The organism is Nonomuraea harbinensis, assembly GCF_019396385.1.
GTDB lineage: Bacteria > Actinomycetota > Actinomycetes > Streptosporangiales > Streptosporangiaceae > Nonomuraea > Nonomuraea ferruginea.
The window spans coordinates 57,672-115,342 of the sequence record NZ_JAHKRN010000012.1; the positions used below are offsets into that span (position 1 = coordinate 57,672).

The 57,671-nt window shown below is 68.1% G+C and carries 50 protein-coding genes, 2 tRNA genes and 2 pseudogenes (1 of these 54 only partly in view); 26 read left to right on the plus strand and 28 right to left on the minus strand.

Features of this window, described 5'->3' with window-relative positions:
- The 11 genes from KME79_RS15225 to KME79_RS15275 all read right to left on the minus strand — a co-directional run.
- Positions 1-679: the 5' portion of a replication-relaxation family protein gene (locus KME79_RS15225; protein ID WP_219544983.1), read on the minus strand. The gene continues 227 nt to the left of window position 1, outside the view; the window shows 679 of its 906 coding nt (coding positions 1-679); its start codon is at positions 677-679; the stop codon falls past the left edge of the window.
- Positions 676-3,033, minus strand: a complete 2,358-nt coding sequence (locus tag KME79_RS46945) for a type IV secretory system conjugative DNA transfer family protein (protein ID WP_219544984.1) — start codon at positions 3,031-3,033, stop codon at positions 676-678. The genes KME79_RS15225 and KME79_RS46945 overlap by 4 nt, the downstream gene beginning before the upstream one ends.
- A 5-nt stretch (positions 3,034-3,038) precedes the next feature.
- Entirely contained in the window at positions 3,039-4,760 is a 1,722-nt protein-coding gene (locus tag KME79_RS15235; protein ID WP_219544985.1) for a VirB4 family type IV secretion system protein, read from the minus strand.
- Entirely contained in the window at positions 4,757-5,710 is a 954-nt protein-coding gene (locus KME79_RS15240) for a PrgI family mobile element protein (RefSeq protein ID WP_219544986.1), read from the minus strand. Before KME79_RS15240 ends, KME79_RS15235 begins: the two co-directional genes overlap by 4 nt.
- A gap of 7 nt (positions 5,711-5,717) precedes the next feature.
- A complete protein-coding gene (locus KME79_RS15245) occupies positions 5,718-7,259 on the minus strand; it encodes a TrbL/VirB6 family protein (protein ID WP_219544987.1) in 1,542 nt (513 codons plus the stop codon).
- A 1-nt stretch (position 7,260) separates the two neighbouring features.
- Positions 7,261-7,545, minus strand: coding sequence for a pilin (locus KME79_RS15250; protein ID WP_308248922.1), 285 nt, complete (start codon positions 7,543-7,545; stop codon positions 7,261-7,263).
- Between the two features lie 289 nt (positions 7,546-7,834).
- Positions 7,835-8,614 carry a sigma-70 RNA polymerase sigma factor region 4 domain-containing protein gene (locus KME79_RS15255; RefSeq protein ID WP_219544988.1) on the minus strand — a complete coding sequence of 260 codons (780 nt, stop codon included), beginning with the start codon at positions 8,612-8,614 and terminating at the stop codon, positions 7,835-7,837.
- Between the two features lie 1,414 nt (positions 8,615-10,028).
- Positions 10,029-11,000: a LysR family transcriptional regulator gene (locus KME79_RS15260; RefSeq protein ID WP_219544989.1), complete on the minus strand. Its 972-nt coding sequence runs from the start codon at positions 10,998-11,000 to the stop codon at positions 10,029-10,031.
- 297 nt (positions 11,001-11,297) lie between these two features.
- Positions 11,298-11,471 carry a CsbD family protein gene (locus KME79_RS15265; RefSeq protein ID WP_219544990.1) on the minus strand — a complete coding sequence of 58 codons (174 nt, stop codon included), beginning with the start codon at positions 11,469-11,471 and terminating at the stop codon, positions 11,298-11,300.
- Between the two features lie 200 nt (positions 11,472-11,671).
- Positions 11,672-12,664, minus strand: coding sequence for an acyl-CoA desaturase (locus KME79_RS15270; RefSeq protein ID WP_219544991.1), 993 nt, complete (start codon positions 12,662-12,664; stop codon positions 11,672-11,674).
- 18 nt (positions 12,665-12,682) lie between these two features.
- Positions 12,683-12,994: a UBP-type zinc finger domain-containing protein gene (locus KME79_RS15275; RefSeq protein ID WP_219544992.1), complete on the minus strand. Its 312-nt coding sequence runs from the start codon at positions 12,992-12,994 to the stop codon at positions 12,683-12,685.
- A 315-nt stretch (positions 12,995-13,309) separates the two neighbouring features.
- On the opposite strand from KME79_RS15275, the gene KME79_RS15280 reads away from it, so the two are divergent.
- Positions 13,310-13,798, plus strand: coding sequence for a DUF5994 family protein (locus KME79_RS15280; protein ID WP_246639886.1), 489 nt, complete (start codon positions 13,310-13,312; stop codon positions 13,796-13,798).
- A gap of 74 nt (positions 13,799-13,872) precedes the next feature.
- Here KME79_RS15280 and KME79_RS15285 read toward each other — a convergent pair whose 3' ends face one another.
- From KME79_RS15285 to KME79_RS15300, 4 genes are all read right to left on the minus strand, one after another.
- Entirely contained in the window at positions 13,873-14,292 is a 420-nt protein-coding gene (locus KME79_RS15285) for a hypothetical protein (RefSeq protein ID WP_219544994.1), read from the minus strand.
- 51 nt (positions 14,293-14,343) lie between these two features.
- Entirely contained in the window at positions 14,344-14,853 is a 510-nt protein-coding gene (locus KME79_RS15290; RefSeq protein ID WP_219544995.1) for a DUF5994 family protein, read from the minus strand.
- Positions 14,850-15,809, minus strand: a complete 960-nt coding sequence (locus KME79_RS15295) for an acyl-CoA desaturase (protein ID WP_219544996.1) — start codon at positions 15,807-15,809, stop codon at positions 14,850-14,852. The genes KME79_RS15290 and KME79_RS15295 overlap by 4 nt, the downstream gene beginning before the upstream one ends.
- 174 nt (positions 15,810-15,983) lie before the next feature.
- Positions 15,984-17,099, minus strand: a complete 1,116-nt coding sequence (locus tag KME79_RS15300; protein ID WP_246639887.1) for an AI-2E family transporter — start codon at positions 17,097-17,099, stop codon at positions 15,984-15,986.
- Between the two features lie 218 nt (positions 17,100-17,317).
- Here KME79_RS15300 and KME79_RS15305 point away from each other — a divergent pair, with 218 nt between their 5' ends.
- The 3 genes from KME79_RS15305 (at position 17,318) to KME79_RS15315 (ending at position 19,597) form a co-directional block, all read left to right on the plus strand.
- Positions 17,318-18,235, plus strand: a complete 918-nt coding sequence (locus KME79_RS15305; RefSeq protein WP_219544998.1) for a YihY/virulence factor BrkB family protein — start codon at positions 17,318-17,320, stop codon at positions 18,233-18,235.
- 110 nt (positions 18,236-18,345) lie between these two features.
- Positions 18,346-18,975, plus strand: a complete 630-nt coding sequence (locus KME79_RS15310; protein ID WP_219544999.1) for a hypothetical protein — start codon at positions 18,346-18,348, stop codon at positions 18,973-18,975.
- Between the two features lie 34 nt (positions 18,976-19,009).
- Positions 19,010-19,597 (plus strand): DUF6328 family protein, encoded by a 588-nt coding sequence (locus tag KME79_RS15315; RefSeq protein ID WP_219545000.1) that lies wholly within the window; start codon positions 19,010-19,012, stop codon positions 19,595-19,597.
- Between the two features lie 66 nt (positions 19,598-19,663).
- Here KME79_RS15315 and KME79_RS15320 read toward each other — a convergent pair whose 3' ends face one another.
- The 3 genes from KME79_RS15320 to KME79_RS15330 form a co-directional block, all read right to left on the minus strand.
- Positions 19,664-21,223 (minus strand): anti-sigma factor antagonist, encoded by a 1,560-nt coding sequence (locus KME79_RS15320; RefSeq protein ID WP_219545001.1) that lies wholly within the window; start codon positions 21,221-21,223, stop codon positions 19,664-19,666.
- A 164-nt stretch (positions 21,224-21,387) separates the two neighbouring features.
- A complete protein-coding gene (locus KME79_RS15325; protein ID WP_219545002.1) occupies positions 21,388-21,816 on the minus strand; it encodes an STAS domain-containing protein in 429 nt (142 codons plus the stop codon).
- 711 nt (positions 21,817-22,527) lie between these two features.
- Positions 22,528-23,370, minus strand: coding sequence for an alpha/beta hydrolase (locus tag KME79_RS15330; RefSeq protein WP_219545003.1), 843 nt, complete (start codon positions 23,368-23,370; stop codon positions 22,528-22,530).
- A 311-nt stretch (positions 23,371-23,681) separates the two neighbouring features.
- Here KME79_RS15330 and KME79_RS15335 point away from each other — a divergent pair, with 311 nt between their 5' ends.
- Positions 23,682-24,188: a hypothetical protein gene (locus KME79_RS15335; protein ID WP_219545004.1), complete on the plus strand. Its 507-nt coding sequence runs from the start codon at positions 23,682-23,684 to the stop codon at positions 24,186-24,188.
- Between the two features lie 278 nt (positions 24,189-24,466).
- Here KME79_RS15335 and KME79_RS15340 read toward each other — a convergent pair whose 3' ends face one another.
- Positions 24,467-25,009: a DUF5994 family protein gene (locus tag KME79_RS15340; RefSeq protein ID WP_219545005.1), complete on the minus strand. Its 543-nt coding sequence runs from the start codon at positions 25,007-25,009 to the stop codon at positions 24,467-24,469.
- Positions 25,010-25,904: 895 nt separating this feature from the next.
- A complete protein-coding gene (locus KME79_RS15345) occupies positions 25,905-26,258 on the minus strand; it encodes a hypothetical protein (RefSeq protein ID WP_219545006.1) in 354 nt (117 codons plus the stop codon).
- 235 nt (positions 26,259-26,493) lie between these two features.
- Between KME79_RS15345 and KME79_RS46950 the strand changes: the two genes are divergently transcribed.
- Complete coding sequence (locus tag KME79_RS46950; RefSeq protein WP_219545007.1) at positions 26,494-28,269, plus strand: SpoIIE family protein phosphatase; 1,776 nt, start codon at positions 26,494-26,496, stop codon at positions 28,267-28,269.
- 322 nt (positions 28,270-28,591) lie between these two features.
- The gene (locus tag KME79_RS15355) at positions 28,592-30,310 is read left to right on the plus strand and encodes an IS1634 family transposase (RefSeq protein ID WP_219545008.1); all 1,719 of its coding nucleotides are present in this window, start codon (positions 28,592-28,594) and stop codon (positions 30,308-30,310) included.
- Positions 30,311-30,357: 47 nt separating this feature from the next.
- On the opposite strand, the gene KME79_RS15360 is transcribed toward KME79_RS15355, so the two are convergent.
- Positions 30,358-31,265, minus strand: a protein-coding gene (locus KME79_RS15360; RefSeq protein ID WP_246639905.1) for an IS5 family transposase whose coding sequence is annotated in 2 segments (ribosomal slippage) — positions 30,358-30,839 and positions 30,839-31,265 — 909 coding nt in all. Because the reading frame shifts where the segments join, the coding sequence is not laid out codon by codon here.
- Positions 31,266-31,923: 658 nt separating this feature from the next.
- Here KME79_RS15360 and KME79_RS15365 point away from each other — a divergent pair.
- The 5 genes from KME79_RS15365 (at position 31,924) to KME79_RS15385 (ending at position 36,030) form a co-directional block, all read left to right on the plus strand.
- Entirely contained in the window at positions 31,924-32,166 is a 243-nt protein-coding gene (locus KME79_RS15365; RefSeq protein ID WP_372452434.1) for a substrate-binding domain-containing protein, read from the plus strand.
- Between the two features lie 109 nt (positions 32,167-32,275).
- Positions 32,276-33,148, plus strand: a complete 873-nt coding sequence (locus KME79_RS15370) for a DNA methyltransferase (protein ID WP_219545010.1) — start codon at positions 32,276-32,278, stop codon at positions 33,146-33,148.
- Between the two features lie 20 nt (positions 33,149-33,168).
- Positions 33,169-33,999 carry a TRM11 family SAM-dependent methyltransferase gene (locus KME79_RS15375; protein WP_219545011.1) on the plus strand — a complete coding sequence of 277 codons (831 nt, stop codon included), beginning with the start codon at positions 33,169-33,171 and terminating at the stop codon, positions 33,997-33,999.
- 226 nt (positions 34,000-34,225) lie between these two features.
- The gene (locus KME79_RS15380) at positions 34,226-34,375 is read left to right on the plus strand and encodes a hypothetical protein (RefSeq protein ID WP_219545012.1); all 150 of its coding nucleotides are present in this window, start codon (positions 34,226-34,228) and stop codon (positions 34,373-34,375) included.
- Complete coding sequence (locus tag KME79_RS15385) at positions 34,372-36,030, plus strand: recombinase family protein (protein WP_219545014.1); 1,659 nt, start codon at positions 34,372-34,374, stop codon at positions 36,028-36,030. The genes KME79_RS15380 and KME79_RS15385 overlap by 4 nt, the downstream gene beginning before the upstream one ends.
- Here the strand turns inward: KME79_RS15385 and KME79_RS15390 are convergent.
- Positions 36,012-36,097 (minus strand) — tRNA-Leu (locus tag KME79_RS15390). The genes KME79_RS15385 and KME79_RS15390 overlap by 19 nt on opposite strands.
- 382 nt (positions 36,098-36,479) lie before the next feature.
- Between KME79_RS15390 and KME79_RS15395 the strand changes: the two genes are divergently transcribed.
- Complete coding sequence (locus tag KME79_RS15395) at positions 36,480-36,953, plus strand: hypothetical protein (protein ID WP_148035688.1); 474 nt, start codon at positions 36,480-36,482, stop codon at positions 36,951-36,953.
- A gap of 191 nt (positions 36,954-37,144) precedes the next feature.
- Positions 37,145-39,076, plus strand: coding sequence for a chaplin (locus KME79_RS15400; protein WP_219545015.1), 1,932 nt, complete (start codon positions 37,145-37,147; stop codon positions 39,074-39,076).
- Between the two features lie 151 nt (positions 39,077-39,227).
- Here the strand turns inward: KME79_RS15400 and KME79_RS15405 are convergent, their stop codons facing one another.
- Entirely contained in the window at positions 39,228-39,425 is a 198-nt protein-coding gene (locus KME79_RS15405; RefSeq protein ID WP_148035686.1) for a DUF5703 family protein, read from the minus strand.
- A gap of 189 nt (positions 39,426-39,614) precedes the next feature.
- On the opposite strand from KME79_RS15405, the gene topA reads away from it, so the two are divergent.
- The 9 genes and pseudogenes from topA (at position 39,615) to KME79_RS15455 (ending at position 50,337) form a co-directional block, all read left to right on the plus strand.
- Positions 39,615-42,311: a type I DNA topoisomerase gene (gene topA, locus KME79_RS15410; RefSeq protein WP_219545017.1), complete on the plus strand. Its 2,697-nt coding sequence runs from the start codon at positions 39,615-39,617 to the stop codon at positions 42,309-42,311.
- 55 nt (positions 42,312-42,366) lie between these two features.
- Positions 42,367-43,539, plus strand: a complete 1,173-nt coding sequence (locus KME79_RS15415) for a metallophosphoesterase (protein WP_219545018.1) — start codon at positions 42,367-42,369, stop codon at positions 43,537-43,539.
- A 63-nt stretch (positions 43,540-43,602) separates the two neighbouring features.
- The gene (locus KME79_RS15420; RefSeq protein WP_148035683.1) at positions 43,603-44,112 is read left to right on the plus strand and encodes a helix-turn-helix domain-containing protein; all 510 of its coding nucleotides are present in this window, start codon (positions 43,603-43,605) and stop codon (positions 44,110-44,112) included.
- Between the two features lie 160 nt (positions 44,113-44,272).
- Positions 44,273-46,315, plus strand: coding sequence for a dTMP kinase (gene tmk, locus KME79_RS15425; RefSeq protein ID WP_219545019.1), 2,043 nt, complete (start codon positions 44,273-44,275; stop codon positions 46,313-46,315).
- 9 nt (positions 46,316-46,324) lie between these two features.
- Entirely contained in the window at positions 46,325-47,497 is a 1,173-nt protein-coding gene (locus KME79_RS15430) for a DNA polymerase III subunit delta' (RefSeq protein WP_219545020.1), read from the plus strand.
- 63 nt (positions 47,498-47,560) lie between these two features.
- A complete protein-coding gene (locus KME79_RS15435) occupies positions 47,561-48,103 on the plus strand; it encodes a dihydrofolate reductase family protein (RefSeq protein ID WP_219545021.1) in 543 nt (180 codons plus the stop codon).
- 141 nt (positions 48,104-48,244) lie between these two features.
- The gene (locus KME79_RS15440; RefSeq protein ID WP_372452433.1) at positions 48,245-49,087 is read left to right on the plus strand and encodes a PSP1 domain-containing protein; all 843 of its coding nucleotides are present in this window, start codon (positions 48,245-48,247) and stop codon (positions 49,085-49,087) included.
- Between the two features lie 110 nt (positions 49,088-49,197).
- A pseudogene (locus tag KME79_RS15450) lies at positions 49,198-50,195 on the plus strand (DUF2776 family protein).
- A 65-nt stretch (positions 50,196-50,260) separates the two neighbouring features.
- Positions 50,261-50,337: transfer RNA gene (locus KME79_RS15455), tRNA-Thr, on the plus strand.
- A 701-nt stretch (positions 50,338-51,038) separates the two neighbouring features.
- On the opposite strand, the gene KME79_RS46300 is transcribed toward KME79_RS15455, so the two are convergent.
- Positions 51,039-51,371, minus strand: coding sequence for a tyrosine-type recombinase/integrase (locus KME79_RS46300; protein WP_222709233.1), 333 nt, complete (start codon positions 51,369-51,371; stop codon positions 51,039-51,041).
- A 236-nt stretch (positions 51,372-51,607) separates the two neighbouring features.
- Here KME79_RS46300 and KME79_RS15465 point away from each other — a divergent pair.
- A pseudogene (locus KME79_RS15465) lies at positions 51,608-51,871 on the plus strand (transposase); the annotation flags it as partial.
- A 51-nt stretch (positions 51,872-51,922) separates the two neighbouring features.
- Here the strand turns inward: KME79_RS15465 and KME79_RS15470 are convergent.
- From KME79_RS15470 to KME79_RS46955, 3 genes are all read right to left on the minus strand, one after another.
- Positions 51,923-54,571 carry a trypsin-like peptidase domain-containing protein gene (locus KME79_RS15470; RefSeq protein ID WP_308248923.1) on the minus strand — a complete coding sequence of 883 codons (2,649 nt, stop codon included), beginning with the start codon at positions 54,569-54,571 and terminating at the stop codon, positions 51,923-51,925.
- Position 54,572: 1 nt separating this feature from the next.
- Positions 54,573-54,902, minus strand: coding sequence for a CU044_2847 family protein (locus KME79_RS15475; RefSeq protein WP_148035674.1), 330 nt, complete (start codon positions 54,900-54,902; stop codon positions 54,573-54,575).
- Positions 54,903-56,023: 1,121 nt separating this feature from the next.
- Positions 56,024-56,164, minus strand: coding sequence for a hypothetical protein (locus KME79_RS46955; protein WP_219545026.1), 141 nt, complete (start codon positions 56,162-56,164; stop codon positions 56,024-56,026).
- A 153-nt stretch (positions 56,165-56,317) separates the two neighbouring features.
- Here KME79_RS46955 and KME79_RS46960 point away from each other — a divergent pair, with 153 nt between their 5' ends.
- Together KME79_RS46960 and KME79_RS15490 are read left to right on the plus strand one after the other, a co-directional pair.
- Complete coding sequence (locus KME79_RS46960) at positions 56,318-56,527, plus strand: ester cyclase (RefSeq protein ID WP_219545027.1); 210 nt, start codon at positions 56,318-56,320, stop codon at positions 56,525-56,527.
- A 181-nt stretch (positions 56,528-56,708) separates the two neighbouring features.
- On the plus strand, positions 56,709-57,059 hold the full coding sequence (locus KME79_RS15490; RefSeq protein WP_219545028.1) for a DUF1330 domain-containing protein: 351 nt from the start codon (positions 56,709-56,711) through the stop codon (positions 57,057-57,059).
- A 29-nt stretch (positions 57,060-57,088) separates the two neighbouring features.
- Here KME79_RS15490 and KME79_RS15495 read toward each other — a convergent pair whose 3' ends face one another.
- Positions 57,089-57,394, minus strand: a complete 306-nt coding sequence (locus tag KME79_RS15495; protein WP_219545030.1) for a hypothetical protein — start codon at positions 57,392-57,394, stop codon at positions 57,089-57,091.
- Positions 57,395-57,671 lie beyond the last annotated feature (277 nt).

Sequence of the window (57,671 nt, forward strand, 5' to 3'; positions counted from 1 at the left end):
TGATGCCTGTGGCCTCGGCGAGCGCGGCGTAGCCGTCCAGCTTGGCCAGGACACGGGAAAGAGGCTCGGTCCCGGTGTCGTGCTCCAGGAAGAAGTCGATCGTGTCCGCGTGGCCGTTCGAGGCGGGTTCGGTCCAGCGGCCGAAAGCGTCGGGCCGCGCGAGGTCACCCCAGAGAGCGGCGCAGCGACGTTCGGGCCACCACTCCGCGACGGCGGAGCCGTCATCACGACGCCGGGCCGTGGCGTGGAGCTGGGCGAAGAACTCGTTGACGCCGATCTGATGAGTCAGCCGGGACGAGAAGGCGATCGCGCCGGCGGAATCGGGGCGGTAGCGGAGTTCGGCCGGGGCGATACCCCGCTGGGCCGCGAGGTGATGGGCCCCGGTGGTGCCGAGGATCCAGTGCCAAGGACGGCTTCCGGTGGGTGCCCAGGGGCGGAAGCGGTCGAGGGCACGCAGCTCGTGGAGGGCAAGGAGTCGATGGCGGGCGCGGTGGATGCTGGGGAAGAAGATCGCGGCGAGTTGGTCGGTGGTGAGGACGCGGTGTTCCCACACGGCGTCGAGGATCTCGGCATCTCGTGGCGTCAGGCGTTCGGCGAGGTCGGCGACGAGCGTTTGCGAGACGCGCGGGCGCTGGTGTCGGGAAGGAAGCAGACGGCGAGGCGCGTTCGGTCGGGTCATCGTGTGCTCTCCCTGTGGGCTCGGCGAGGATCGGACGGGATGCGGACCTTGGACTTGCTCACAGCGGGGGTCTCTGGACGCGCGTAGGCAGCGCGCGAAGCCGCTCGGACGGCCTCCTGACGGCCGGGAACGGGATCAGGAAGAGGGCGGGTGCGGAAGGTGAACGCCTGTGACGGACCGCCCTTGCCGGTGATGACCCGTCCGGCGGCTTGGTAGGCCCCCAGGTGGGAGAGGTCATGTGCGGTAAGCACGGGGCCGACATGGCGGGCGAGGTCGTGAGCGTCCTCGGGGGAGGCGGTGAAGTAGACCTTGTTGCGGGCGTCGGCGGATACGGCCTCACGGAGATCTTTGGGGAGCTGTGACAGGTGCTGGTGAGCGAGGGTCAGGGAGAAGCGGTACGCGCGAGCCTCGGCCAGAAGGTCGCTGACTGAGATGGGCATGTTGAGAAAGTTCTGCGCCTCGTCGATGTAGGCGGCGGCGTCTCGACGCTCGTTCTCCGGCAGGCGAACCCGCGGAGTGATGGCCTGCCAGGTATGGGCGAGGAGAAGCGAGCCGAAGAGACGGGCGGCGTCCTCGCCGAGCACACCCTTGGGAAGACGGGCAAGGACCAGGCCCCCGCTGTCCAGGGTTCGGGCGAGGTCGAAGGTGGAGGTTCCGCCGGATAGAGCGTCGCGGACGAATGGGCGCAGGAGGACCGCGCGGAGCTTGTTCATGACGGGACTGATCACGGAGGCGCGGGCGGCAGGAGACAGCTCGTCGTACGCCGACCAGAAGCCGCGCAGCAGCTCGTCGCTGAGCTGGCCGACGATCCGGGCGCGGAAAGGCGTGTCCGTGAGGAGCTTCGGGACGTCGGCGAGGGTCGCACGATGGCGCTGGGTGTGAACGAGGGTGAGGCAGGCCGAACGCATGAGGTCGTCGAGGCGCGGCCCCCAGGACGAAGCGAAGCAGCGGTGGAAGATCGCGACGATCGAGTCGACGGCGAACGCCGGGTCTGGTCCGGCGAGGACGTTGAAGCAGGGCGGATTGCCGGGCTCGGCCGGGTCGAACAGGACCGTCCGCTTGATGGCTCGTTCCGGGAGGCGGTCGAGGACATCGTCGATGAGGTCGCCCTTGGGGTCGATGACGAGAGCGCCTCGGCCGGCATGGGCGTCGGTGAGGATGAGGTTGGCCAGGAAGGTGGACTTGCCGACACCCGTCTGGCCAAGGATGTGCAGGTGCTGGCGCGCGGCGGCCACGGTGACGCCCACGGGCCGAGGATGGCCGGTCTCGGCGTCGCCCAGAATCCTGACGTCCTGCCCAGACGCCGGAACGTCGGGAGAGGGCGGAACGGGCCGGGCACCGGCGCGGGCGATGCCGGGGGCCGCCTGGTCGTAGGGCAGGTGGGCGATCGCGGCGAGCTCGTTCACGGCCAGGAGGTAGCCGGTGTTCATGCGACGGTTGGACATGCGGCTGGGAAGGTCGAGGCCACGCAGCCGACGTAGGTACTGGTGGCCGGAGGCGTAGAGGGCGAACGTGGCGGCGATCTCGTGAGCGCGCCCGCGCAGGCGGCCTCGCGCGTCAGCGCGGTCGCTGGTGACGCGGTAGGAGATCTGGACGGCGAAACGCGACTGGCCCGCCTTCGCGAGGATGGCGCGGATCTCCTCGGCGCGTTCGGGGAACATCCGGGCCAGTTCGCCCGGCCGGGCGCGGCCCAGAGCGCCGGGAGTGATCAGGTCGAATACGTCGGATCGGAGGCTGCCAGAGGTGCCGTTCCGCAACCCGGAGGCGGCGCGGTGAGCAGCGGACAGGCGGCGTCCCGTCACTGGCCGAGCCAGGATCTGAACGGCGGCGTGCTCGCCTTGGCGCAGTCCCGAGAGCGCACCGAGGAGCGCTCGCATGGGGTCGTTGCCATGCGTCGTCGTGAGCGGATAGTGGTCCGGCCGGGCCAGGACCAGCCGACCTCGGGATGTCGTGACCCCACGCGGTGTGGGAGGTTCGGCCGGGCGGGTGTTCACGGCCGCTCCCGGCCAGGCCGACCGGATCGCCTTCTCGACCAGCCCAGGTGGTACGACGCCCGGAACCCAGAGCTGGACCCGCACGCTGGAAGCGTCGGCCACGTACTCCCACGACAGATGAGGCTGACCGAACAAGACCCGCTTCCAACACGGCGCGATCAGCCCCATGACCTGCGACCACCAGGCCGTCGCGCTGCCGGGCTCCACCTGCGGCGGCACGGCGATCTCGACCAGCCAGGCGTTACGCGCGAAGCGGGCGTTGCGCCACCGCCACAGGACAGCTCGGGCCGTGACGAGGGCGATGGCACAACCACCGATGAGGACTCCGCCGAGGGCCGGGTCAGATAGGTCCGGGATCACGGCTGCTACTCGGCCGGATTCGTGGTCGCGAGCAGGTGCTCGAACGCGTGGGCGACGGCGGCGAAGGCGGCACGATTCTCGATCCCGGCGCAGACCAACCCTTGGCCTTGGCCGGCCGAGAGCAGGAAGAGCCGTTCACCTTCGGTGAGGTCGAAGGCCGCCGCGATCTCGTCGATCGCCTGCGGGGCCTGCCGGAGAAGGATCTGCGTACTGGCGTTGGCGACGACGGCCTTGCCAAGCTCGGACCCGAGCAGGTCGGCGGCGTCCTGCGTGACGACGGCCAGGCCGGTCCAGTGTTTACGGGCGGATTTGGCGAGCCGATAGAGGAATCTCGCGCCCTCGTTCTCGCGCATGAGCGTCCACGCCTCGTCGACCACGACAAGGCGGCGGCGCCGTTCGGCAGGGTTGGACACGCGGCGCCAGATCGCGTCGAGCGCCAGGAGCATGCCGACCGGGCGGGTCTCCTCAGCCAGGTCTCGCAGGGAGAACACGATCAGATGGCCGTCAGGGCGGGCCGTGGTCGGACCGGAGAACAGGCCACGATGGGAGCCGGACACGTACGGGGCGAGCCGCGCGGCCAACTGCGCCGCCTCCGGCGCGTCGCTGACCTCCAGCATCGTCGCCAGGTCCGCGAGCAGCGGTGCGGGCCGCTTCCAGGTACGGCGGTCCGAGGTGATGCCGTGAGCCGCGTAGGTGGCGATCACCGCCTTGTCCAGTACGGCCTTCGTCGTGGCCGTGAGCGGCTCACCGAGCATCGTCGCGACCAGAGTCTGGAGGAACATCGCGCGCCGGTCGAGCGCGTCGTCCTCGGCTGTTTCGGGCAGGTCGAAGGGGTTGAAGCACACACCTGGCGTGCCGAGGCCGAGAACGGTTCCTCCGACGGCGTCCGACAGGCGGCGGTACTCGTCTTCAGGGTCGACGACACACACCTCGACCTGGTGGAACAGCAGCCTCAGCACTTCCAGCTTGGTGAAGTACGACTTGCCAGCACCCGATCGGGCGATCGTCACGGAGTTGTAGTTGTCGTGCGCGAACCGGTCCCAGAGGACGATGCCGGAGGAGTAGGCGTTCAGCCCGTACAACACCGGCGTCTCATCGATGCGGGGCCGTAGGTCAGGTGACGCGAAGGGGAAGGCTGCCGCGAGCGCGGAAGTATCGAAGGTCCGGCGCGTCTTCAGCGCGTCGGTACCTAGCGGGAGGGTTGCTGTCCAACCCTGTATCGCGCGGAACGTCGTCGGGTGCGCGTCAAGGAGAAGCGAGGCCGCCAGCGCTTTAACGTGCTGAATCTCCGCTTCCAGCTCTTCGGAGTCCGCGGCGTGGACAGTGAGGTAGAGGCCGAGGCGGAAGAGACGGCCGTGGCCTCGGGCGAGGGAAGCGGCTAGCTCAGCGGCGTCGTCGGCCGCCGCCTCGGCCGCGAAGTCCGGCGCTCGGCTGCTCGCGGAGGCCGATTCGAGGCGGGCGAGCTGGCGGCGCAGACGTTGTGCGGCGATCAACGGAGGAATGGGCTCGATGTGCAGGGACACGTCGAGGTGGCCGGGGTAGCCGATCAGCGGTTCGAGCCAGCCCGCGCCGACCTCACGGGGATATCCGGCGATCACGAACGACGCGCACACCCCGCCAGGGAACTCGACCGAGCGGGCATTGATCTTCAGAGATGACGGGCCGGGCAAGGCGGCGGCGGTCTCGGCCAGCTGCGCGTCGTCGCCGGCGAGTCGAGTGAACTTCATCGGGTGCCCTCTCCACGGGTGATCGGCTCATCGGGACGAGCGATCCCGACTGGTTCGGCGCGGCGCGGAGACAGGGACCGCACCAGCAGGTCGCGTACGTCGTCCGCACCCAGGACCGAGGCGTGAACGCCGAGGGTGAGCAGCGAGCGGACAGCCTCCTCCGCGCGGCGGGTCACGATCGCCGAGGAACTGTCACGGCGAGCTGTGCGGCGAGGCCCGCGCTTCCACGAGGACGCCTGCTCGGAGCCATCGTGACGGACGACGATGAGGACATCGCGGGTCAGAAGGTCCCGGGTGTCGCCGAGCTCGGTCAGGAACTGGGCGTGCTGGCGGGCCGCTTGCTCAAGCGCCGGATCGGCAAGGCGTCCGGCGGTGCCCTCGATCAAGTCGGCGAGGCTGGACAGATCGACCGGGCGGGCTTGCATGAGGATCTGCACCGGTGTGTCCAGCGAGTTCAGCCAACCGGCGAACACTCCCACGAGCGCCGCCTGCTCATCTTGCGTTCGCAGCCCGAACGCCACCGTCCCGGCCTGGACGACTGCCGCAGTTCCGCCTTCGGCCAGCTCAAGGACTCCGTCCTCGCGGATCGCCCTCACCGGGAGCCGCAACGCCCCAGGCAGGCGGCCACGTACTCGACACCAGGCGGGCGGCTCGGGTACTCCTTCCTCAGCTGTGACTAGCTTGCGATTGCGCCGAAGGTAAGCGAAGGCGTGGACGGCGACCCGGTCGAGACCGAGCCCATCTCGCTTCCCGAGCGCCAGCGCGCACCCGCAAGCGATCACCGGCAGGACGATCGCGGCAAGCACCGGAACGGGCAACCGGCCATCGGTTATGAGGTACACCCAGGCCGCCAGCACCCCGGTCACGGCCAGGATCGCTACTTGCCGGGCGTTCAGGTTCGCGAAGATCTTGTCCGGCATCTCCACATCGGCCGGGATCCTCGCGACCAAGCGTTCTCTACTTTCGTGGCGCACGACGTGTTGCCTTTCTCTGCGGGCGAGGCGCTTCGAGCCGCACCATGACCTGCGACGAGTCCCGTTGCGGGCGCCGTGGTGTTGGCGACTCGGGCGGAGGGGCCGCATTCGGTCGCCGGTCACGCCGGACGGGGTGCGGACGTGGGTACGTGACCGGCACCGGACGGTCCCTGACGGCCCGGTCCGGCCCGTCAGGACGCGCTGGGCGGTCAACGGCGGAGGACCGGTGATCACGGCCCACACGCGCGTTTCCGTTGCCCGCGCCGTCAGCGCTGGCCGTTCCGGGTGGCTGACGGGGATGGCGGGGCATTCCCGCACACGGCCCGCCCGCGTTCGGGCCCCGCCTACCGGGACCACCTGGCCCACCGCCGGGGCCTCCACCAGGAGGACCACCGGGCCCGACACCTCCGCCGCCGCTCGGCGGGGTAGGTGGTTTGGGACGGCGTACCGCGTGGGCAGCACGGGTGCCCTTGCCGAGCAGCAGTCCCAGCCCGCGGTAGATGATCAGTGACTTCACAAGCCGCGAAAGCATCTGGGGCTTGTTGGCCTGCCAGATCGTCCGGGCGACCCATCCAGGGATCTTGAGCAGCACGAACAGCAGGCAAATGGCCATGAGCTGGTCGGTCATGTCCGCCGTACTCGGAACCCAGAACGAGTCGTCGTCGGCCGGGTTGGCGGAGAACAGCAACTGCAACGCGGTGACGAGTACGAGTGACTGGCACATCTGGATCGCCAGCAACCCGGCCAACGACCGCCACCACAACCGGGCCAGCCCTTCGGTCACGGGCAGCGCATGCAAGATCAACGCCAGCGGAGCCGCTGCGATCACGACCATGATGAGCGCGAGCCGGACGACGTAGGTGAAGATCACCCCGACAGCCAGGACGACGACCACGAGCGCCACGATCGCGAAGAAGACCCCCTTGAGAGCGATCCCCGCCACGACCGATTTCTTGATGGCGTCGAACACCATCTCCGGGTCGATCCGACTGGCGCCTTCGGCAAGAAGCGCCTGGCTCAGTCCGTTCGCCAAGGTGATCGCGTACCCGATCGCAACCAAACTCAGGTTCGCGGCCAGGAACGCCCACACCAGCCTCGGGAGCAACTGCCGGGGCGAGATTCCCCAGGGCAGCGCCTGCCCGATCATGAGCATCACGCCCGCGGCCGTCACCAGCAGCACGAAGCAGGTGTTCGCGATCGTCCTCGACAGCTCCCACACCTGCTTGGCTCGTGCCATTGTCGGGTGGTCCAGCTCGGGCGTCGCGAGCACGGTCGACCCGAGCATGTCGAACACCGGCTCGGAGGCCGACTCCACCAGGTGGACGAACCATTCGTCGACCGCTTGCCGGGCCTCGCACGCCACGTCAATGAACCCGCAGTCCGCCTCCGGCGCCGCAGTAGTCGGCGACGGCGCCGGTGTCGGAGCAGCGGCGAGCGCGGGTCCGCTGCTCAACGCCGAGACGAGCGCGGCACCGAACGCGAGGAGGACGAACAGCCCGAGCGCCCTTCGGCAAGCAGTGGGCACGTCAGGCTCCTACGATGCGCTTGAGGATGTTCACGAGGACCGGCGCGAGCACCGCCACGCCGTACCCGATGGCCCCGTAACGCAGCGTTTTCTTGGCGGCCTCGACCTCACCTGGGTCTCCGCCGGCCAGGATGTAACGGACTCCGCCTATGGTGAAGAACAGCGTGGCCAGCCCGACGAGCAGCCCGATCACCACGTTCCGCAGGTTGGTGATGACCTGGTCGAGCGAGGCGGAAGCCAGGTTGGTCATCGCCTCGGCGACTCCCGGGACGGTCAGCGCGGTCACCGCACAGCCACCTGTCCAGACCAACGAGGCGAGACCACGCCGGACCCAGCTCACACCTGCTGGAACCCGGATGACGGACAATGGACAAGACCGAGACGGCTTCATGACATGGCTCCCCGCGACGAGAGTTTCTGACTTGGCCGCCAGCCGTGATCACGGGCCCGGAGCAGTCCGGGATGGGTGTCCTCCTTCAAAGGACGAGGGACGATGGGCTCGATGGGAACGGGCGACCGCCCCCCAGAACTCCGCCCCGAGCCGTGATCACGGCTGACATAGATGAACCACCGGCTCAGGCCCCGACATTGGAGCCCGGCCCGTCGCCGCTGACCGAGACTTGACCCGCCTCGATCGCCCGCGCCAACCGCGCCTCCGCCACCCGCCGGCGCTTGTAGAGCCGATCGGCGGGAACCCCCGAGCGGCTCGCGTACGCCCGCAACGTCTGGCCCTCCAGGCGCGTCGCGTTGATCAGCTTCGCCTCGTCCGGAGTGATGACCTGACACCGGACAGCCTCAGCCAGCACCAAGAACGGCTCCGTGGTCACGGCCACCTGGTCCGGCACGTCGGCGCAGATCTCGATGGAGGCGAGCTCACGCGCCCGCACCTGAAGCGCGCCTTTCCGCGCCCACATCAGCAACCGAGGCAGGATGTTCGGCCGGTCGAGATCGATCCGGCGGAGCTGCGCGACGAAGGTCGTCACCATCTCCGAGACGATGTCGTCGACCACATGCCTTGGACAGCCGTGCGTCGTCCGCGATGCCAGGTTCTTCAGCCCCGGCATCGCCACACCAACGCAGCCGATCACCCACGCGGGGCCGTCGCACCGTGAACGCCGCACGAGATGCGCCCACACGGCGTCCTTCAACTCGTCGCCGGCCTGCGGCCCGAGCAGCAGCGCCTTGAGTTCGCCGAGATCGATGGGACGTTGGGGCACTCCATGTCCGATGGAGTGGCCCTCCACCGAGAGCGGGCTCGGGCGGGTGATCAGGAGCTTGAACGCTCTGTCCGCCGCGCTCAGCGCGTTATCGCTGAAGCTCGTCGTGGTCGTGCTGTCCTGTAGATCGATGGCCATGGTGTCTCCCCGTGGGGCTGCGCCGGATTGGTCGATCCAGGTCTCAACCACCGGATGGGAAGACCCCGGGGCACCAAGGGCAAGGGCGTAGACATCTCCGATCGCCGCAGTTGCTTCTACCAGCTCGCTGAACAGGGGAAACGGGCAGGATCCGAGCTCGTGCGCAAGGACCCCGCCAAGCTGCCCAAGCCGCGTCTGACCTGCGCAAAAGAGCTTCATCGAGAGACTCAGCAAAGCTCATGTCAAGTCGATGGCGGGAGGGATGCGACTCCTCGTGGCGAGAAACTCGTGTGAGCCCCAAGCGCGATGTGTACGACTTTAGCCGATCTCTGGTCGCAAGCCGTTCGCTTTTCTGATGAACGCAACAGTATTGGAAATGTGTTGTTCTAGTTTTTTGCTTGTATGCTCTGGCTGCCAGCGGCTACGTATGCTCGGGCAATGCGAACCTTGTCCGGTGACCCTCAAGTGAGGGAGTGAAATCTCCCAGAGGGTTGGCCCATTTGTCATCGGTCCAACTAATCGTACATCCATGGATTTCTTGCGTGGCTTGAGCAGGTATTTTGGTAGGGATGTAGTTCTCGATGGTGTATCCTTCTGTGATCCAGGCAAAGCATGGATGTGAGGCATCTTTGAACTCGTCGCGAATTCTTTTCTTGGTGGCGTAGATCGGCTTTCGGGTAGAGGGTCTTGTCGCTGTCGATCAGTATGGCTGCGATAATTCTATTCATGCGTCGAAGAGAAATGAAGTCCTCAACCTCTGGATATTTCGGTGTTTGGATCGAACGGGTCGCCGCCTTTATGTGCACCATGACCGGTATGTCATCACCATCCGCATCCCCGGAGGGCCACCTGACCCGAACCGGATGCGAACGCCCCCCGCCAAGCATCTGCCAGCGCACCGAACCAGGAGGCTCCCCTGACGACCGAGGCTCCACCCGAGAGGTACGAGGGGGACCGGAGGGGGACCGGCAGGAATGGACGGTCCCGATTCCGAGCGGAGTTCACGACACGGTATGCCCTGATCGCAATTCACCTACCTGTATAAACGCGGAGAGTGACATCACCCGGTATCGTCCGGCATGGAGCGCTGCGGACTTTTAATCCGTAGGTTCCGGGTTCGAGCCCCGGGCGCCTTACCACCTCCACGTGTGGCACCTTCCCTTATGGGAAGGTTTCTTGCTGATGGTGAGGCATGTACGGTCACCCCTGGGTCACGTGGTCAGGCCGCCGCCTCGCGAAGGGCGCGGGCGGTCCAGCGCGCCTTGCCCAGGGCCGGTCGCGCGATCGCCGGCATCGCGGTCGCCGTCGGCGGCGGCCTGGTTGATCCAGTTTTGCGGGCACGGCCGGCTCGAGACAGGCGATGTGGAAGGGATCCATCGCCAGAAGCGCTCACCAGCCGTTCGGTTCCCGCGTATCAGGCAGACCCATCACTGGGACCGACGGCACTCGGCGCACCATCGCCGGGCGTCGGCTCGGTGGCCGGGGCCGCGGGTTCAAGCCAATCGAGCCGCTCGGCCAGGTGCCGGGCGCTGTCGATGACAGTGGCGATGTGGGCAGAGGGGTTGTCCTGATGCCACAGCAGTGACCACGGATAGTGCGTGGCGGGGTCGGTCAGGGGCCGCCAGGTGGTGCCCGGCCGGTTGGAGGAGCGGAAGGAGGAGGGGACACAGTACACGCAGCGCTGCTGGAGGACGAGGTCGGCGGCGGCCCGGGAGCTCTCGACGGTGCCCTCGTAAAGGGCGGGCGTGAACCCGGCCGAACGGCACAGCGTGAGCACGAGCTGATTGAGCTCCGGCGTCTGCGACTCCTCACCGAGCAGCAACAACTCGTCGGCGAGGGCGGCGACGGGCACGCCGTCGAGCTCGGCGAAGCGGTGGTCGTCGGGCACCAGCACACCGAGCGGATCGAGCCGGATGAGCTTGGCGGTCACCTCGGCCGGGGTCTGGGAGGCGTGTCCGATGGCGATGTCCAGACGGCCGTCAGCCAGTTGCCGATACTGCTCGGGAGTGCCCGCCTCGACCTGGTGGATCGTGATGCCGCGATGGCTGTCCTGGAGTTCGCGCAGGATCTGCGGCATGGTGTCGTAACCGGCGTCGATGATGCCGACGCGCAGCGTTGGCGTCGAGGCGGCGGCGTTACGTGCGGCTTGCCCGGCCCTGCTGACGTGGTCGAGGATCTGACGCGCTTCGACCAGGAACGCGCCGCCCGCCGAGGTCAGAGCGACGTGGTGGGTGCTGCGGTCCAGCAGCCGCACGCCCAGCTCACGTTCCAGCCGCTGGATCTGCTGGCTGAGCGCGGACTGCACGATGTGCTCACGTGCGGCCGCCCGGCCGAAGTGCAGCTCTTCGGCCAGCGTCACGAAATAGCGCAGCTGCCGTAACTCCATGCCCGTCCCTTCCGGCCCGGGCAGCACCGATGCGGGCCGTCGTCTTCCACTCTAGGTCCCTCATGAGCGGGTGAACCCCCGAGGCAACCCTGGCAATACCTGCCGGGCTGAGGTTCTGGCGACGGCGTCGGCCATCATCTACAGGATCGGCACACCTGAGGGGATGCGCATCGGCTCTGCCTTCATCATCGCCTGGGCGCAGGGTGGCGAAGCCGAGGGGCATCGTGGGAGTCCGCCGGAGTCCGGGCGGACTCCAGCTGGGACGTGAACCCGCCGGGCGGTTCGTCGAAGCGGGGATCAGCGTTTGAAGGCGTCCCTGGCCTTCCCGTCGGCCTGCTTCAGACTGGCTGCGACTCGATCGCTCTTGCCCGCGATCCGCTGGCGCCGGTTGCCGCTGACACGGCCGAAGCGCCGCCTGGCCCAGCCCTTGAGGATCCGGACCTTGTTGCTGATCTCCCAACGCAGGCTCATCGCGATCTCCCATCACTGCTCCGCCACCGTCAGGCGGCTTGAACTCCCAGTGTCCGTCGCGGCTTGACGAGGGGAAACAGGCAATGACGACGCCGGTTATCACTGGAACTGATGAGCACGGGTTGTATCCCGGGGGCGCGACCGGCGTCCGCTCCGGCGACCATCACCAGACCGGCAGCGGGAACCGGCAGGCTCTTCGGTCACTCTCCGGCCGGCGCGTGGGTCTGCCGGAGCGGGCCGGCGCGACGGCGGTGGATGCGCTTCTGGTCGGGCCAGTGCACGTTGCCCGCCCAGCCGAGCCGTTCGAACAGGCCGATCACGGCGGCGGACGGGTCGAGCTGGTAGCGGTCGAGGCCGTGGCGGGCGCAGCTGGGCTCGCTGTGGTGGCCGTTGTGCCAGCTTTCGCCGAAGGACAGCAGGGCCAGCGGCCACAGGTTCGTCGAGCGGTCGTGGCGTCGGGTCTTGAAGGGCCTGGCGCCGATGACGTGGCACACGGAGTTGACGCTCCAGGTGACGTGCTGGAGCAGCGCGATGCGGATCAGTCCCGCCCAGAGGAAGGCGGTCAGCCCGCCGAGCAGGGTGCCGGTGATCGCCCATCCGGCCAGGAACGGCAGCGCCAGCGACAGCGCGCACAGCGCGGGGAAGGCGCGTGCGACGCGGGACATGGCGCGGTCGGCCAGCAGATCGGGGGCGTAGCGTTCGGCCGGGGTCGGATCGTCGGCGAACAGCCAGCCCAGGTGGGCATGGGCCAGCCCCCGGAGCTGCCCGCGCAGCCCGGTGCCGTACCGGTAGGGCGAGTGGGGATCGCCTGGGCGGTCGGTGAAGGCGTGATGGCGGCGATGCACCGCCACCCAGTCGATCACGTTCCCCTGGAAGCCCATCGAACCGGTGACCGCCAGCACCGCGCGCAGCCAGGGCCGCGCCGTGAACGAGGAGTGGGTGAGCAGCCGGTGGAAGCCGACCGTCACCCCCAGACCGGTCACCACGTACAGGATCGCGGCCAGCAGCAGATCGGTGAACGTGACTCCCCACCAGAAGACCGCGGCGCCGAGCGCGATGAACGGCAGCACCACGATCGCCCCCGTCAGTGCCACCTGGAGCCGCCCGGCCGGAGCGTGCTCCGCCGCCTCCGGGAAGGGCGAGGTGCCGTCGTAGTCCTGACGGCGTTCCACTACCCGCTCGGAAATGGTCATAGGTCTCTTTCCTCTCGTCTACACGGTGCGGCAGTGCACGTAGCACCAACGCCAGGTCGACCTCGGCTCCAAGGTGGCGGCCACGGGGTGGTCGGTCTCCTGGTAGTGGGCCTTGGCGTGGCCGCCCTGCGCATCGTCGGAACAGGCCACCCAGCCGCAGATCAGGCACACCAGCAGGCGCGTCCAGGGCCGGCCGAGGGTCAGGCATTCCTTGCATTCGGGCGGTCCGTACTGCACTTGGGGGAGCTGGTCGATGTGATCGCAGCGCGGGGCCTGGCCATTCAGCCCGGCACGGTCGATCGCATCCGTTCCTTGTGCGTCCAGGGTCATCGCGACCCCCTCACGGTGACAGCGACGCAAGGTGCGCCGACTGGTCACTCACCAGTCAAGGCGCTCGGCAGGCCCGGCGGAAACACGCAATCCCAGCTAGCCTCATCAGCTGCGGCGATAGCGAGCCTGCGGGTACGTTGCCGACGTGTCATGGCCGGCGCGGAAATGAACGCAGTGCCACTTCCGGAATCACATCATTCCGGAAGTTGTGAGGTAGAATGAGGGTACCGAGGTTTTTTCGAGCGTTGGCATTCAGGTCTGCGTCACCCGCGGCGAACCATCACCAGCCCCTGAGGCCCGGACAGGTCAGACGACATGACGCCGACACTATTTTCTCAGTCCGCACCGCTCAGCGCCTCCTCGGCGATCCCCCGGGCCGATTCCGCGCTACGGCTCATCCTCCACCCAGTGCCGAATCGGCGAGCCGTGGTGGACGGGGCCTGGTGGCCCTACTCCCGCAACGCGGCCGCCGAGCTGCCCGGCCTGGTCGCCGCCGCTGACCGGCTGCTTGATCGAGTCACGCTCCGCGTCGGCGTCCATGGCGATACGTGGCAGAGCCTTACGCGCCGCATCCCCGCCCGCGGTCGGCAGATCCGCGTCAGCTGGTCCCGCCACACCGACCCGCGCTTGATCATTCTCAGCTTCGCCACCGGCGACCCGGTCGTCTTGCTGATCATCCCGCCCGGCACCGCCGTCGGCACCGCAGAGGCCACACTCAGACTCGCCGCCCAGGACACCGCCGGCCTGACGCCTGACGACATCCTCACCCTGGCGGATCTGCCATCCGGCCCCCGGCGCGCCTGACCCTCCGTGCGGCGACCGCCGGCAGCTCAGCCTACTAGGAGGCCGGGTCGATCACCGGTCGGCCTCTGACCGTTCTACGGGCGCCGCCTGTTGCCAGTGGCCGCTGCGGGACTGTCGCCCGTTCGGCTGAGCGTTGTCTCGCCGGCAGGGTTCATGAACTGGAAGCTCAAGGGGCGTGGGGTGGCGTTGATGCGGCGCGCGTACCAGCGTTGCACGGCGTGGTGTGCGAGGTCGAGGTCGAGGGTCTGCTGAGGGAGCAGGAGGCGGTGGTTGTCCGGGGTGGTGTGGACGCTGCCCTGCTGCCACAGGCGATGAGCTTGCCCGCGTTCGCGCTCAGGTACCTGAGGGCCGCAGGACAGATCCAGCCGCCATTCGCGTAAGACCTCGCCGTCACTGTCGATCTCGCACAGCGCTCCGGCGACGAAGCAGGTGCCCGTTGCCGTGATGGGCACCGCCCGGTAGAGGGGCCTGTCGATGTCGCGCAGCCAGTGCACGGTGTGATCCTTTCTGCCGAGTGGTGGGGCACCCCTCCGCTGGAAGGCTGGTCAGGGCGCGGAGCTGCGGCGGGCGGGCTGTCGGGGCTGTCCGCCTTCGTTGTCCCAACGGGCCAGGCCGAGCGCGTTCGCGGCAGTGTCGGGGGTGTCCGGGTCTGAGGCGGTGAGGATGTCGCCGGGGCGGGTACGGCCGAGACATCGGGTGGCCAGGTTGAGCGCCTTGGCAGCGGCGGCCGGTGGGGTATCGGGTGGGATGACTAACAGGTTGAGATGCTCGACGCCCGGGATGATCAGGTTGACCATGTGGGGGTCGATGGTGCGGAACCAGCCCACTCTGACCTGGCGGCCCGGGGCGGCGATGCGGCGCGGGATGTTGTGCCAGGTGTCGATGTTCAGGCCCACGCGCAGGACGCGCCGCTGCAGGTGCTGGTCGATGGCGGCGATCAGGGCGGGCAGTTCCGCGGCGGCGTCGTAGCCGGCGGGCCACCATGCCCCGTCCACAGCGCCCCGTCGTGCGAGGTCGGGATCCAAGCTGAGCCGCGCCTTTTCAGCGCCGGTCATGAGGACGGCTCGCGGCGTCGCGCGGCCAGGCGCGCCGGGGTCGGCCAGCGTACGTCACCGGCCCAGCCGAGCCTCTCCAGCCACCTGATCAGCCGGGCGGAGATGTCGATCTGTCCTGGCAGCACGCCGTGGCGGGCGCAGGTGGGGTCGGCGTGGTGGCCGTTGTGCCAGCTCTCGCCGAACGACAGGATCGCCAGCGGCCAGAAGTTCGCGGCCCGGTCTCCGGCCCGGGTCCTCAGCGGCCGCTCGCCGAAGACGTGGCAGACGGAGTTGATCGACCAGGTGACGTGGTGCAGCAGCGCGAGCCGTACCAGCGAGCCCCAGAAGAACGCGGTCACCGCCCCCCGCCAGGTGCCGGTGGCCAGCAGGCCGACGGCGGACGGCAGCAGCAGCGAGACCGCCACCAGCGGCCCGAACAAGCGATCCACCCGTACCATGTCGCCGTCGGCGAGCAGGTCCTTGGCGAAACGCTTCCGGTTGGTGACATCACGCCCGAACATCCAGCCGACATGCGCGAACACCAGCCCCTTGGCCAGGCCGCGCACGCTGTGCCCGTAGCGCCAGGGCGAGTGCGGATCGCCGTCACGGTCGGCGAAGGCGTGATGGCGCCGGTGATCGGCCACCCACTGGATGACCGAGCCCTGCACCGCCAGAGACCCGGCCACCGCCAGGCCGATCCGCAGCCATCGCCGGGCTTTGAACGCGCCGTGGGTGAGATGGCGGTGGAAGCCCACCGTGACGCCGAGCCCGGTCAGTACGTACGCGACGGCGGCGATCGCCACGTCGGTCCAACTGAGTCCCCACCCCCATGCCACCGGTATCGCGGCAGCCAGTGCCGCGAACGGCACCAGGACGAACACCCACAACGCGACCACCGCCGCGACCGGTTTGCGCCCATCGACGATAGGCGCCACGCCGGACCGCTCCCGATCGACGCCCGTATCTGTCAAAGCCATGCCTGCTTCCTCCCCCTCGCACGGCAGCGTCCTTATTCGGCCCGTGGGATCAGGCAATCCACCTGCCCATGCACACGGAGGCCACACCCTTGGTCCATGACCAGGCTTCGGACAGGCGAGGGACAGAGCCGCAGATCGATGTCGCGCCGTGAAACCCACCCGTCTCCGAGCCTGTCAATCCTTCTGCTCGGGTTCCTTCTCCGGAGGTACGGCCTGCGACGGTGGGCCTGGAGGCGGTCCCGCCGGAAGGGGGATCGGATCGTCCTTGAAGAGTTCGGGCACGGCCCGGTAGAGAATGGCGGTGATCGGCACGGCCACGACCGCGCCCGCGATCCCTGCCAGGATGCCGCCGACGGCCAGCACGATGATGATCGCCAGCGGGTGGAAGTGCAGCACCCGGCCGACGATCAGCGGCTGGAGCACATGGTTCTCCAGTTGCTGCTCGACGATCAGGATGCCGACGAAGATCAGCGCGTAGATCGGGCCCTTCGCGCCGAGCGTGACCAGCGTCGCGACCGCACCGGCGAAGAGGATGCCGACGATCGGGATGAAGCTGGCCAGGAAGATCAGCACGGCGAGTGCCGCCCAGAGCGGGACGCCCATGATGGCCAGCACCAGACCCATGAGCACGCCGTGCACCGCGGCCACGGCCACCGTGCCCTGCACGTAGTGCGACAGCGTGGTCCAGGCGGTCCGTCCGGCGCGGTCCACCCGCGGCGCCATCCTGCCGAACCCCTTGAGGAACCAGGACCAGATCCGGTCACCATCCTTGAGCAGGAAGAACGTCACGAACAGCAGGAGCACGATCGAGGCCAGTACCTCGACCACCACCACGGTGCCCGCGAGAACCGTCGAGGTGATCTGCTGCTGCCGCTCGGCGATCAGCTTGGCGATGTCGTCCACCCAGCCGCTGAGCTGGATGGGCTGGATGTTCAGGGGGCCGGTGTAGAGCCAGTCCTCCACCGTCTGGGCCGTCTGCCTGACCTGTGTGACCAGGCCGGGGAACTCCGCGTTGGCCCGGACGCCGATGATCCAGCCCGTCCCGCTCAGCACGGCGAGGCCGACGAGCATGGTGAGCCAGGTGGCGTAGATCGCCGGCAGGCCCGACGCGCGCAGCCGTCGGGTGAGCGGGAACAGCAGCGCGGTCAGCAGCAGGGCGATCGCCACGGGCAAGGCTATGAGGCGCATCGTGGCCACGAAGCCGAACACATAGTTGGCCACGATGCCGATGACGATCAGACAGGCGCACCACGCGGCAATCCTGGCCAAGGTCGCGGGGACTAACCGCAACAGGCGCTCCTGGGGTGAATCCATGCACGAGAGCTTCCCCACCGTCCGGAAATAGGCGCGCTTTCCGGTTTGGAGTAAGGGAATCAAAGAATAAAATTCGCATCACGGGTAGGTCATCTGCCCCATCGGCTTCTCACGACGGCACGGTGAGCCATTTTCTGTGAAACGACCGCGGCACGTGCTCATGGCCGCATTCCGCCGATGTACCGGCCAGGGCCATGAGCGGCGCACGGCGCTGGGCCGGCTGGCTGGCGGAAGGCTGGAAGAACGCGAGGAGCCGGCACGGCTGGTTGGATCACACAGCGCGCGCCCTGGTCCGCTACGACAAGGCCCACGCAGGCCGGCTGTCGGCCGCCCTCACCTACTACGCCTTCTTCGCCACCTTCGCCCTGGTCCTGCTGGGGTTCGCCATCCTCAGCCGCGTCCTGAACTCTCCAGCGGCACTGGGCCAGGTGCAGCTCTACCTGAGCGGCACCTTCCCGCGCCTGGACGTCCAGGCTCTGCGCAATGCGGGGGGAACGGCCGGGCTCGTGGCCTGCGTGGCGCTGCCATTGACGGGCCTGTTCTGGATGGACACCCTGCGCTCGGCGACCAGGGCGATCTGGCGGCTCGATCAGTACCCGGGCAACTTCTTCCTGCGCCAGATCATCGACCTGGGCATCGTGGCGGGGCTCGGGACACTGCTCTCGCTGTCGCTTGCCGTCGCCTTCGCCGCGGAGTGGGTGCTGGCCTGGCTTGTGGTGAGCACCGTGGGCGTGGACGCCGCCCCCGCGCAGTGGATGCTGCCGGTGGCGGCGTTCGTGCTGGGAATCGGGGTCAACACCTTGCTGGCCATCGCGCTGCTGACTGCGCCACCACGGTTGCACCTGCCGCTGCGGCGGGTGATCGGGCCGGCGTTGGTCATCACGATCGGCCTGGAGATCCTCAAGACTCTCGGCCAGGTCGTGCTCAACCTCACCGCCGCGAACCCCGCGTACCAGGTGGTCACCGGAGCGGTGGCGATGCTGCTCTTCCTCAAGGTGCTCAACCAGCTCATCCTGTTCGCCACCGCGCTGGCGGCCACCAGCACCACCGGAGACGTCACCGACCTGGCCACTCGGCCGGGTCCGCCGAGCTGCGATCAGCTCCGGCGATGAGGTTTGCTCAGAACGCCCATATCCGTCTCCGGGCAGGTGGGGTTGACTGACAGTGCCCGGTTACCTGGCTTCGGGCAGGATGCGCCGGCGACATTGGAGCGGAGGCGGTCATGGCCACCGAGACCATGATGTGGGTGGCGGTCGTCGTCGGGGTGATGACGGTGATGCCGGCCGTCGGCTTCTTCTTGTTGCACCGGCGTCGAGATCGCCTGCGCGAGCGCTTCGGCCCCGAGTACGGACGCACTGTCGCCGCGGCGGGTGACCGCCGGGCGGCCGAGCGTGAGCTGCGGGCCCGCCGAGCACGAACAGGGCCACTCGACGTACAGCCGCTCGACTCCGACGCACACCGCGGCTACGCCGACCGGTGGGCCGCGGTTCAGCACCGTTTCGTGAACGAGCCGAGCCCCGCGGTCAGCGAGGCCGATCTGCTGGTACGGGCCGTCATGGCCAAGCGCGGATATGCCACTGAGGACTTCGCGCAGCAGGCCTCCGAGTTGTCGCTGCGACACAGTCGCGCCCTGGAGCGCTATCGCCAAGCCCATGAGATCAGCGGGCGCGCCACGAGCGGCTGGGTGTCCATCCAGGAACTGCGGCAGGCCATGGCGCACTATCACGCCTTGTTCGACGCGCTCCTCGGCGGCGACCAGCAGCCTCTCCGCGCTCGGGCTGCCGCGCGATCGCTGCGGGGCGCTCAGGAGGCCGAGAGCCGAGCACCCGCGACGGCTGAACCCAGCCCGTGAGCCTGCCGCGGAAACTCACGGAGGTGTCAGGCCTATGGCGTTGCCTCGGCAAGAGAGCCAAGGCCGTCTTCTCACCGATGGCGAACCGGCCGCCGGGGCGGCCGAGGTGAGCAGCGCCGACGAAAGCCACAAGGAACGCATCGACCGTGAACTGTCCGAGCTCCTGCAGGGCCTGCGGGTCATGGTGACCGGGGTGCAGGTGCTGTTCGCATTTTTGCTGGCTATGCCGTTTCAGAGCGGCTTCGCCAAGGTGGACACCTCGGGCCTCTGGCTGTTCTTCATCGCGTTTACGGGGTCGGCGACCGCCTCGGTCTGTTTCATCACGCCCGCTGTTCAGCACCGGCTGCTGTTTCGTACCGGGCTGAAAGAGAAGATCGTGCATCGCGCCAACGACCTGGGGCTGGCCGGTGCCGTATCGTTGGCGGTCGCGGTCACCGCCGCGATGGCTCTGGTGGCCGAGGTCGTGCTCGGCAACTGGCTCGCCATCGTGTTCGGAGCCGCGGTGGCAGTGGCCACCTGCTGGTTGTGGCTCCTGCAGCCGATCATCGACCTGCGCCGGCAGGCACGGGCCACCCCACTGCAGACAACACACCATGAGGACCAGTCGGGGGACGGTGAGTAGGCCCCGAGGCGGGAGGCGAGATACGCGGTCCAAACCCTTCCCGGGGAGAGTCCATGGACATCGATGTCAGCCCATGGCCGTGCGCGCCCAGCGGAGCGCGGCGGTGGGATCCATCCCGGGTGGGACGCGGTCGGCGGGGCTGCGGCTGAGCCACTGGTCGATGAGCCGGCCCAGTTGTTCGGGCACGTCCGGGGTGAGATGGTCGGCGCGTTCGGGACGCGTGCCGGATTGCATCAGGTGGCGCACCTGCAGCAGGTCAGCATCCGCGCCGACAGCGGATTCGATCTCACGTCGCAGCGGCGCCAGGCCGGTCAGCAGCCAGTAGGCCAGGGCGCCGACGCCGTACAAGTCGGACAGAGTGCTGGGGGCGGCGTCGGCGGCGCCAAGTTGCTCGGGGCTGGCGAACCACTTGGTGCCGCCGGGAACCACGGTGGAGACGCTCTCGCCCGCCTGGTGTAGCTGGGACATTCCCCAATCGATGATCCTGATGTTGGTGAGGCCGTCCAGCACGACATTCTGCGGCTTGATGTCCAGGTGGATGATGTTGCTCGCGGCGGCGGCCTGCAGCCCGGCCAGCACCTGATCCAGGACCCACAGGCCCCACTTCAGCGAGACGCCGACGCCTGGCCGCTGTTGGAGGTGGAGGTTGAGGCTGCCCGGTTGGTACAGCGGCGAGATGAGGTAGGCCGCCTGCGACCTGCGGTCCTGACCGGAGTAGAGGATCTGCCCGATGTGCGGGTCGTGCAGGCGCATGCCGCGGACTTCCTTCAGGAAGGTACGGAACCGCTGGGGATAGTCGTTGGCCTGGTGGAACACCTTGGCCACGACGATAGTGGCGGGGTCGGCGAGTTCGTAGGCCTTGTACAGCGTGGCCATGGCGCTGGCGTCGGCGTTCAACGGTGCGTAGACGCGCCAGCGGTCGTCGAGCACCATGATCGGCGCGGGACCGTCGCCGTCGGTTGGGGCGGGCGCCGGGTGCGTGCTCTGGCCCGCCCGGTCCGCCATGGCGTGCAGCCGCGGCAGATACCGGCTCTGCGCATGCTGCAATGTGGCCGAGGCGATGATCTGCTCGGCATCGGTGCGGGCCTGGGCGATGATCGCGGCGGCCTCGATCCGGGCTTCTTGGAGCATCTGATGGCGCAGCCGGTCCCGCCCGGTTGCTGCCACGGCGGGTGGTTGGGGGTGAGGCCGAGCGGTCCTTCCGCTGCCGGCTGGGAGAACAGACATGGGCGCACGAGGTCTCAGCACGCTGCCGCAGGGCCGGACCCGACCCCGCCCCGTACCTCTGCCCGGGATGGTGCCGTACATGGGGAAGTTACGGTCAAGGTCGGTGAGACGCAGCACCTTGGCCACATGTGGGCGGGGGGCGGCCAGGCCGATGACGATGTTCAGGGTTCTGGCCCGGTGCTGGACGCCGACCACGACGCCCAGGCCGGCGGCGTCGCAGAACGACACCCCGGACAGGTCGAGGATGAGCAGGCCGGTGCTGCGTTGCAAGGCACGCTGCAGGCGTTCGCGTACCGTCTCGCGGGTGCCGAGATCGAGCTCGCCGCGCAGGCGCACGACGGTGGCGGCGGCGGGGACGAGCCACAGGCCTGCCCCGGGGTGGGTGCGGAGAGTGATCATAAGGTGCTCCGATCGTGGGACAGCGCCTTGATCCGGGCATAGCGGCGATAGAGGCTCCGCGATGAGGGCGGGTGATGGTGCTGCGCAGGTGGGCGGCGGTGCCCCGCCGAGGGCGCCCAGCCGCGGAGCCGGTGGACTCATGAGTGAGCTGGGCCAGGTGTGGGTCAGCCGGGTCGCGCCGATGCCTGCAGGTGGAGACCGGGCGTCTGGTGCCAGCCGGTGAGCTCGAGCAGGCGTCGCATCTGTGGAGGCACCGAGCACAACGTCAGGGTATGGTCGGCGCTGCCGTCGTGGATTGCGGTGGCGGCGCCGACGAGGGCGCGCAGGCAGCCGACGTCGATGAACTCCAGGCCGCTCAGATCTACGCAGAAGTCGCCGCCTCCGCTCGACAGTGGGGCCAGCGCGCGCCTCAGCGCGGGCAGGGTGGAGCGGTCGAGCTCGCCCTCGATTCGCAGGCCCGCGTACTCGGCGAGCGGAGTGATGCGCAGGAGGCGGTCGGTGGCGGCCGTGAACGGAGGGAACGTGATCACGAGCCGTTCGATCAGGGCGGCGATCACGAGTGCGGCGGCGCTCGCGGCGTGCGTGGTGTTCATGCCGGGCTCCTGGGGGAGTGCGGGAGACAAGAGGGCGGCCGGTTCGAGGCGGCGGCGTGAACACGTTGCGAGGGTGCCAGCGTGAGCGGTGTCGTGGGTGCAGTGCTCTGATCATCCAGCAGGCCGGCCGGAGCGGAAATCACCAATCTGAGCAAGGATTATCACCACCGGCGATCAGCGGCCGGTGGTCTCCGCCCACATCGACATCCCGCCGTTCCCCCGCCTCCCGGCAGACCCACGCCTGGCAATGGGCCGCACTCCAGAAGCGGTTCGTGGGACGCTCCGGGGCCCGCCGTCACCGAGGTCGGCGAACTTGTCACGCCCGCCATGGCGGGCGCGGACATCCCACTGAGGAATTCCGGCAGCCGCTCGCGAACCTGGCGGTAGTGGTGCACGGCCATACCCCGCACCACTACCGCCAAGCCCACGAGATCAGCAGATGCGCCACCTCCGGCTCAAACGGCTGATGTACGGCCGCGCCGGGTTCGTCCTCCTTCGCCACCGCATCCTGCTCGGCCGGCCGCGTTCCGTCACACCGGAAGCGGGCCAGAGAGCCCGATGAGCGGTGGAAGCCCATTCGGTGGGCGTCGCCTCGATGAAGGGACACGTCACCGGGTGCCGATCGACGGCGAGGGCGGGGCTTGACCTCGCTCATCAAACCTGCCTCCAGGCGACCCGGCACGAGCCTGATCGACCAGCGTGGCGGCGCGCCTACCGCTTGTCGCCGCGGTTGCTTCTGGGATGTCTCGCGAGATATTGCACGGCCCAGTGGAGGACATGGTCGGCGACACGTTCCCATTGGGGGGCGCCGAGGGCGAAGTGCGGCATCCGGGCGAACTCGTGGTAGTTGGTGTGCGCGCGGGACTTGTGATAGCGCTGGTAGGTCTGCCGTACCAGGGTGGCGGGGACGGTGTGATCGGCGCCGCCGGCGATCAGGAGGAGCGGGGCGCGCGTGTCGTTGCGCACGTCGACTCTGGTGGCCGGATGCCGTCGCAGGTTGGCGGTGGCGACCTGGAACAGCGGCCGGCCAGGGGCGGGTACGTGGTAGCGCTGGTAGATCGCCTCTGACTCCTGCGCGGTCAGGGTGTTGGTGAACGCGTAGTGGAACTGTCCGGCGCTCAGCGCCACGGTGCGGGAGCGGTTGCCGGGATTGGACAGGACCGGGAAGGCCGAGCGCAAGCTGCTGAGCGGCTGTTTCAGCACGCCCTTGATCGGGGTGGGGTGGATCGCGACGCCCGCGGCGCCGAGGCCGCGGTCCAGCAGGATCTGGGTGATGAGGCCGCCCAAGGAGTGGCCGACGATGATGGGGGGCCGGGTCTGCTCCCTGACGATCTTCTCGTAGAAGTCGGCTACTTCGGTGACGCCCAGGCCGTTCATGACTTCCGGGTTCTTGCGCAGCGCTTCGACCTCGATCTCCATGCCGGGCCAGGCCGGGGCGGACACCTGGTGGCCGCGCCCGGCGTAGCGCTCGATCCAGTGCTCCCAGGCGCGCGGGGTCAGCCACAGCCCATGAATGAGGACGATGGGGGGCTTGGTCTCGGTGTTCTCGGTCAAGGGTCTCTCCTGTCAGGTCATCGATCAGGCGGCCGGCAGCCAGGAGGTTGAGATCCGGGCTGTCCCCTTCAGCGCACAGGGGTCCACGGCTGAAGGAAACGGGCAATTCATGCGCAGCTCATCTCCAGAGCTGATAACCGGCGCCTTGTGCAGAGATCGGCCCTCGCCCCGGCGGGTGGAGGCCGGACAGCACGGCGGCCGCGGCGAGGAGCAGGCGTGCACCGCCGTGCCTGGCTGACGGGCGGCGTAGTGTGGGTGTTGTGACGCATCGAGACGTGCCGACAGGCTCACCGCATGACGCGGTGGCTCCGGTGACCGCGCTCGTGGACGCCTGCCGGCACTTCGCCACCCACGTAGGACTGCTGGCTGACCAGCTCGGTGCGGCGGAGCTGAGCGACGACGACGTCGATCGGGTGCACAGCGCCGTCCATCAGGTTTTCACCGCGGCGGGGCTGGCGGGCGCACTCGCCACCGGACTGCGACGGCACACCGGTGAGCAGGACTGCCCTCACTACAACGTGCTCACCGACGCGGAATGGGCTCCGCTGGCCGAGGAAGGCCGACACGGACGCAAGGCCGTCTACGGATGTGAGCTGCAGCCCGGCCACGCGGGCGCCCACGCGGCGCACGTCCAGTTGCTGCCCGGACCGGACCGGTTCATCTGGATCCGCTGGGACATCCGCGCCCGCGAACTGGTCACGCTGCCGCCGTGCCCGGCCGAACGCGCCGACTCCGACCCCGACCCGCGCTCACCCTACGGAGACGAGCCGGCGCCGTGCCTGCTGTTCGAGGGGCACGTCGGGCCACACCGTTACTAGTCCAGATCCAGATCGCACTCAGCGGATCACTGGACAGGATGCGCCCCAGGGCTTGATCTGCGACCGTGGCAGATCCGCTCCATGGCCTGCCTCGTTGACGTAGGCACCGCGTGGGCGCGTGCAAGCGGGCTACGCAGCAATCTGCTGTGTTGCCCTAAGGGATCAGCCGTTGTCGAGGCCAGGGCGTGCGGAGGCTCTGCTGGATCCACGCCGAGATCTCGGGGCCATGCACGTCTTCATCGGAAGGCGTCGCCGCCGGGATCGGCGGCTTGCATGGGCTAGGTGGTGGCGGGCCGTTCGGGCACGGGATCGGTGACGCGGCCGCCCTCGTTCTCCCAGGAGGCCGGGTCGTCCCGGCCGGGTGAGCTCTCGTCGGGGGCGGTGGGATGGAGGATGTCGGCGGGATGGACGCCGACCGTGTCCGCGGCGGCGAGCGCGAGCGCGGCCATGGCGGAGCCGACCGCGGTGCGGGGCGGGATGATCAGCAGGGTGACGGGCAGGGTTCCCGCGATGCTCAGGGTGATCAGGTGCGGGTCTGCGCTGCGGAACCAGCCCACTTTGACCTGGCGTCCCCGGGCCGTGGTGCGGCGCGGGATGTGATCCCAGGCGTCCAGATGCAGGCCCACACGGAGGACGTCCCTGTCGAGCCGCTGGTCGACGGCGGAGATGAGGGCGGGCAGTTCGGCGGCGGCATCGCGGGTGCGAGGCCACCACGCCCCGTCGACCGTGCCTCGCCGGTCGAGAACGGCGTTCAGGCTGAGCCTGGGTGCGGATTGGGTTACGAGAACAGGACAGGGCGGGGAGAGGAGTGTGGTCATCATGGTCTGCCTGGCCCTTCAGACCCCTCATCACGGGGCCGGAAGTGTCTATCGCCGCGGGCGACGCCGACCCGAATGCCAACGCTCGAAATGTCCTCGGTATTTTCCATTCTACCTCATTTCGTGTGACGAGAGACACCGAGCCGTCATCCAGGAAAACAGCAGGGGAATCGGCGCTGTTATCGATTGCGGTGATCACCGGGTCGGTGATTGCCTGTTCCCTGTTCTCGCCAGGAAGACCAGCCTGGGGCCAGGTCGCGTTGCGGCCGAGAGCACTCGAAGGGAAGCGCCATGAGCCTGGTAAGTAAGACCAAGTCCAGGACGCGGGGCGTTCAGGGGTGGATCATGCTCCACTTCGGCCGCGCCACCGGAAACCAGCATCTGGAGTCGAAAGGCATGGCCATCCGGCTTGGAAATAGGCCGGGACGGCGCAGCGAGAAAACTGGGAGAATGTTCAAGCGCTGACCCCGGCGACTGGCACGACATCGGGAATATGCCGGTCCAGCCCGACATATTCCCGCTTGGGGTGACCAGTGAATTGCGGACACAAATCTGGAGCACCACGAATCATCTCATTGTCCTGGGCGCAGACGGTTCGGATGCCGCGACCGCGGCTGGCGAGTGGGCGGCCGACGACGCCGCTCGCGCCGGAGGCGCCTGGATCCGCTGGGACATTTGCGCCCGCCGACTGGTCGCGCTGCCGCTGTGCCCGGCCGAACGCGCCGGCCCCGGCTCCCGCTATGGCGACGAGTCGGCGCCGTGCCCGGTGCGGAGGAGGACATCGAACCTCACCGCTATGGAGCCGCCGCAAGCCGACGCGCGCGGCGGCCAGAGCCCGCGTTTCCCAGTCTCGTCCGGGAGCAACTTACCGCCAGGAAATCGCTGCCCTTGTCCTCGGTCACCCCGTGTCGTCCTCGGGATGCTCATCGCCCACACCGGCGTCGAGGAGGTGGGCCCCGGCGTCGTGCAGGGTGATGCCGTGGCCCAGCGCGTGATCAGCAGGCGCTCCTTCCTGTGTCGCGCTGATCGCTCTGAAGTGGGTGTCGCGGGTCGGTCCGTCACCGACGAGGTGGCCGAGCAGATGGCTGGCGCGGTCGTACACGGCCCACCGACCGTCGCCCACTTGGGGCATGGCGTCCGGATTGTCCTTGAGCCACTGCGCGTTGGCCGCGTGATCGGGCCGCCCGCCAGCCTCTTTCGGCTGGGAGGGGGCCACTGCGGCAAGACCTTCGGTTTTGCGAGCACTGCTCATGTCGCGTCTCGCTCCCTGACGATGGCTATCGGCTCCGAGAAATCGAAGGAGCATTCTCAGCCTTTGCAACACAGGGTATGGCACAGATCGCACTCCGCGCGTGATCATAGGCGATATCGAGCCAGCGCGTCGCGGGGCACAACCGCTCCTCATCGGGGATCATCCCTGATAGCCGACCCGAGGCCCGCGGGCTGTCCCCAGCTGGGAGCGGTACGTCGAGCGTGGGAGGAAACGCGTGGCCCAGAGCACATCCGATGGTCAAAGTCGGTGGGGGGCGACGCAGCCAGAGTTCTGGCACGAGGTCTTCGACCATCTGGGTGCCGGCGTGGCCGTGCTTGACTCCGCTGACCGGATCATCGCGGTCAACCCGGCTGCCGAAGAGCTGCTGGGCCGTACCGCGTCGGTGATGAGCGGACAGAACTTTCACGGTCTGCTGCACCGCCACGCCGACGATGCGACCATGCCGGACGAGCCGTGCCAACTGCTCACGGCCCTCACCCGTCACATCCGCGCCCACGGGGTAGACAGCTTCCTGTGCGGGGACGGACATCTCATCCCGGTCACCTGGTTCAGCGATCCCGTGACCAGAAACGGCGAGGTTCTCGGCATGACCGTGCTGTTCACCGGCGACGCAACCGACGGGGAAGCAGCGGTTGGCCTCGCAGCGCATGTGACCGCCCTGGAAGATCTCACCGGCCGACTGGCCTTGGCCACGGAGATCGCCACAGCGCTGGCGCAGACCCTGGACACCGACGAGGCCCTCGCCCGGCTCGGCCGTTTGCTGGTGCCCCGCCTGGCCGACTGGATCGCCATCGACCTGCGAACGGACGAGGGCGTCCAAAGGGCGGCGGTGATCGGACCCGAAAGCCACGACGCCGGACAGGAAGCGTGGCAAGGTCCACTCCCCACGCTGGACGAACGCTCACGTTCCTCTCTGGTACAGGTGTTGCGCGGTGGCGAACCCATCCTGATGGGGCCAGCGGACATCGCTGAACCGCCCGATTCGCCCCTGGCCGCCGTCCAGACAGGATTCCTCAAAGCACACGGCGCAACCTCCGCGGTCATCGTCCCTCTGGGCACTACCCGGCGGGTCACAGGCGCCCTCACCCTGGCCCGTACCGACGCCGGTCGGCCCTTCGACGCCGCCGAGGTGTCCCTGATCGGCGACATCGGGCGCCGCGTCGGCCTGGCCATCGACAACACCCTGCGGTTCGGCCGTCAACGCCAGATCGCCGAGGCCATGCAGCGCAACCTGCTCACCTCCCTGCCTCAACCCGGCCGGCTGCGCCTGGCGGCCCGCTACCAGCCAGCCCCCGTCGGCTCCCAGGTGGGCGGTGACTGGTACGACGCGTTCCTCCTGCGTGACGGTGCGACCGCGCTGGTCATCGGCGACGTCGTCGGCCACGACCTGGCCGCCGCCGCGGGCATGGCCCAACTGCACGGCATGCTGCGCGCCCTGGCCTGGGATCAGACGGAACCTCCCAGCGCCATCATCGACCGCCTTGACCAGGCCGTCCCCGCCATCACGAAGGTCCCTCTGGCCACAGTCATCCTGGCTCGCCTTGAGGGTCCGGATGAGGGTCCCTGGCAACTGCGATGGACCAACGCCGGCCATCCACCGCCACTGCTGGTCACATCCGACGGATGCGCCGAATTCCTCGAACAGGGGCAAGGCCTGCTGCTGGGAACTGGCCTGAACGACGCCGGCCGGCCGAACGCCACGGTCCCCCTGCCTCCTCACTCCACCCTTCTGTTCTACACCGACGGCCTGATCGAGGTCCCCGGCACCGATCTGGACACCGGTCTGGGACGTCTCCGCCGTCACGCGGCCGCCCTGGCCGGCCATTCCCTGGACGACTTCTGCGACCACGTCCTCGCCCGAATGCCTCCTGGCACCGCCGACGACATCGCCCTCTTGGCCGTGCGCATCCCGGCCGCCTCCGACGACCACGGGACTTCGCGTCACGGTGTCAAGGAGCCCGTCACGTGCCGGAACAGCCGTTCCGGGTGATCAATGGCCTGGATCGCGCAGAGGGAGAACGGGCTTTTCGACTCCCCTGTCGTTGTGACGTTGCCCGTAGGGGGCTCATTGCCGGTGCGCAATTGGACGGCTCCGCCGTGGATGAACACGATGAGCGGTCGCTTGCGTCCGTCCGGCCGGGGCGGCCGCACGTTCCCGCGTTCCGCAGCTAATCCATGATCCAGGGCATGTTCGGGTGTGAAACCGCAGGTCGGTGGCTTGCGACTTGGTGGAAACGGCGAAAGGCCCTAGTGACACGACTTCAGCGATAACACCATCACCGTCTGCGCACACGCTGCTACGGTCTGGTGACATGTTCGTCAGGACCACGAGCCGGAAGAACAAAGACGGCACCACGGTGCGATACCTCCAACTCGCCCATAACGAGTGGGATCCCATCGCCAAAGCCGCCAAGATGAAAGTCCTGCACAACTTCGGCCGCGAAGACCAGATCGACCGCGCCGCCGTCGAACGCCTGGTCGGCTCGCTGTGCCGGCTGCTGGACCCGGGCCGCGCCGCCGCCCTAACCTCAGGCGCGGAGCTGACCTTCATCGGCTCGGCCGCCTACGGCGGCCTCTATCTCCTCGACCAGCTGTGGCAGCTGAAGATCGACACGATCATGGCGCGCATCCTGGCCTCCACCCGGCGCAGCCCGTTCACCGAACGGGTGCTGTTCGCGCTGGTCGCCAATCGAGCCCTGGACGCCTCCTCCAAGCTGGCCGCCTCCCACTGGATCGGCCGCAACGCCCACATCGACGGCCTGCCCGCCTGCAGCGACGACGCCTGCTACCGGGCGATGGATTGGCTGCACCAGGTCCAAAACTCCGTGGAGCGCAAGGTGTTCGACCAGGTCGGCACCCTGCTCAACCTAGAAGTCGACCTGCTGTTCTTCGACACCACCTCCACCTACTTCGAGATCGACGAAGGCGATGAGCCGATCGCCCGCGACCAGCGCGGCGTCCCGCTTCCCGACCCCGGCAACACCGGTGAGGAGGACGGCGGCGGACCGGTGATGAAGGGCTTCCGCACCCGCGGCAAGTCCAAGGACCACCGTGACGACCTGCCGCAGATCGTCATCGGCATGGCCGTCACCCGCGACGGCATCCCCGTCCGCATCTGGTCCTGGCCCGGCAACACCACCGACACCGCCCTGATCCGCCAGGTCAAGGACGACATGCGAGACTGGACCCTATCCAAGATCGTGTGGGTCGGTGACCGCGGCTTCGCCTCCGCCGACAACCGCCGCTACCTGCGCCAAGGCGACCACCACTACATCATCGGCGAACGGCTGCGCTCGGGCTCGGCCGAGGCCAAGGCCGCCCTGTCCCGCCAAGGCCGCTACCAGGACGTGGCCGAGAACCTGAAGGTCAAAGAGGTCCGAATCGGCGAGACCGACCGATTCGTGATCTGCTTCAACCCCGACGGCGCCGAACGCGATGCGGCCATCCGGGAACGTCTGGTCACCCAGCTGGAGGAGCTGATCGCCGGCACCGACACGCTCAGCGCCACCAAACGCGCCGAACTGCGCGGCGTCATCTCCACCAAACCCGGCCTGAACCGCTACCTGCGCACCACCCCCAATGGGCTGCTGCGCATCGACGCCGCCAAGGTCAAGGCCGAGACGAACCTGGACGGCAAGTACCTGCTGCGCTGCTCCGACCCCAAGCTGCCAGCCGAGGACATCGCCCTCGGCTACAAGCAACTGCTGGAGGTCGAGCGGGGCTGGCGCGACATGAAACAGGTCATCGACCTGCGCCCGGTCTATCACCGCCTCGAGGAACGCATCCGCGCCCACGTCATCTTGTGCTGGCTGGCCCTGCTGCTGATCCGCATCATCGAGACCACCACCGGCACCACCTGGAGGCGCATCCGCACCGAGTTTGACCTCCTGACGGTGGCCACCTTCACCGGTCCGACCGGCACCTTCCGCCAGCGCGCCGAACTGACCAAGCCCCAGCGCGACATCCTGGCCAAACTCGACATCCCGACCCCAAAGAAGATCGTCGAAGCTACACCCGCCGCAGACGCCTGACCAGCCACGACGCTGGCACCTAGGGCGTGTTTCAGAAGTGGTTGGGTTCATAGCCAGGTGTCGATCACGGCGATGTGAACAGTGGCTTCGTAGCGCACGGCAAGCTTGTCGAATCGGGTGGCCACCGCTCGGTAGCTCTTGAGCCGGTTGATGCCGCATTCCACCGCGTGGCGCAGCTTGTACGACTCGGGGTCGAACGTCGGCGGCCGGCCGCCCTGAGACCCTCTCCTGTGCCGGGCGGCGGCTTGGTCGAGCTTGATCGGGATGGTGGCCTTGATGCCGCGCCTGCGCAGGTAACGGCGGTTGCCGCGCGAGCTGTAGGCCTTATCGGCCAGCACCCGGTCCGGCCGGGTACGGGGCCGGCCACCGCCCAAGCGAGGCACCCGGATGCCCTCCAAGACCGCCGTGAACTGCGGGCTGTCACCCCGCTGCCCGGCGGTCAGCACGATCGACAGCGCTCTGCGGCCCTGCTCGGTGGCCAGGTGCAACTTGGTGCTCAAGCCGCCGCGTGAGCGGCCAAGCCCGTGATCGGCCGGCTCTTCCTGGACCCCGCCCGGCGGCTCGACCTGCAGATCCCCCTTTTCCGCGCCCCGGCGGCGTGCTGATGGGCCCGGCAGACGGTGGAGTCGACACTGACATCCCACGTGATCAGTCCGGCCGCGTCGGCCTGAGCCTGCAAGGCGGTCAGGATCCGCCGCCAGATGCCGGCGCGCTGCCAGCGCCGGAACAACCCATAGATCGTCTGCCAGCATCCGTACCGCTCCGGCACGTCCCGCCACGGCGCACCCACCCGTACCCGCCATCGGATCCCGTCGATGAGCTGCCGTTTTGTCCAGATCGGCGGGCGCCCCGGCTTCCGGCCGACGGGCAGCAGCGGCTCCAGCACCGCCCACTGCGCATCGGTCAGATCAGCCCGCCCCGCCACCGGTAAGGTGTCCACGAGGTCTCCGTGCAGATGGTCTTCTTGGTCGTTGACTCATCTACCGGAGACCTCATCTTTTGTCGATCTACGACGCCCCGCAACCGTCACTCAACTCACTTATGAAACACGCCCTAGTGACACGCCGCATCAGCATGCCTGCAAGCATTTCCGCAGCTCAGGCCACAGATCTGTGTGCTTTTCTCGCTACACATCTGCGGAACGCGGGACGTTCAGGGGCAGGCAATCCACGTCGACATGCATCGTGCTCTTGTCGGGGTATTTCCTCGCTCATGCTGTCGCGGAACTGCGGGCACTGTGACTGCCGACAATGCCGTCCGCGCAGGTTATCCGACTTGTGTGACTTACCGGCGGCGCGTGGCCGATCTGCCGGCAAGCGCCGTGACGTGGTCGCCAGACTGTGCGCGGCTGTCCCAACCCGGATTCGCTCGTTTCTGAGGGATCACCACAGGTTCGTTTGGCCGCGTCAAACCCTCCGGACCGCAAGCCATCCAGGCCCGTCCGCTCGCCAATCGGATGTAGATTCGGAACGGTCAAGTCATGCTATCCGCCCATGGATGCTCGTCGGCACCTGATACGGCATAACACTGCGCGGTATTCTTGAACATTTCGAGTGCTGGCCATGCATGGCATCGCGACACAATAAGGCACGATTCAATGGCGGGACCTCGGCATCGCCATCCCCGATCAGCTGTCAGTGGTCGGCATCCACGACGTCGACCTGATGCAATACCTGCGCCCGGCCGTCACCGCAGTCCGGATGCCCATGTACCAACTCGGCCGGGCCGGTGTCGAGGCGCTGTACGACCTGATCGCGGGGCAGCCAAGCGAAGGCGGTGTCATCACCGACCCCGAACCCGAACCCGAACTCGTGATCCGTGACTCGGCGACTGCTCTGACCCGGATCCCCGATTAGCTAGAGAGGGCTGGAGAGGGAGCCTGAAGAAGCGCCTCCAGTTCCAATCGGCGCCGGCCGACGGGTGTTTCAGTGCATGGGAACGGGTGGCCGTCATGGGTCACCGTAGATGAGCAAGAACGACGGACCGCGGTCGAAGAGGTCGCGGACAGCCGAGAGGCGGTTGGTGCCGCTCTCGGTGTGGCTGTGTTCCGACAACGCGCCCGGAGAGCCCCAGATCAAGGGGCGTCCGCGGGTCGCCGAGTCGGTATGCGAGCGGCATCGCCAGGCCGTCGGGCGGGAGTTGGCGCGGCATCTGATCGGCGCCTGTACCCGTCCAGGTGGGGTCGTCGCGGACGTCTTCACGACGAGCGAGACGGTTCTCGTCGCGGCGGCGGAGATGGAGCGACTGGGCATCGCGTGTGTTCCGCGTCTGCCGGTCGCGCAGCATCTCGCTGGTCGGCTGCGGCAGGATCTCGCGGCGGGTCAGCGGGCTGCGGTGCGGTTGCGTCCGCACGGGCCGGATGAGCTTCGGGAAGCGCTGCTCGGCTTCGAAGGTCGGGTTGAGCTGCTGATCGCGGCTCTGCCCCCGTACCCGGAGTTCGGCTGGCCGACCGGTGCTACGACGGGACGCTCCTGTCCCGCGTGCCGGGCGGAGCAGCCGACGCTCGGCGTGCTGCAACTGGGCCGGTTCCTGGAGGATGCGCGGCATGTCCTCGCGCCGGATGGCCACCTGGCAGTGATCACAACGGCTCGGTATGAGCAGGGCAGGCTGGTGGATCAGGCACCGGGGATCATCCAGCGCGCGGCCCAGGCCGGGCTCACCTACCTTCAGCACGTCATCGCGTTGCGAGTCCCGGTCGAAGGCGATGCGCTCGTCGTGCAGCCAGGGCCGGCGGAGCTGGCGCAGCTTCGCCGTGCTCAGTCCGCAGAGCTGCCGCCCGTGGTGTCGGTGCACGCGGACGTGTGCCTGTTCACCCGCGCCGTCGGAGGTGCTCGGTGAACGAGAACGCTCTGTCGTCGGTGCTGACCACGGGCCAGCTGCAGTCGCGGGTTCAGCGGCGCGGCCGGTATGTGGCGGAGTCGATGAGGCATCCGGGCAAGATGCTCCCGTCGATCGCGGCCCAGGTGATCTACGCGTTCACCGAGCCGGGTGAGCTGGTGGTCGATCCGATGTGCGGGATCGGGACCACCCTGGTGGAGGCCGTGCATCTGGGGCGGGATGCCGTCGGAATGGAGTACGAAGCGGACTTCGCCGGTCTCACCGCGGCGAACGTCCAGCACGCCCGCTCTCAGGGAGCGTCGGGGAGTGCCCGGGTGACCTGTGGAGACGCGAGGAACATCGCGACCGTCTTCACCAGCCTGCGGGGCGAGGCTGCGCTGGTGCTGACCTCTCCGCCGTACGGGGCGCATACGCATGGGCATGTCCGCTCTGGCAGCCGGGACGGTGGTGGGCCGGTCGAGAAGTGGAACCACCGCTACTCCACCGACAAGGGCAACCTCGCTCACCGGCGATTGCCCGAGCTGATGGAGGGCTTCGGACAGATCCTCGAAGGATGCGGCGAACTGCTGCGGCCAGGTGGTGTGGTCGCGATCACCGTTCGGCCGATCCGCGTCGATGGGCAACTCGTCGACCTCCCCGGCCAGGTCATGGCGACGGCTGAGGAGGCCGGGCTGGTGCTCACCCACCGTCTGGTGGCGTTGCTGTGCGGGCTACGCGATGGCGGGCTGGTGAACCGGGCGTCGTTCTTCCAGATGTTGGAAGCCTGGCGGAGCCAAGAGAAAGGGCTGGCGGTGTGCGCCGCGGCCCACGAGGACCTGCTCATTCTGCGCAAACGAGGCGGTGAGGCTTGATGGCCACATCCTCTCCCTGTACGACGCGAGGGCTGGGCTGCTCCTCGTTTTCCACAGGCTGTGCACGACCGTGTGCGGCCCGACAGGCAGGAGACCGTGTCCAGACCATGATTGACATCGGTCATCGAGGCGAGCGCTCATGGAGGACCGCCGGGGGCGGGCGGGCCCGTTGGGTCCGGACCGGGCGGCGGTGGGCGCGGGGACCCGTTCCAAGCGGGAGCGAGTCGTGAGCGGCGCAGAAACCAAGCTGCGGCTGGTCGCGCCGGGCAAGGAGGTGAGGCTCACTCCCGGCGCGGCCGGTGTGCTGCTGCGGATCCTGCTCAAAGCCGTCGCCCGCGCCAAGCAGCCACAGACCGCGAAGGAGCGACAGAGATGACGATCAGGTTCGGCTTCTACGGCCGGGTGTCGACCGAGGACAACCAGGACCCGGAGGCCTCACGGGCCTGGCAGTTGCACCGCGCGCGGGCGCTGATCGAGTCGCGGGGCGGGGAGGTCGTCGCGGAGTTCTTCGACGTCGACAAATCCCGCTCGATCCCCTGGCAGCTCCGGCCGCACGCGGCGGCGCTGATCGAGGAGCTGAAGGACCCGCGGCGGGACTTCGACGCGGTGGTGATCGGGGAGCCGCAACGGGCCTTCTACGGCAACCAGTACAGCCTGACGTTCCCGTTGTTCGAGCACTTCGGCGTGCCGTTGTGGGTGCCCGAGGTCGGCGGGCCGATCGATCCGGCCAACGAGGCCCACGACATGATCATGGGCGTGTTCGGCGGGCTGTCGAAAGGCGAGCGGAACCGCATCAAGATCCGGGTACGTGCTGCCATGGCGGCGATCACCGCGACCGAGGGAAGGTTTCTCGGCGGGCGTCCCCCGTACGGCTACAGCCTTCAAGACGCCGGTCCGCACCCGAACCCCGGTAAGGCGGCTGATGGGCGGAGGCTGCGGCGGCTGGTGGCCGACCCGGTCACCTCACGGGTGGTGCGGTGGATCTACAGCGAGTTCCTCAAGGGGCGGGGCTACCTGGACATCGCCGAGGACCTGACGCTGCAGGGCATTCTGTCGCCGTCGGCCAGTGACCCTGAGCGGAACAAGCACCGCGATCAGCGGGCGTGGTCGAAGTACGCCGTCCGGGTCATCCTCACCAACCCGCGCTACACCGGCCACCAGGTGTGGAACAAGCAGCGCAAGGACGAGATCCTCCTGGACGTGGAGAACGTCGCGCTGGGCACGACGACCAAGCAGCGATGGAACACCAAGGACCAGTGGATCTGGTCGGAACATCCCGTTCACGACGCGATCGTGAGCGTCGACGAGTATCAGCGGGTCCAGGAGATCCTCTCGAAGCGCGCGCACGGCCAGTTCAGCCAGCGTCCGCACCCCACCCGGCGTCCGTACGCCTTCCGGGGGGTGCTGTTCTGCGGGTACTGCGAGCGCCGGATGCAGGGCAACTGGAACAACCATCAGGCGTATTACCGGTGCCGCTTCCCTGCTCAGTACGCCATCGTCAACGAGCTCGACCATCCCAAGGTCGTCTATCTGCGGGAGTCGGAGATCCTTGATGAGGTCGATGGCTGGCTGGGAACCGAGTTCGGACCGGACAGACTGGAGCACACGATCGCGGCCATGGCCGAGCAGGTGATCGACCCGAACGAAGCGGCCCTGATGGACTTGCGGAAACGGCTGTCGAAGTGTGACCGCAAGCTCATCCAGTACCGCTCCGCCCTCGACGCCGGAGGCGACCCCATCGAGATCTCTTCGTGGATCAACGAGACGAAGAGCGAACGCGCCCACCTGGAGGGGGAGCTGAAAGCCGTTCCGGCCGCGCAGCGCATCAGCGTCGCCGAGATCAGGTCGATGATCAAGGAGGTCGGGGACGTGGTACGGCTGGTCGGTGAGGCGGACCCGGACGACAAGGCCGACCTCTACACCCAGCTCGGGCTGAAGCTCACGTACTACCCAGAAAAGCAATATGTGGAGGCCCGGATCAATCCGGAACCCCCACATGTGCGAGCGGTGTGTGTCCGAGGGGGGACTTGAACCCCCATGCCCCGCAAAGGGCACTAGCACCTCAAGCTAGCGCGTCTGCCTATTCCGCCACCCGGACGTGGTGCCTGCACGCGAGACCGTCATCCCGCGTCGGCTCCGTAAGGTTAGCAAACCTTTCGGGGTGCGTCATACCAGCTATGGGGAGAGACGCCATGCGTGACGCACAGGTCGCCGGGAGCAGGCCGTGTCATGGGGCGCGAGGGTGGTTCGCGGGGGTTTGGGCGGGCGGGCTTGACCAGTTGCTGGATCTCCGGTGAAAAGCGCTTGCGACAACCTTGAGTAGTGCTACGGTTACGGACCGTTGAGGGGTTGTCATGCGACCGGCCCTTGCGCCGGTCGTCCTTTCGGGAGGTCACGTGGCACGCATGACCGCACAGCGGCAGAGGGAGCGGTCCCTCGCTGTGCGGAGCGTGCCCACCGGCGCCCGCCGGGTTGACCGGATGGCGCGGTTCGCGGCCGTCGCTCGTCGGGTCCTGGTGCGTGCGGTTGCAGTCGGCGGTCTTGTGGCCGCCGGCTGGCTGCTCGCCGTGGTCTTCCAGATGCTCACCGCCGCTCCCGCGGCCGCGGATTCCATCGCGGCGACAGGGACGGCGATAGGAGCGGCGTCAGGAAACGGCTCATCCCTCGCGGTCGTGGCGTCCGACGACGCCGAGGCCATGGCGGGGCTGACGGTCGACGGGCTCACCAGCCAGTCGGACCACGGTCTGCCGTCGCCCGGCCCCACCGGCCAGATTCTCGACACCGACGGTCTGGTGCCCACCGGCGGTGGCAACGGCCCGTTCGGGCCGAGCATGGGGGATGTCACACGGTACGGGTTCGACCCGCGGCTCGATGTGAGGCGCGTCGTTCCCGCTTACGTGCGACCCCCTGTCGTCCGCGCAGCGGCGGACGACCCTTCTTTCTCACCTGACTAATCCCCGCCACAAGGTTCCGGCCCTTTCCGGCCGGCGGCGGAGCGTGGCCGAGTTCCCCTCCGTCAGCGGGTGACATGTCGATCACTTCAGCAGGTTCGCGCTCCCCGGGGTTTCCGCTGTGCTCTCGCATGGCTCCGGGCCGGCCGCGGGCTGTCAGGTAATTCCCCCCAAACATCAGTAGGAGCATTCTCATGCGTACATGGGCGAAGGCTTCCACCCCCGCGGCGCTGCTCGCCGTGGCGGTCCTGTCGTTCGGCGGCGGCACGGCTTCGGCCGACACCGACGGCGACCACTCCATCGGCGGCGGCAACCAGGTCAACCTGCCGGTCTCGCTGCCGATCGACATCAGCGGCAACGCCGTCGGCGTGGCCGGCGACTCCACCGCCACCTCGGCGGGCGGCGCGTCGGTCGTCGACCAGGGCAGGGGCGGCATCTCCGACCGGACCTCCGGCGAGTCGAGCGTGCTCGGCGGCAACCAGATCAACGCGCCGATCAGCGCGCCGGTCAACGCCTGCGGCAACGCGGTTTCGCTGTTCGGCAACTCCGACGCCGGGTGCAAGGGCGGCGCGACCGTGCGCAAGTCCGGCAAGGGCGGCGCGGGCGGCAACCGCACCTCCGGTGACCGCAGCATCATCGGCGGCAACCAGATCAACGCGCCGATCTCGGCCCCGATCAACGCCTGCGGCAACGCCGTGGCGATCTTCGGGGACGCGGCCGCGGGCTGCCAGGGCGGGGCCTCGGTGCGCAACACCGGTACGGGAGCGGGCGGCAACACCACGTCGGGCCGCGGCTCGGTGCTCGGCGGCAACCAGGTGATCGCGCCGATCAGCGCGCCGGTCAACATCTGCGGCAACTCGGTGGCCGCGTTCGGCGACGCGTTCGCCGGGTGCCGGGGCGGCGCGTCCGTCACCAACGACGGCGGCCGCCGCCACCAGAGCCACGGCTATCAGCGCGGCTCCACCGGCAACGACACCGACGGCCGGTTCGGCGCGGGCAGCGGCAACCAGGTCGTGGCCCCGATCAACCTGCCGATCACCGCCTGCGGCACCTCGGTCGGCAACGCGACCTCCGGGTGCAAGGGCGGGGCGAGCGTCCACAACAAGGGAGGCAGCTCCGGCGCCGGCGGCAACAGGACGTCCGGCCGGTCGGGCGTGCTCTCCGGCAACCAGATCGTGGCCCCGATCACCGCCCCGGTCAACGTCTGCGGCAACGCGGTCGCCGTGGCGGGTGACGCGTTCGCCGGGTGCGTCGGCGGCGTCTCGGTGAAGAACGGCGGCAAGGGCGCGGGCGGCAACAGGACGTCCGGCCGGTCCGGCGTGCTCTCCGGCAACCAGATCGTGGCCCCGATCACCGCCCCCATCAACGCCTGCGGCAACGCCGTGGCGGCGCTCGGCAAGTCCGAGGCTCACTGCAAGGGCGGGGCGAGCGTGCACAAGAGCGGCGGCTCCGGCGCGGGCGGCAACAGGACGTCCGGCCGTTCGGGCGTGCTCGCCGGCAACCAGCTGGTCGCGCCGATCACCGCCCCGGTCAACGTCTGCGGCAACGCCGTGGCCGTCCTGGGCGACGCCGCCGCCGGGTGCCTCGGCGGCGCCCACGTGGGCCGCCCCGGCCCCGGCAAGGGCTACCGCCACAACACCCCGCTGGCCGGCAAGGCGCACCAGAGCGGCGGCGGCATGGTCCCCGCCCTGCCCGTGCTGCCCGCGCTGAGCGGCGCGCAGGGTCTCGGCAACGCCTCCCAGCAGATGAGCGGCGGCGGCCTGCCGGTCGTCGGCGACGTCGTCGGCCAGCTCGGCCTGCCGCAGGTGCCGGGCATGCCCGGCCTGCCGTCGACCCCGGCCACGCCCGCCAAGTCGGCCAAGCCTGCCAAGCCGTCCAAGAAGCACACCGCGGGCTCCGCGAACCCGGCCACCGAGCTGGTCGCCGCCACCCCGGTCGGCGGCACGGTCAAGTCGCTCACCCGCGGCCTGCCCGCCGGCGACCTGGGGCTGATGAGCGCCGCCCAGCCCGCGGGCGTCACCGGGATGTCCGCCGCCTCGCTGCTGGCCCTGGCGCTGGGCGGGCTGTTCGCGGTGACGGCGACCCTGTTCGCGGCCACCCGCCGGTTCCGTCCCACCAGCAAGTGACACCCGCTGAGCGACCCGCGCCTCGGATAGCTCATAGGTAGGTGTCCGCATACGGCCGCTGCCCCTGGAAGCCGTCCAGGGGCAGCGCGCGCTGAACGCTTTGCCCGTTCCGGGGGCGCGGCCCGGGACGGGCAAAGCCATGCCCGGGTGTTCAGCCTGGGCGTGCGAGGGTGCTGCGCACCCGTACGATCTTGCGCCGGAGGCGTACGTGCCTGCTGCCGTCCGCGTGCTTGCGCACTCGGGCGAGTTCCCACTTGCCGTACTCTGCATGCTCGGTCAGCAGCTGACGTGCGGCTTCTCGGGAGAGGTCGCGCGGGATGAAGAGATCCATGTAGGAGTAGTCGAGCACAACGATTAGTCTCCAGGGTGAGTCAGGGCGCCATGCCGCTCGATGGGCCTATTCTGCGTGCTCGTGGATGGACCCGGAAGCCAGTGGGTAGCCCGGGGGAAGGAAATTTCCGAGCGAGGGGTTACCTTTCAGATCTATGCCGGACGTCCGGCAGGGGGACTGCAAGCGAACAGCGAGGTAGGAAGCAGCGTGCCAGCCAACAACGGCAGTGCCGGCGTAAGACGTCTGGTGATCGTCGAGTCGCCCGCCAAGGCGAAGACCATCGGCGATTACCTCGGCACCGGCTACATCGTCGAGTCGAGCATCGGCCACATCCGTGATCTGCCGGAGAAGGCCGACGACATCCCCGAGAAGTTCAAAGGGGAGTCGTGGGCACGCCTCGGCGTGAACGTCGAGCACGACTTCGAGCCGTTGTACGTGGTCAACCCCGACAAGAAGGCGCAGGTCAGCAAGCTGAAGCAGCTGCTGAAGGACGCCGACGAACTCTACCTGGCGACTGACGAGGACCGCGAGGGCGAGGCGATCGCCTGGCACCTGCGCGAGGTGCTCAAGCCGAAGGTGCCGGTGCACCGGATGGTGTTCCACGAGATCACCCGGCAGGCCATCCGCGACGCCGTCGCCAACCCCCGTTCGCTCAACCTGCGCCTGGTCGACGCCCAGGAGACTCGCCGCATCCTCGACCGCCTCTACGGCTACGAGGTCAGCCCGGTCCTGTGGAAGAAGGTCAAGCCGCGGCTGTCCGCCGGCCGCGTCCAGTCGGTGGCGACCAGGCTGGTGGTGGAGCGAGAGCGTGACCGCCTGGCGTTCACCGCAGCCCACTACTGGGACCTGCAGGCGCTGTTCGACAGCGGCAAGCCGGAGGAGCGGCCGCGCGACTTCAGCGCGACGCTGACCGGCGTCGACGGCAAGCGGGTGGCCCAGGGCCGCGACTTCGCCAGCACCGGGCAGCTGAAGAACGCCGACGTGCTCCACTTGTCGGAGCAGGCCGCCGGCGAGCTGGCCGCCAGGCTCGGCGACTCGTCGTTCGCCGTCAAGTCCGTCGAGCGCAAGCCGTACACGCGCAAGCCGTACGCGCCGTTCCGGACGACCACGCTGCAGCAGGAGGCCAGCCGCAAGCTGGGCTTCTCCGCCAAGTACACGATGCAGGTGGCGCAGCGCCTCTACGAAGAGGGCTACATCACCTATATGCGGACCGACAGCATCACGCTGTCGGAGACCGCCGTGCAGGCCGCGCGCTCGCAGGCGATCAAGCTGTACGGCGCCGCGTACGTCCCCGACAAGCCGCGCCTCTACAGCAGCAAGGTCAAGAGCGCGCAGGAGGCGCACGAGGCGATCAGGCCGTCCGGCGAGGAGTTCCGCACGCCGGGCGAGACCGGGCTGAGCGGCGACAGGTTCCGGCTCTACGAGCTGATCTGGCAGCGGACCGTGTCGTCCCAGATGAAGGACGCGGTCGGCGAGTCGATCCAGGTCAAGGTGGGCGGCCGGTCGTCGGCGGGCGAGGACGTCGAGTTCGCCGCCTCCGGCCGGACGATCACGTTCTACGGGTTCCTCAAGGCGTACGTGGAGGGTCACGACGACCCGGCGACCGACCGCGACGACTCGGAGAAGCGGCTGCCCAACCTGGCGGAGGGCGACGCGCTCACCGTCTCGCGGCTGGACGTCGCCGCCCACTCGACCAAGCCGCCGGCCCGCTACACCGAGGCGTCGCTGGTCAAGGAGCTGGAGGATCGGGAGATCGGCCGTCCGTCGACGTACGCGTCGATCATCGGCACGATCCTCGACCGGGGCTACGTGTTCAAGAAGGGCACGGCGCTGGTGCCGTCGTTCCTCGCCTTCGCCGTGGTCAACCTGCTGGAGCAGCATTTCGGCAACCTGGTCGACTACGACTTCACGGCCGACATGGAGAAGGTGCTCGACGACATCGCCAACGACCGGGCGGAGCGGGTGCCGGAGCTGCAGCGCTTCTACTACGGCGGCGACGGCGACGAGGGCCTCAAGGAGATGGTCACCGACCTGGGCGACATCGACGCCAAGGAGATCAGCTCCTTCCCGATCAGGGGCACCGACATCGTCATCCGGGTCGGCCGATACGGCCCGTACCTCGACCGTGAAGGCACCCGCGTCAACGTCCCCGAGGACATGACCCCCGACGAGCTCACCGCGGAGAAGGCCGAGGAGCTGATCTCGCGCCCGACCGGCGACCGCGAGCTCGGGCCCGATCCGGTGACCGGTCACCTGATCGTGGCCAAGGACGGGCGGTTCGGGCCGTACGTGACGGAGGTGCTGCCGGAGGAGGCGCCGCCCGCCGAGGGCGAGAAGAAGCGGCGCACGAAGAAGGCCGACGCGCCCAAGCCGCGCACGAGCTCCCTGTTCAAGACGATGTCGCTCGACACGATCACGCTGGAGGACGCGCTCAGGCTGCTGTCGATCCCGCGCGTGGTGGGCGAGCTCGACGGTGAGCAGGTGGTGGCGCACAACGGCAAGTTCGGGCCCTACCTGAAGAAGGGCTCCGACTCGCGGTCGCTCGGGTCCGAGGAGGACCTGCTCACAGTCACGATCGACCAGGCCAAGGAGCTGTTCGCGCAGCCGAAGCAGCGGGGCAGGGGGCGGGCCGCGGCCGCGCCGCCGCTGCGCGAGCTGGGCGATGACCCCCACTCCAAGAAGCCGGTGGTGGTCAAGGAGGGCCGGTTCGGTCCGTACGTCACCGACGGCGAGACCAACGCCTCGCTCCGCAAGGGCGACACGGTGGAGGAGATCACCATCGAGCGGGCGGCGGAGCTGCTGGCCGAGCGGCGCGACCGCGCGCCCGCTCCGAAGAAGACGTCCACCAGGAAGGCTCCGGCGAAGAAGCCGGCCGCGAAGAAGAAGCCCGCCACCAAGTCCTGAGAGGGCTCTCAGGGGGCGGACCGCGCCGGTTCGGGGCCGCTCATAGCATGACGGCGTGGCGTTCCTGTTCGTGGTCCTGGGCGTGTTAGCCGGGGTCCACTTCTACCTGTGGCATCGGCTGGTGCGGGCGACGACGCGGCCGGGGGCGGCGCGCGGGCGGCTGACCTTCGCGGTGGCAGGGCTGTTCGTGCTCGTGGTGGTCACGTTCGTGGCGCAGCGGGTGCCGTGGCTGTCGTGGCTGGCCTGGCCGGGCTTCATGTGGGTCGCGGTCATGTTCTACCTGTTCTGGATCCTGCTGGTGCTGGAGGTGCCGCGGGCGGTGCTGGCGGCGGTGCTGCGCGCGAGGGAGCCCGTGCCCGCGGGCGGAGCCGTCCTGGTCGCCGACGCGCCCGCCGACCCCGGCAGGCGGCTGTTCATCGGGCGGGCGACCGCGCTGGCCGCCGGGTTGGGCGTGCTGGGCACGGTCGGGTACGGGGTGACGCGGGCGCTCGGCGACCCGGTGATCGAACGCGCCTCGGTCACCCTGCCGGGGCTCGACTCCCGGCTGAGCGGCCTGCGGTTCGCCGTGGTGAGCGACATCCACCTGGGCCCGCTCACGGGAAAGGCGCACACCGAACGCATCGTCCGCATGATCAACGGGCTCGAGGCCGACGTGGTGGCGATCGTCGGCGACATGGTCGACGGCACGGTCGAGGCACTCGGGCCGCTGGCCAGGCCGCTGCGAGACCTGGAGTCCCGGTACGGGTCCTACTTCGTGACGGGCAACCACGAGTACTACACGGCCAACGGGCCGGGCGAGTGGGTCGAGGAGCTGAGCGACCTGGGGGTGCGCTCGCTGCGCAACGAGCGGGTGGAGATCCGCCACCAGGGCGCCGTGCTGGACCTGGCCGGGGTGAACGACGTCACCGGCACGGCCGGAGGCGACGGCCCCGACTACGCCGCGGCGCTCGGCGGCCGTGACGAGAGCCGCCCGGTCGTGCTGCTCGCGCACCAGCCCGTGCAGGTGGCCGAGGCCGCCCGTCACGGCGTCGACCTGCAGCTGTCCGGTCACACGCACGGCGGGCAGATGGTGCCGTTCAACCTGATCGTGCCGCTGCAGCAGCCCGTGGTGTCAGGGCTCGCCGCGGTGGACGGGGTCCAGGTGTACGTGACGCGCGGCGCCGGGTTCTGGGGCCCGCCGGTGCGGGTGGGGGCGCCGCCCGAGATCACGCTGCTGGAGATTCGCTAACCGGCTGCGTTCGGTCGGCTACATGCTGTAGTATCCCGGCGGATACTTCGGAGGTGGTCACTCATGTCTTCCCCCGGTGGAGGGCTGCCCGACGTCACTTTCTGGGCCGCTCGCGGCGCCCTGCTGCTGAAGCAGGCGCGCCACGAGGCCAGCATGCGCCAGCAGCAGCTGGCGGGGGTGTGCGGCACGTCACGCACCACGCTGTCGGCCTACGAGCACGCCCGCAAGTCGCCCACGCTGGAGACCGCGGGGCGCATCCTCGACGCGGCGGGGTTCCGGCTGGCGCTGGAGCCGAAGGTGGAGTTCACCGGCGGCGTCCCCAACAGGCTGCCGCGGCTGCCGGTCGGCCAGGCGCTCGGCCGGGTGCGGGTGCGCGAGCGGGCCTACGACCTGTCCGTGCGCGAGCAGCGCCGCCAGGCATACTCGGCGCTGCTGCGCGACGGCGACTCCGAGCAGCTGCTCACGTACGTCGACGAGCTGCTGCTGGTCGACCTGTGGGACGAGCTCGACCTGCCGGCGGGCGTGCGGTCGCGCTGGGCGCCGGTCATCGAGCGGGCCAGGGCGCGGATGTGAAACGACGGCGTGCCCCCGGCGATGTTGTTGGTGGGGCCCATTCGCCCGGTGTGCCATGCGCACCAGGCCATGGACGTACTACCCTCAGCGACGACCAGTCCGTTATTTCCGGACTCGTCGCTGTCATCCCACTCCCAGAACACCTGGATACGCTGACATCATGACCGCCATCGGCCGAAGCCGTCAGGCTCACGTGCTGGCCAACGCCCCCTTCCGCAGGTTGTGGGCGGCCATGTCGGTGTGCAGCCTGGGCGACTGGCTCAACCTCCTCGCGCTCACCGCGCTGGCGGGAAACCTCACCCAGGGCGACTTCCGCACGCAATCGCTCGCCATCGGCGGCGTGTTCGTCGCCAAGATGCTGCCCGCCGTGCTGCTCGGGCCGCTGGCGGGGGCCTTCGCCGACCGGTTCGACCGGCGGCTGACCATGGTGTTCTCCGACGTGGCCCGGTTCGCCGTGGTGCTGTCGATCCCGGTGGTCAACAGCTACCAGTGGGTGATCATCGCCACCGTCCTGGTGGAGTGCGTCAACCTCTTCTGGGTGCCGGCCAAGGACGCCACCGTTCCCAACCTGGTGCCCAAGCAGCAGCTCGAGTCGGCCAACCAGCTCAACCTGCTGGTCACGTACGGGAGCGCGCCGGTCGCGGCGGCCGTGTTCGCGATGCTGTCGGTGGTGGCCGACGTCGGCCGCAGCGTGGTGCCGCTCCTGGCCGGGCTCGACCCCACCGCCCTGCCGCTGATCGTGAACGCGGGCGCCTACCTCGTGTCGGCCGCCCTGATCTTCACGCTGCGCGACATCCCCAAGCGCGACGGGGCGATCTCCACGCCGTCGGTGCTCAGGCAGATCGTCGACGGGTGGCGGTTCGTCGGCGGCAACCGCCTGGTCCGCGGGCTGATCATCGGCATGCTCGGCGCGTTCGCGGCGGGCGGCGCGGTCATCGGCGTCGCCAAGCTCTACGTCGAGGACCTCGGCGGCGGCGACGCGGCCTACGGCGTGGTGTTCGGCGCGGTCTTCGTCGGCATGGCGCTGGGCATGTTCTTCGGGCTGCGGCTGCTCAGCGGCCTGTCGCGGCGGCGGCTGTTCGGGCTGTCGCTGGTCGTGGCCGGGTTCGTGCTGGCCGCCATCGCGCTGGTCCACAACCTGGTGATCGTGGTCATCCTGACCGTGATGCTCGGGGCCTGCGCCGGCATCGCCTGGATCATCGGCTACACGCTCATCGGCCTGGAGGTCGAAGACGGCCTGCGCGGGCGCACGTTCTCGTTCCTGCAGTCCACGGCACGGGTGACGCTGCTGCTGGTGGTCTCCGTGGCCGGCCCGCTGGCGGCGCTGTTCGGCCGGCGCGGCGTGGACGTGGGCGCGCTGAGCTACGAGTTCAACGGCACCAACCTGGTGCTCCTGCTCGGCGGCGTGCTGGCGGTGGTCGTCGGCGTGCTCAGCCTGCGCCACATGGACGACAGGAAGGGCGTGCCGATCCTGACCGACCTGATCACGGCCGTGCGGGGGAAGAGCTTCCGCGGCGAGCCGGCCGAGCGGATGCCGGGGCTGTTCGTGGCCTTCGAGGGCGGCGAGGGGTCGGGCAAGACCACCCAGGCCAGGATGATCGCCATCTGGCTGCGCGACCAGGGCTACGACGTGGTGCAGACCCGCGAGCCCGGCGCCACCAAGGTCGGCATGCGGCTGCGCGCCATCCTGCTCGACGCCGCCGAGCGCGGCCTGTCGGGGCGGGCCGAGGCGCTGCTCTACGCGGCCGACCGGGCCGAGCACGTCGAGAAGGTCATCCGGCCGGCGCTCTACCGGGGCGCGATCGTGGTGTGCGACCGCTACGTCGACTCCTCGCTCGCCTACCAGGGCGCGGGCCGCTCCCTCGACCCCGACGACGTCTCCAAGGTCAACGCCTGGGCGACCGGCGGGCTCGTCCCGCACCTGACCGTGCTCATCGACACCCCGCCCCAGGTCGGGCTCACCAGGCTCGGCGGGGCGGCCGACCGGATCGAGTCGGAGCCGCTGGAGTTCCACGAGCGGGTGCGCAAGGAGTTCCGCGCGCTGGCCGCCGCCGCGCCCGACCGCTACCTGGTCGTCGACGGGACGCTGCCCCCGGAGCAGATCACCGCGGTCGTCCAGGACCGGATACGCGAGATCCTGCCCGACCCGGTGCCGCGCGAGGCCGAAGACGTCACGGGCACGATGCCCGCCATCCGCGACTAGCCTTGTCGCGTGGGCGTCTTCGATGACCTGGTGGGGCAGGACCGGTCCGTCTCCGTGCTGTCGCGTGCCGCCGCGGCGGCGGCGGAGGTCGTGGCGGGCGGGCGCGGCGCGGGCATGACCCACGCCTGGCTGTTCACCGGCCCGCCGGGCGCGGGCCGCGAGGACGCGGCGCGGGCGTTCGCGGCGGCGCTGCTCTGTCCCGACGGTGGCTGCGGCCACTGCGACCAGTGCCACCAGGTGCTGATCGGCTCCCATCCCGACCTGGAGCAGGTCCGTCCCGCCGGGCTCTCTTACGGCGTCAAGCAGACCCGCGAGCTGATCCTGCGGGCGGCGGGCGCGCCGACGCAGGGCCGCTGGCGGGTGATCCTGTTCGAGGGCGCCGACCGGGCCACGGAGTCGGCGGCCAACGCCCTGCTCAAGGCCATCGAGGAGCCGCCGCCGCGCACGGTGTGGCTGCTCTGCTCCCCGGCCCCCGACGACCTGATGATCACCATCCGGTCCCGCTGCCGGCTCGTCACCCTGACCACGCCGACCACCGAGGCGGTGGCGCACGTCCTGGCCACCCGCGACTCCGTGCCCCCCGACATCGCCCGCTTCGCCGCCCGCGCCGCCCAGGGGCACCTCCCGCGCGCCCGCGCGCTGGCGCTGGACGAGGGAGCGAGGGCCAGGCGCGAGGCCGTCCTGGCCATCCCGCGGTCGCTGACCGGCGTCGGCGAGTGCGTGACGGCCGCCGAACGCCTGGTCAAGACCGCCGAGGAGGAGGCCGCCGCGGCGACCGCCACGCTCAACGAGTCCGAGACGAGCGAGCTGCGCAAGGTCTACGGCGAGGGCTCCACGGGCAAGGGCCTCAACCGCGGCCTCGTACGCGGGGGAGCGGGCGCCCTGAAGGAGCTGGAAGACCGGCAGAAGTCCCGCGCCACCCGCATCAAACGCGACTCGCTCGACGCGGCGCTGCTGGAGCTGGTGTGGTTCTACCGCGACGTGCTGGCCATGCAGCTCGGCGCCACGGGCGAGCTGGCCAACGACGACCTCCGCTTCGACCTCGACCAGCTCGCCCGCACGACGACGCCGGAGGAGACGCTGCGCCGCGTCGACGCGGTCATGCGCTGCCGCGAGCGCCTCGACCTCAACGTCAACCCGCAGATCGCCGTCGAGTCGATGATGCTGGCACTTCGCGTGTGAAGGCGTGTCGATTCTCCGTTCTCTCGTTCGACGCGTAGGTGAGTCGAATGAGAGGACGAGATCATGCGTAAGATCATCGAGCAGGGCGTCGTGACGCTGGACGGGGTCATCAGCACCCCGCAGGAGTGGGTCGTGCCCAACTGGTCCGGCGAGTATGAGGCCATCTCACGGGACCTGCTGTTCTCCGTGGACGCCCTGCTGTACGGGCGCGTCTCCTACGAGGCGCACGCGCAGGTGTGGCCGGGCATGGAGGAGGGGTACGGCGAGTACGCCGTCAGGATGAACAGCCTGCCCAAGCACGTCGCCTCACGGACGCTCCGCGAGACCACCTGGAACGCCACGCTGATCGACGGTGACGTGGCCGAGGGGGTCGCCAAGCTCAAGGAGCAGCCCGGCGGGACCATCCTGAAGGTCGGCACGGGCGGTGAGCTGAGCCGCACCCTGCTGGAGCACCGGCTGGTCGACGAGTACCTGTTCTGGCTGTTCCCGACGATCGCCGGCGGCGGCGAGCGGCTCTACGACGGCATCCCCACGACCCACCTGAAGCTGGTGGACGTGAAGCGGATCGACTCCGGCATCCTGGGGCTCACGTACGTCCCCAAGTGAGGCAGCGCCCGCTTGGGCATCCTCGCCGACGAGATCAAAGTCTGATAGCCCCGGCCCTCTCACGCTCACGCGACCGCACACGTAATGTGTCAACGAAGGCCGTAAGAACCCCCGAGGCCGTCAGGAGGCGAGCACGAGCCCATGGGAATGATCATGGCCGTGAGCTTCACCCGCTACGGACGGCTCTACTACCTGGATCCCGGCGGGCACAGCCCGAAAGTGGGCGACAAGGTCCTGGTCCCGACCGACGCCGGGCCCGAGGTGGCGGAGTGCGTGTGGGCGCCGCAGTACACGAGCGAGGAGATCACCGGGCTGCCGGTGTGTGAGGGCATAGCGGGCGAGGAACACCTGACCCGCGACGAGACGAACAAGCGCCGCCGGGCCGAGGCCCGCAGCGTCTCCAAACGACTGATCAAACGCCACAGCCTGCCGATGAAGGTGGTGGGCGTCGACTTCCTGGACAAGGAGAACGTCTACACGGTCTATTTCTCCGCCCCGCACCGGGTCGACTTCCGCGCTCTCGTACGGGACCTGGCCCGCAACCTGCGGGCCAGGGTGGAGCTCCGCCAGATCGGGCCCCGCGACGAGGCCCGCCTCCAGGGCGGGATCGGGCCGTGCGGGCGGGACCTGTGCTGTGCGACCTTCTTGAAGGACTTCGAGCCGGTGTCGGTTCGCATGGCCAAGGACCAGGATCTTCCGGTCAATCCGCTGCGGATCGCCGGGGCCTGCGGGCGGCTGATGTGCTGCCTGAAGTACGAGCATCCGCTGTACGTCGAGACCCGGTACAAGATGCCTCGCTCCGGCAGCCGCGTGACCACGCCGCAGGGCGACGGAACCGTGATCGGGCACAACATTCCGGCCGACACGGTCACGGTCCGTCTGGACGACGGGGGGCGGCGCTGCGCGTGCCCGTCGGCGTCCGTCTGCTCGCCGCGGCAGCAGCACGACAAGATGTACGGCGCAGGGAAGGATCTTACGGAGTAAGCGGCGTCACCGTTCGATTACTGTTCGTCACTCTCGGGTAGGCATGGCCTGTCGGGGGGTGAACCGTGAATTTCACGATGAGTGTGATCTTCCGCACCATACCACTGGTCATGGGCGTCATCTGCGCCGCGTACGGCCTGTACGTCTACGCGGGAGGCCCGAACTCCAACCATTTCGTGGCCGGTCACGTGGTCGTGGCCCTGGCGGCCATCTGCTACGCGCTCTTCACCACCGCGGCCACGATCATCCGTCAGCTGATCGACCGCTACAACAAGATCTGGCGCGTCTCCTGCCCGTCAGCGGGTACGCGGTCGCCCTGTTCACGATCATCTACGGGATCGTCCTCATCACCCGAGGTGGGGCACCCCAGAACCTGGTGGCCGGTCACGTGGTCGCCGGCGTCGGCCTGATCAGCGTCTGCGTCAGCACCGTGGCCACCGCCTCGACCAGCTTCTCCCTCATCTCGGTCAACGACGCCCGGAAGCGGGAGGACGAGGCGCCCATGGAAGCCTATTCGGCGACCACGGGGAAGATCCTCATCGCGTTCCCCCTCGTCTGCGCCCTCATCGGGTTCATCTGGGCCTTCATCCTCATGGCCCAGCCCGACGCCGCCCACTACACGGCAGGCCACGTCGTCTTCGGCCTCGCCGCCATCTGCGCCAGCCTGATCGCCCTGGTCGCCAGCATCGTCCGCCAGGTGCGCAACGCCTTCGACGAGCCCGAACGCTTCCGCTGGAGCTGGCTGGTCATCGCCATGGGCACCATCAACATCCTCTTCGGCATCTACGTCCTCGCCGCCTCCGACGAGCCCTACCGCATCGCGCCCGGCTGCGTCCTCATCGGGCTGGGCCTGATCTGCTACAGCATCCTGTCCAAGGCCCTGCTCCTGGCCCTGGTCTGGCGCCGGTCCTTCCCGCTCGCCAACCGCATCCCCATGATCCCGGTGGCCACGGCACTGGCCTGCCTGTTCTTCGCGGCCTTCCTCTTCGAGGCGGAGGTCTCCGACGCTTCCTTCTTCGTGCCGGCCCGGGTGCTGGTGGGGCTGGGGGCCGTGTGCTTCACGCTCTTCTCCATCGTCTCGATCCTGGAGGCTGGTACGTCGGGGTAGGGGTGGATTGTCGGGAGCGAAGTACCCCGTGGCTCCTGTAGACTCTTGGCAGCCGTTCGCGGCATGCCGCCTTAGCTCAGTCGGCCAGAGCACTTCACTCGTAATGAAGGGGTCTCGGGTTCGAATCCCGAAGGCGGCTCCAGGTCGAAGGCCCTCCCGGTGATCCGGGAGGGCCTTCTGCTAACCCGCTGCTAACAGTTGGGCGCGGTCAGGGTGTGACTAGTCGCCTGCCCTGTTGACGGATTGGCGTGTATGGATGCATCCTCAAGCCGAGGGGAGTATCCCTTCGCGGCAGCCTCGTCATCACGGCACAGTACACACAGGGAAGCCCTGGAAGCTCTGTGTGGTACTCCCGGGGCTGTCGGTCCGCGAGAGCGGGCGGGAGAGACCTCGGGGTAATGGAGCGCGCCCCACTATCCGACTAGACGGCTGATGATCGCCCTTGACTAGCGTTCCCCTGAGACAACCGAATGGGATTACGAAGTCCCATCTGAGACCCGCCAGGTGAGGGGAACTCAGCTTGCCAGTGTGCTACTGGTCGAGCTGAGCCCCCGCCTGCTCGACCCGAGCAGGCGAAGGGGTGCGGGCATGCAGTTGTCAGTATTTGTGATCGCGATCGTTGTTGCCGTTGCAATTCCTGCCGTAGCAATGACGATTGTGGCGATCGTTGCGCTTCGGGGTACCCAGCCGGGCGAACGGCCTGAGATTTTGCGTGCGCTTGCAGTCTTGGCCCGGGCGAATCACAGCTCATTTCCGAGCCTGACGCACCGTAGACAGTTACCGTCTTCTCAGACTTCCGAGAAAGCCAATCGGGAGCCGACGTAGCCCTGCGCTACTCATTGATCAGCCCTGCTCAAAATGTAGTGACTGGGCGAAGATGTCGGCAGCGGCTGTCTCTGCCGAACGGATCACGTGGGCGTAGACGCGCAGGGTGATCGCGGGGTCGGCGTGGCCGAGGCGGGCGGCGACGACGTGGACGGGGACGCGGGCCAGGAGGAGCAGGGTCGCGTGGACGTGGCGTAGGTCGTGCAGGCGGATCACTGGTAGCGGGTCGGTGGCGGTCTTGTTGCGGACCTCGATGAGCTTGCGCGGCAGGCCGGTGACGGTGGTGGGTAGATGGGCCGCCCCAGGCCGTCGTGAACACCGTGTCGTCGATGCCCTTCCAGGAGTCGCCAACGCGGGCCTTCTCGGCTTCCTGCGCATTCTGGTGTTCGCGAAGGACGGCCACTGTGGTGTTGTCGATGCTCACCACGCGAGTTCTGCCGCTCTTCGCGGTGCCTTCGACGCGCTGGCCCTCGACCACACCCACGGAGCCCTTGATGGTGATGCGCTTGCCGTCGAGGTCGATGTCCCACCAGCGAAGGTTGAACAGTTCACCGCAACGGGCACCGGTGTAGGCGGGCAGGTGGAAGAAGGCATCGGCTGCCAAAGTCCCCGTACAGACTGGCTTCGCCACCAACCCCCAGTTCCTGCAGGCCGTGATCGAACGAACGCTGGAGGCCGGCGTGCCGTTCGGCTGGGTGACCGCGGACGAGGCCTACGGCGACAACGGGCCGTTACGCTGCTTCCTGGAAGGTCGGCAGATCGGCTACGTGCTCGCGATCTCCCGCGCCCACCAGATCAGCACCCGCGCTGGCAAGGTCCGCGCCGACGTCGTAGCCGCCAGAGTGCCCCGATGATGAAACGGCTCTGCGTGATTGAACCTCATCGCAACGATCTTCATGCACTCAGGGCAGTCGCTGATCATACAGAGAGGCTGCCAAGTTGGGGACCGTATCAACGCCGAGCAGTTCAATCGCATCCAAACGACAAAGCAGTCCGAGCTGCGAATCCACAGCAAGATCCATCAGTATAGTACGAGACAGGCTCTTATCCCATTCCCCTATCTCGACGGCGACAGTCAGCCGCGTCCAGTCGTTCAGATGCGGGTTTCGGGCGATGCGCTGCAGGGCCTCTAATCCGAGCGAAGCATCGAATTCTAGGAGATAACGCGCAGCTTGTAGGCAGTCTCCCGATTTAGTTGACGTGAAGGCGTCGACCAGATCCCTTAGCAGCCCAACGCCGAGCCCGAAGTCGAGTTCCACCAGCTTCTTGGCTGCTTCGATCCGATCGAAGTGCGACACGCGCGGATTCTCGGCGATACCCCTGAGGGGGGTTAGCCCTTTCTCTGGTGAGAGATATACGAGCTCATGGGCTGCTCCGGTACGCAATGCGACGGCGGCGCTGTCACCGGGTTTCGAGGAGGCTGACATCCGGCCTAGCCGGTTCACTGCGGTAGTCCGAACCACGTCACCTAGCTCTACACCGTCGCGCAGCAACGCCGCGACGAACATCGCATCATCCGGTTTGCCGTTCCGGAGAATATTCAGCGCTCCCGCCTCGAAAGAAATGCCGCGTTGGACACAAGCATGCGCGAGGAACTGACGATACGACTGCTCACCGCCCTGGAAGAACACTAGGTAGTTGGCTACCTCTGAAGTGAGGTTGTATGCAGTGTACTGGGCAGCAAGGTACTCCTCCACAGTCATATGGACGAAAACGAACTCCCCTCTTCGCTGCGTCATGACACCGCTCTGCCGTAGTAGGTCCTCAAGGATCTGAGCCCATTCGTCTTCTGGCATGCACGATGGTCGCAATGACGCGGTCCATGTCTGCGCTAGATCAATGAAGGGCCGCTGATCTCCGCGATGACGTGTGGAAGCAAGACGCTCGAGTAGATGCCGGGACCTTTCCAGCAATCTTCGAACAGCCCGGCGAGCCTCAGATCCATACGGCTTGGCCCGTCGATCCAGCCGCTCATAGATATCGACATGCCGGTACTGTTTGGACATCAGCAAGGTGATGAAACGTTCGTAGAGCTCGGCTCGGCTGTGGGGTATGCCCTGCGCGGGATGTCCGGCAAAAACGACACAAAGCATCGTAGCGAGGAGAGGGACGCGAGCCAGATGTGCAATCCTGCTGCGCTCAAGCTCGGCGCGGAACCGCTCGGCCAGCGGACGTGGCTGATCGAAAGCCAGCGCCTTGAACCACTGCTCCGCTAGCGTCAGGAGTTGGTCGGGAGAGAAGGGAAGGATTTCGTACGCGCCTGTACCGGCCCTCAGTAGTTGATCGATCTCCTGCTTGGGTAGCGGCCGGCTGGCGATGAGAAATCGATAATCTTCAGCACTGCGCCGGTGGGTGATTGAGTTGAGAGCCTCCCGCCTGCCGTCGACCGTGAAGATCTCGTCGATGCCGTCGACTAGAAGAAGCCATGGCACTCCAGGTATGGGCTGTCTGCTGAACCAGTCGTCGGGCAGGCTTGCGTCGAGCCATGTCCCAAGTTCTCGGCTAACGGCGGCAGCTAGAGCAGCGCTGAAGCTGTTACGGCTGCTTAGCGCCCTGCCAGGCACGTACACCGGGACGAACTCGCAGTCCTTGGTCAACAGCCAGTCCCGGCTCGCGATCTCGGCAACGTATCTCAGAAGGCTGGACTTGCCCGCTCCGGGTCGACCAAGGATGAGAGTGTTCCGGTGTCGGGTGAACAGTTGCTGTCTGCCACTGAGGCCAGGGTCCGCTGATTGGGGTCCCGGCAGGTTGATGAGCGAATCATCCTCGGTTGTACGTTGTAGGCTCACGCCGTGCTGGCGAAGGTAAACCGTCGACAGCGGTGGTGTGTTGGGCAGGGGGACTGCGTACGGGTGGGACCGCACAAAACCCCGTAGTGCCTTCAGATATGACAGCACCCGACGGCTTGGATAGCGCCATGCGCCAGCATGTAACTGTTCGTCCTCGAGAAGGTCCAGCCACTCGATGTTGGTGTGAGGAGGGCGATGATGGCGCGATAGTTCCGGATACGTCTCGAGGATCTTGTCAGCCGAGACCAGGCGAATAACAGGATCTTTTCGATCGCCGAGCCTGACGACGCCGCACACGCCGCCCGTGCGTCGGTTGAGCACTGGAGCACCGCTGAACCCAGGAGTAAGACGCGCGCCGCTTGCCCGGATCAGCTCTCCATCATGCCGTTGTGAGGGGCCGTCGTACTTCAGCGTGACCGAGTCACCCGATGAGTACGATCCCATAGGGTATCCCCAGGACCACAGGTCGTCGCCGAGTGAGACGGATGGTGCCAGGGCCACGAAGGGGTGATCGGCGGGCGTTTGCAGATGCAGGGCCGCGAGATCCGGAGGCTTATCGCCCCGAGATCTGTCATCGAGCCGTAAATCCAGATGAGAGCCCTGCCACTCACCGCGCACCACCCCATCCTCGCCACTCACCACGTGAGCGCACGTCAGCACCACTCTGGGTGCGACGAAGAAACCAGTACCTGTCCCTGCCTGGGAAGAAAGCGAGACTGTGGCCCTCTGGAGAGCGAGAGGCAGACGGTCGGTAAGAACCACGTCAGCTGTCCGGGCCCGTCCACTCCAGCGTCACCTTAACAGTCGACTTGCCGGTGCCTTTGCCGATAACGGCCAGTAGAGAGCCGCTCTCCACCGCGAACTCACAGCCGAACTCGACGGTCAGTTTGTTCGTTTCGAACTCACGAAGGGTCTCCACCACGTCGGTCGCGAATCCAGTGAGCGCTGACAGGGCGTCCTTGAGCTTGTAGGCACGCGAGGACAGTTCGATCTCGCCGTCGACGGAAGCAGTCACGGGTGTAGCGGAAATATGGATCAAATCACCTGCCTCGGTCCGTACAGGAACGATCACGGTGTCCGATTCCGAGAGCATGGTACTCCAACGAGGATAGGCCCAGATGGGGCCTAATTATCGCACGATAGACGCCTATCCCTTACCTCTTCGCACATTGCATCAAAGACGGTCATATCGGGCAATTGATGGCTAGGCGATCTTTGACCAGACCATGGGGAGGCCCGACACGCGGGGTTTCGCATCCTACCAACGAGCCCAGGCTGCGAACTCGCTGGGCGGATGGTTGGAGGATCAAGTCCGGCTGCGTACAACGCCCACTATGGGCGGGCGCCCCATCTCATATAGTGCATCATACTAGCTAGTTACATGAGCCGCTCAAGTAAGCAGTGCGGATACATGCACGAGATGATCTTGATATTCAAGGAAGCGTGTAGGGCATTTTCGCAGTTCAAAGGCCGTAGAACAGGAACAGTGCCTCCGCTCTCCTAATCCAGGGCTCGATCGGTTGATGCCGTGATGATCGCGTACTTCGGTGCTTGCCGTTCGTGGTCGGGGCGATCGCCGTCTGGCCCCTGCTTTGTCAGGTCCTGCCATCGAGCGACCATGGCTGAGGTGACAGCCGTGCCATCGGAAAGCATCCGCACTGGCCGATCTCGCTAACGCAGTTGCCAGCAACGACCTTGGACGATCGCGGACGTCGGTGGATTGGGATCGCGTGATAGAGGCCCGTGACCAGCATGTCGAGGCACTTGTGGACGACTGCGGACGATCAACTTCCCACTCGTAATGAAGGGGTCTCGGGTTCGAATCCCGAAGGCGGCTCCAGGCAAAGGCCCTCCCGGATAATCTGGGAGGGCCTTTTGCGTGGGCCTCAGCAGCGCCGTACGGAACAGGGAGTGATTCCTACTCGAAGAGGTCCTGACCTTCGCGACCCGAGGGATCCATGGCGAGCAGGCTCTCGTGGAGCCATTGGATTGGGCGGCCGGTGAGTTCGCCCGCCGCTGTGGTCTCCATCAGTCGCCAACCGGGAGAGCCGTCCGGTGCTTCATCATCCTGGCCAAGGGATCAGGCCAGGCCACGATGGTGGACCGGGTTGAGACCGGCGGCGGTGGCCGGGTACTCCGTTGATTGTCAGCCGCCGGGGCCCATGTCGGGTCAGGGCGGGTCGGCTCGGCGAGCCGACCGTGTGGCGGTGTCCGTCAGGGCTGGGATGGGAGGAGGGCTCGCAGGGCGATGTCGACGGAGGCCTGGAGGTCTTCACGGCTGGTGCCGGAGGCGGCGTGGACGGCGAATCCCTCGCTGAGCGCCATCACGAATCGTGCCAGTGCCCGGTGGTCCACGCCGGGCGGGAGGTCTCCTTCTGTCGCCGCGCGAGACAGCCGTTCTGCGACGGCGGCTTCGTTGGCGGCGCGGCCGGCGGCCAGGACCTCGGAGATGCGGGCGTTCTCTGGCGAGCAGGCCAGGCCTCCCTGGATGGAGAGGCAGCCCAGGGGGTGGTCGTCGACGGTGACCGGGTGGCCGCCCGCCTGGTCGACACGGGAACGCCGGTCAAGGAGGGGAACGGCCTGGCCCCCACCGGGGCGTCGGTGTCGTTCGCCGAGACCGCCTTCTACCGGGTAGAGGACGGCCGGTTCAAGTCCATGTGGTACCTGATGGACGCCGACACGGTGCGGCGGCAGCTCGCCGGCCGACCGGCCGACTGAGCAGTGCGTCGCGATGACCGCCGCTGACCTTTCCTCATCGAGGTCGGCGGCGGTTCCGCGGTCCATGGAGCGCGGGACGCGGCCTCCGATGCCAGTTCACCTACCTGGCAGGTAATCGCGCCGCTTACGAGGAGCTGTCAGGATCGGCAGCGCACCGAACACGACTCATCGGGAGGACACCGTGCCGGCTTACGTCATCGCCCACCTGCAGGAGGCGGCTCCGCACCCGGAGATCGCCGAGTACATCGAGCGGCTCCCCGGCACCTTCGAGCCGTACGGCGGTCGCTACCTCGTCCACGTCACCCAGCACGAGGTGAAGGAAGGCAGCTGGCCCGGACATGTTGTGATGATCGGGTTCCCGGGGATCGCCGAGGCGCGGGCGTGGTGGGATTCGCCCGCGTACCGGGAGATCGCGCCGCTGCGCTCGCGGCACATCGAGGGCGACATCATCATGGTCGACGGCGTGCCCGAGAACTACAACCCGACGGCGGCCGTCACCGCCATCCGGGAGGCGGCGGGTCTGCCCGCGTAGGTCAGCGCCTGGGACAACGACGCCGTGTCTCAGCTCTCGTCGCGCTCGACGTGGTAGGCGCGCAGCTTACGGCGCGCCTGGTGGCGGCTGCGGCGGCGCTCCTCGCGACGGAAGTGGTGCCACTCCCGGTACCCACCTCTGGTCTCGCGAACGAGCACGTGGTAGCCGGGGGCGCCCCAGTAACAGCCGCCTCGGCGCCAGTTCGCGCTGTCGGCGGTGATCTCGTCCGGCAGCGTGCACGGGCCGAAACGGTGGTCATGCACGGGCACACAGGTGGTCAACGGCGCGTCGGCCATCCGCACCCACCAGGGCCGGGTCTTGTCGGTCCTGCTCATACGGTCACCTTTCGGCTCCGTGACGCCCCTGACTGGGGCTGTCGCTAGACCGGGTGCACCGTGATCACCTCCGACTTCGCACACGACACAAGAGACCGAAAACCTGATCTCCACACTACTGCGGACCGCGGCCGGGGGGCGCTGTCTCTTGTTGTCCGCTAATTCATCGTTTATCGTCGATTGACGATTAATGAGCGTACGGGCCGCGTCTGATGGACACGGACGACGTCATCGCGAAGTACGGCGAGCCGGCCAAGGCAGCCAGGGCCGGGGAGCA

Excerpts from the sequence above, each read along its gene's own strand:
- KME79_RS15235 (WP_219544985.1), bottom strand. The coding sequence starts at position 4,760 with ATGAAGTTCACTCGACTCGCCGGCGACGACGCGCAGCTGGCCGAGACC.
- KME79_RS15265 (WP_219544990.1), bottom strand. The coding sequence starts at position 11,471 with ATGAGCCTGCGTTGGGAGATCAGCAACAAGGTCCGGATCCTCAAGGGC.
- KME79_RS15420 (WP_148035683.1), top strand. The coding sequence starts at position 43,603 with ATGTCTTCCCCCGGTGGAGGGCTGCCCGACGTCACTTTCTGGGCCGCT.
- KME79_RS15340 (WP_219545005.1), bottom strand. The coding sequence starts at position 25,009 with ATGATGACCACACTCCTCTCCCCGCCCTGTCCTGTTCTCGTAACCCAA.
- KME79_RS15320 (WP_219545001.1), bottom strand. The coding sequence starts at position 21,223 with ATGATCACTCTCCGCACCCACCCCGGGGCAGGCCTGTGGCTCGTCCCC.
- KME79_RS15400 (WP_219545015.1), top strand. The coding sequence starts at position 37,145 with ATGCGTACATGGGCGAAGGCTTCCACCCCCGCGGCGCTGCTCGCCGTG.
- KME79_RS15475 (WP_148035674.1), bottom strand. The coding sequence starts at position 54,902 with ATGCTCTCGGAATCGGACACCGTGATCGTTCCTGTACGGACCGAGGCA.
- KME79_RS15325 (WP_219545002.1), bottom strand. The coding sequence starts at position 21,816 with ATGAACACCACGCACGCCGCGAGCGCCGCCGCACTCGTGATCGCCGCC.
- KME79_RS15305 (WP_219544998.1), top strand. The coding sequence starts at position 17,318 with ATGAGCGGCGCACGGCGCTGGGCCGGCTGGCTGGCGGAAGGCTGGAAG.
- KME79_RS15495 (WP_219545030.1), bottom strand. The coding sequence starts at position 57,394 with ATGAGCAGGACCGACAAGACCCGGCCCTGGTGGGTGCGGATGGCCGAC.
- KME79_RS15345 (WP_219545006.1), bottom strand. The coding sequence starts at position 26,258 with ATGAGCAGTGCTCGCAAAACCGAAGGTCTTGCCGCAGTGGCCCCCTCC.
- KME79_RS15280 (WP_246639886.1), top strand. The coding sequence starts at position 13,310 with ATGACGCCGACACTATTTTCTCAGTCCGCACCGCTCAGCGCCTCCTCG.
- KME79_RS15275 (WP_219544992.1), bottom strand. The coding sequence starts at position 12,994 with ATGACCCTGGACGCACAAGGAACGGATGCGATCGACCGTGCCGGGCTG.
- KME79_RS15290 (WP_219544995.1), bottom strand. The coding sequence starts at position 14,853 with ATGACCGGCGCTGAAAAGGCGCGGCTCAGCTTGGATCCCGACCTCGCA.
- KME79_RS15355 (WP_219545008.1), top strand. The coding sequence starts at position 28,592 with ATGTTCGTCAGGACCACGAGCCGGAAGAACAAAGACGGCACCACGGTG.
- KME79_RS15270 (WP_219544991.1), bottom strand. The coding sequence starts at position 12,664 with ATGACCATTTCCGAGCGGGTAGTGGAACGCCGTCAGGACTACGACGGC.
- KME79_RS15385 (WP_219545014.1), top strand. The coding sequence starts at position 34,372 with ATGACGATCAGGTTCGGCTTCTACGGCCGGGTGTCGACCGAGGACAAC.
- KME79_RS15260 (WP_219544989.1), bottom strand. The coding sequence starts at position 11,000 with ATGGAGTTACGGCAGCTGCGCTATTTCGTGACGCTGGCCGAAGAGCTG.
- KME79_RS15440 (WP_372452433.1), top strand. The coding sequence starts at position 48,245 with ATGGGAATGATCATGGCCGTGAGCTTCACCCGCTACGGACGGCTCTAC.
- KME79_RS15255 (WP_219544988.1), bottom strand. The coding sequence starts at position 8,614 with ATGGCCATCGATCTACAGGACAGCACGACCACGACGAGCTTCAGCGAT.
- KME79_RS15310 (WP_219544999.1), top strand. The coding sequence starts at position 18,346 with ATGGCCACCGAGACCATGATGTGGGTGGCGGTCGTCGTCGGGGTGATG.
- tmk (WP_219545019.1), top strand. The coding sequence starts at position 44,273 with ATGACCGCCATCGGCCGAAGCCGTCAGGCTCACGTGCTGGCCAACGCC.
- KME79_RS15295 (WP_219544996.1), bottom strand. The coding sequence starts at position 15,809 with ATGGCTTTGACAGATACGGGCGTCGATCGGGAGCGGTCCGGCGTGGCG.
- KME79_RS15395 (WP_148035688.1), top strand. The coding sequence starts at position 36,480 with ATGGCGCGGTTCGCGGCCGTCGCTCGTCGGGTCCTGGTGCGTGCGGTT.
- KME79_RS15370 (WP_219545010.1), top strand. The coding sequence starts at position 32,276 with ATGAGCAAGAACGACGGACCGCGGTCGAAGAGGTCGCGGACAGCCGAG.
- KME79_RS15435 (WP_219545021.1), top strand. The coding sequence starts at position 47,561 with ATGCGTAAGATCATCGAGCAGGGCGTCGTGACGCTGGACGGGGTCATC.
- KME79_RS15315 (WP_219545000.1), top strand. The coding sequence starts at position 19,010 with ATGGCGTTGCCTCGGCAAGAGAGCCAAGGCCGTCTTCTCACCGATGGC.